49 protein-coding genes and 2 pseudogenes are annotated in these 55,407 nt (G+C 71.0%); 29 read left to right on the top strand and 22 right to left on the bottom strand.

The features are described from left to right. Positions 1 to 147, top strand: a pseudogene (locus ACFWM2_RS39640) (alpha/beta hydrolase); the annotation flags it as partial. Positions 148 to 422: 275 nt separating this feature from the next. Here ACFWM2_RS39640 and ACFWM2_RS39635 read toward each other — a convergent pair. The 5 genes and pseudogenes from ACFWM2_RS39635 to rfbA all read right to left on the bottom strand — a co-directional run bounded on the left by ACFWM2_RS39635 (position 423) and on the right by rfbA (position 4,456). Beyond that, entirely contained in the window at positions 423 to 1,613 is a 1,191-nt protein-coding gene (locus ACFWM2_RS39635) for a sensor histidine kinase (RefSeq protein WP_383291080.1), read from the bottom strand. A gap of 192 nt (positions 1,614 to 1,805) precedes the next feature. Beyond that, positions 1,806 to 2,002 (bottom strand): annotated as a pseudogene (locus ACFWM2_RS39630) (YcaO-like family protein); the annotation flags it as partial. Positions 2,003 to 2,025: 23 nt separating this feature from the next. Further along, on the bottom strand, positions 2,026 to 2,385 hold the full coding sequence (locus tag ACFWM2_RS39625; RefSeq protein ID WP_383291077.1) for a hypothetical protein: 360 nt from the start codon (positions 2,383 to 2,385) through the stop codon (positions 2,026 to 2,028). Between the two features lie 112 nt (positions 2,386 to 2,497). Further along, a complete protein-coding gene (gene rfbB / locus ACFWM2_RS39620; RefSeq protein WP_383291074.1) occupies positions 2,498 to 3,526 on the bottom strand; it encodes a dTDP-glucose 4,6-dehydratase in 1,029 nt (342 codons plus the stop codon). A 33-nt stretch (positions 3,527 to 3,559) separates the two neighbouring features. Then, the gene (gene rfbA / locus ACFWM2_RS39615) at positions 3,560 to 4,456 is read right to left on the bottom strand and encodes a glucose-1-phosphate thymidylyltransferase RfbA (RefSeq protein WP_383291071.1); all 897 of its coding nucleotides are present in this window, start codon (positions 4,454 to 4,456) and stop codon (positions 3,560 to 3,562) included. 355 nt (positions 4,457 to 4,811) lie between these two features. Here rfbA and ACFWM2_RS39610 point away from each other — a divergent pair, with 355 nt between their 5' ends. The 6 genes from ACFWM2_RS39610 to ACFWM2_RS39585 all read left to right on the top strand — a co-directional run bounded on the left by ACFWM2_RS39610 (position 4,812) and on the right by ACFWM2_RS39585 (position 11,853). After that, positions 4,812 to 6,224, top strand: coding sequence for a DHA2 family efflux MFS transporter permease subunit (locus ACFWM2_RS39610; RefSeq protein ID WP_383291089.1), 1,413 nt, complete (start codon positions 4,812 to 4,814; stop codon positions 6,222 to 6,224). A 160-nt stretch (positions 6,225 to 6,384) separates the two neighbouring features. Then, the gene (locus ACFWM2_RS39605) at positions 6,385 to 7,515 is read left to right on the top strand and encodes a glycosyltransferase (RefSeq protein WP_383291068.1); all 1,131 of its coding nucleotides are present in this window, start codon (positions 6,385 to 6,387) and stop codon (positions 7,513 to 7,515) included. Positions 7,516 to 7,724: 209 nt separating this feature from the next. Continuing rightward, entirely contained in the window at positions 7,725 to 9,116 is a 1,392-nt protein-coding gene (locus ACFWM2_RS39600) for an NDP-hexose 2,3-dehydratase family protein (RefSeq protein WP_383291065.1), read from the top strand. Positions 9,117 to 9,197: 81 nt separating this feature from the next. Then, positions 9,198 to 10,154: a Gfo/Idh/MocA family protein gene (locus ACFWM2_RS39595; protein ID WP_383291062.1), complete on the top strand. Its 957-nt coding sequence runs from the start codon at positions 9,198 to 9,200 to the stop codon at positions 10,152 to 10,154. 162 nt (positions 10,155 to 10,316) lie between these two features. Beyond that, positions 10,317 to 11,321 carry an NAD-dependent epimerase/dehydratase gene (locus tag ACFWM2_RS39590; RefSeq protein WP_383291059.1) on the top strand — a complete coding sequence of 335 codons (1,005 nt, stop codon included), beginning with the start codon at positions 10,317 to 10,319 and terminating at the stop codon, positions 11,319 to 11,321. A 109-nt stretch (positions 11,322 to 11,430) separates the two neighbouring features. After that, entirely contained in the window at positions 11,431 to 11,853 is a 423-nt protein-coding gene (locus tag ACFWM2_RS39585; RefSeq protein WP_383291056.1) for an ester cyclase, read from the top strand. A gap of 281 nt (positions 11,854 to 12,134) precedes the next feature. Here the strand turns inward: ACFWM2_RS39585 and ACFWM2_RS39580 are convergent, their stop codons facing one another. Next, positions 12,135 to 12,581 carry an anthrone oxygenase family protein gene (locus ACFWM2_RS39580; RefSeq protein WP_383291053.1) on the bottom strand — a complete coding sequence of 149 codons (447 nt, stop codon included), beginning with the start codon at positions 12,579 to 12,581 and terminating at the stop codon, positions 12,135 to 12,137. Between the two features lie 91 nt (positions 12,582 to 12,672). Here ACFWM2_RS39580 and ACFWM2_RS39575 point away from each other — a divergent pair, with 91 nt between their 5' ends. The 4 genes from ACFWM2_RS39575 (at position 12,673) to ACFWM2_RS39560 (ending at position 15,964) form a co-directional block, all read left to right on the top strand. Next, positions 12,673 to 13,251, top strand: a complete 579-nt coding sequence (locus ACFWM2_RS39575; RefSeq protein WP_383291050.1) for a TetR/AcrR family transcriptional regulator — start codon at positions 12,673 to 12,675, stop codon at positions 13,249 to 13,251. Positions 13,252 to 13,349: 98 nt separating this feature from the next. After that, on the top strand, positions 13,350 to 13,991 hold the full coding sequence (locus ACFWM2_RS39570; RefSeq protein ID WP_383291046.1) for a dTDP-4-dehydrorhamnose 3,5-epimerase family protein: 642 nt from the start codon (positions 13,350 to 13,352) through the stop codon (positions 13,989 to 13,991). Between the two features lie 219 nt (positions 13,992 to 14,210). Further along, positions 14,211 to 15,023: a BTAD domain-containing putative transcriptional regulator gene (locus ACFWM2_RS39565; RefSeq protein ID WP_383291043.1), complete on the top strand. Its 813-nt coding sequence runs from the start codon at positions 14,211 to 14,213 to the stop codon at positions 15,021 to 15,023. A gap of 23 nt (positions 15,024 to 15,046) precedes the next feature. Further along, entirely contained in the window at positions 15,047 to 15,964 is a 918-nt protein-coding gene (locus tag ACFWM2_RS39560; protein WP_383291040.1) for a glycosyltransferase, read from the top strand. Positions 15,965 to 16,079: 115 nt separating this feature from the next. Here the strand turns inward: ACFWM2_RS39560 and ACFWM2_RS39555 are convergent, their stop codons facing one another. From ACFWM2_RS39555 to ACFWM2_RS39485, 15 genes are all read right to left on the bottom strand, one after another. Beyond that, positions 16,080 to 16,961 (bottom strand): ester cyclase, encoded by an 882-nt coding sequence (locus ACFWM2_RS39555; protein WP_383291037.1) that lies wholly within the window; start codon positions 16,959 to 16,961, stop codon positions 16,080 to 16,082. Between the two features lie 38 nt (positions 16,962 to 16,999). Continuing rightward, the gene (locus ACFWM2_RS39550) at positions 17,000 to 18,211 is read right to left on the bottom strand and encodes an FAD-dependent oxidoreductase (protein WP_383291034.1); all 1,212 of its coding nucleotides are present in this window, start codon (positions 18,209 to 18,211) and stop codon (positions 17,000 to 17,002) included. Positions 18,212 to 18,256: 45 nt separating this feature from the next. Next, entirely contained in the window at positions 18,257 to 19,252 is a 996-nt protein-coding gene (locus tag ACFWM2_RS39545) for an aldo/keto reductase (RefSeq protein WP_383291086.1), read from the bottom strand. Between the two features lie 91 nt (positions 19,253 to 19,343). Beyond that, positions 19,344 to 20,438, bottom strand: coding sequence for a 3-oxoacyl-ACP synthase III family protein (locus ACFWM2_RS39540; protein WP_383291031.1), 1,095 nt, complete (start codon positions 20,436 to 20,438; stop codon positions 19,344 to 19,346). Continuing rightward, complete coding sequence (locus ACFWM2_RS39535) at positions 20,435 to 22,801, bottom strand: beta-ketoacyl synthase N-terminal-like domain-containing protein (protein ID WP_383291028.1); 2,367 nt, start codon at positions 22,799 to 22,801, stop codon at positions 20,435 to 20,437. Before ACFWM2_RS39535 ends, ACFWM2_RS39540 begins: the two co-directional genes overlap by 4 nt. Positions 22,802 to 22,839: 38 nt before the next feature. Beyond that, positions 22,840 to 24,141: a beta-ketoacyl-[acyl-carrier-protein] synthase family protein gene (locus ACFWM2_RS39530; protein WP_383291026.1), complete on the bottom strand. Its 1,302-nt coding sequence runs from the start codon at positions 24,139 to 24,141 to the stop codon at positions 22,840 to 22,842. 28 nt (positions 24,142 to 24,169) lie between these two features. Further along, a complete protein-coding gene (locus tag ACFWM2_RS39525; protein ID WP_383291023.1) occupies positions 24,170 to 25,450 on the bottom strand; it encodes a beta-ketoacyl-[acyl-carrier-protein] synthase family protein in 1,281 nt (426 codons plus the stop codon). A gap of 42 nt (positions 25,451 to 25,492) precedes the next feature. Further along, positions 25,493 to 25,987: a holo-ACP synthase gene (gene acpS / locus ACFWM2_RS39520; RefSeq protein ID WP_383291020.1), complete on the bottom strand. Its 495-nt coding sequence runs from the start codon at positions 25,985 to 25,987 to the stop codon at positions 25,493 to 25,495. After that, the gene (locus ACFWM2_RS39515) at positions 25,959 to 26,372 is read right to left on the bottom strand and encodes a phosphopantetheine-binding protein (RefSeq protein WP_355587330.1); all 414 of its coding nucleotides are present in this window, start codon (positions 26,370 to 26,372) and stop codon (positions 25,959 to 25,961) included. The genes acpS and ACFWM2_RS39515 overlap by 29 nt, the downstream gene beginning before the upstream one ends. A gap of 59 nt (positions 26,373 to 26,431) precedes the next feature. Then, on the bottom strand, positions 26,432 to 27,436 hold the full coding sequence (gene fabD / locus ACFWM2_RS39510) for an ACP S-malonyltransferase (protein WP_383291017.1): 1,005 nt from the start codon (positions 27,434 to 27,436) through the stop codon (positions 26,432 to 26,434). Continuing rightward, positions 27,433 to 27,672: an acyl-CoA carboxylase subunit epsilon gene (locus ACFWM2_RS39505; RefSeq protein WP_383291014.1), complete on the bottom strand. Its 240-nt coding sequence runs from the start codon at positions 27,670 to 27,672 to the stop codon at positions 27,433 to 27,435. The genes fabD and ACFWM2_RS39505 overlap by 4 nt, the downstream gene beginning before the upstream one ends. Beyond that, positions 27,669 to 29,306: an acyl-CoA carboxylase subunit beta gene (locus ACFWM2_RS39500; protein ID WP_383291011.1), complete on the bottom strand. Its 1,638-nt coding sequence runs from the start codon at positions 29,304 to 29,306 to the stop codon at positions 27,669 to 27,671. The genes ACFWM2_RS39505 and ACFWM2_RS39500 overlap by 4 nt, the downstream gene beginning before the upstream one ends. 178 nt (positions 29,307 to 29,484) lie before the next feature. Continuing rightward, entirely contained in the window at positions 29,485 to 31,362 is a 1,878-nt protein-coding gene (locus ACFWM2_RS39495; protein WP_383291008.1) for a BTAD domain-containing putative transcriptional regulator, read from the bottom strand. Positions 31,363 to 31,551: 189 nt separating this feature from the next. After that, on the bottom strand, positions 31,552 to 31,755 hold the full coding sequence (locus ACFWM2_RS39490; protein ID WP_383291005.1) for a ferredoxin: 204 nt from the start codon (positions 31,753 to 31,755) through the stop codon (positions 31,552 to 31,554). A 19-nt stretch (positions 31,756 to 31,774) separates the two neighbouring features. Continuing rightward, positions 31,775 to 32,986: a cytochrome P450 gene (locus tag ACFWM2_RS39485; protein WP_383291002.1), complete on the bottom strand. Its 1,212-nt coding sequence runs from the start codon at positions 32,984 to 32,986 to the stop codon at positions 31,775 to 31,777. A gap of 522 nt (positions 32,987 to 33,508) precedes the next feature. Between ACFWM2_RS39485 and ACFWM2_RS39480 the strand changes: the two genes are divergently transcribed. The 3 genes from ACFWM2_RS39480 to ACFWM2_RS39470 are packed head-to-tail and all read left to right on the top strand — an operon-like array spanning position 33,509 to position 37,077. Beyond that, positions 33,509 to 34,033 (top strand): flavin reductase family protein, encoded by a 525-nt coding sequence (locus ACFWM2_RS39480; protein WP_383290999.1) that lies wholly within the window; start codon positions 33,509 to 33,511, stop codon positions 34,031 to 34,033. Beyond that, positions 34,030 to 35,430 (top strand): cation:proton antiporter, encoded by a 1,401-nt coding sequence (locus tag ACFWM2_RS39475; protein ID WP_383290996.1) that lies wholly within the window; start codon positions 34,030 to 34,032, stop codon positions 35,428 to 35,430. The genes ACFWM2_RS39480 and ACFWM2_RS39475 overlap by 4 nt, the downstream gene beginning before the upstream one ends. A gap of 3 nt (positions 35,431 to 35,433) precedes the next feature. Continuing rightward, positions 35,434 to 37,077 (top strand): NAD(P)/FAD-dependent oxidoreductase, encoded by a 1,644-nt coding sequence (locus tag ACFWM2_RS39470; protein WP_383290993.1) that lies wholly within the window; start codon positions 35,434 to 35,436, stop codon positions 37,075 to 37,077. 153 nt (positions 37,078 to 37,230) lie between these two features. Here the strand turns inward: ACFWM2_RS39470 and ACFWM2_RS39465 are convergent, their stop codons facing one another. Next, positions 37,231 to 38,373, bottom strand: coding sequence for an acyl-CoA dehydrogenase family protein (locus tag ACFWM2_RS39465; protein WP_383290990.1), 1,143 nt, complete (start codon positions 38,371 to 38,373; stop codon positions 37,231 to 37,233). 342 nt (positions 38,374 to 38,715) lie between these two features. Between ACFWM2_RS39465 and ACFWM2_RS39460 the strand changes: the two genes are divergently transcribed. The 15 genes from ACFWM2_RS39460 (at position 38,716) to ACFWM2_RS39390 (ending at position 55,277) form a co-directional block, all read left to right on the top strand. Continuing rightward, the gene (locus ACFWM2_RS39460) at positions 38,716 to 40,200 is read left to right on the top strand and encodes an FAD-dependent monooxygenase (RefSeq protein WP_383290987.1); all 1,485 of its coding nucleotides are present in this window, start codon (positions 38,716 to 38,718) and stop codon (positions 40,198 to 40,200) included. A 26-nt stretch (positions 40,201 to 40,226) separates the two neighbouring features. Beyond that, positions 40,227 to 40,553 (top strand): TcmI family type II polyketide cyclase, encoded by a 327-nt coding sequence (locus ACFWM2_RS39455; RefSeq protein WP_383290984.1) that lies wholly within the window; start codon positions 40,227 to 40,229, stop codon positions 40,551 to 40,553. Then, on the top strand, positions 40,550 to 41,809 hold the full coding sequence (locus tag ACFWM2_RS39450; protein WP_383290981.1) for a beta-ketoacyl-[acyl-carrier-protein] synthase family protein: 1,260 nt from the start codon (positions 40,550 to 40,552) through the stop codon (positions 41,807 to 41,809). Before ACFWM2_RS39455 ends, ACFWM2_RS39450 begins: the two co-directional genes overlap by 4 nt. Beyond that, positions 41,806 to 43,047, top strand: coding sequence for a ketosynthase chain-length factor (locus ACFWM2_RS39445; protein WP_383290978.1), 1,242 nt, complete (start codon positions 41,806 to 41,808; stop codon positions 43,045 to 43,047). The genes ACFWM2_RS39450 and ACFWM2_RS39445 overlap by 4 nt, the downstream gene beginning before the upstream one ends. Continuing rightward, the gene (locus tag ACFWM2_RS39440; RefSeq protein ID WP_383290975.1) at positions 43,047 to 43,316 is read left to right on the top strand and encodes an acyl carrier protein; all 270 of its coding nucleotides are present in this window, start codon (positions 43,047 to 43,049) and stop codon (positions 43,314 to 43,316) included. The genes ACFWM2_RS39445 and ACFWM2_RS39440 overlap by 1 nt, the downstream gene beginning before the upstream one ends. 36 nt (positions 43,317 to 43,352) lie before the next feature. Beyond that, positions 43,353 to 44,138: a 3-oxoacyl-ACP reductase FabG gene (fabG, locus tag ACFWM2_RS39435; RefSeq protein WP_383290972.1), complete on the top strand. Its 786-nt coding sequence runs from the start codon at positions 43,353 to 43,355 to the stop codon at positions 44,136 to 44,138. Between the two features lie 79 nt (positions 44,139 to 44,217). After that, complete coding sequence (locus ACFWM2_RS39430; RefSeq protein WP_383290969.1) at positions 44,218 to 45,174, top strand: aromatase/cyclase; 957 nt, start codon at positions 44,218 to 44,220, stop codon at positions 45,172 to 45,174. Between the two features lies 1 nt (position 45,175). Continuing rightward, a complete protein-coding gene (locus ACFWM2_RS39425) occupies positions 45,176 to 46,372 on the top strand; it encodes an FAD-dependent monooxygenase (protein ID WP_383290966.1) in 1,197 nt (398 codons plus the stop codon). Continuing rightward, the gene (locus tag ACFWM2_RS39420) at positions 46,369 to 47,883 is read left to right on the top strand and encodes an FAD-binding oxidoreductase (protein ID WP_383290963.1); all 1,515 of its coding nucleotides are present in this window, start codon (positions 46,369 to 46,371) and stop codon (positions 47,881 to 47,883) included. The genes ACFWM2_RS39425 and ACFWM2_RS39420 overlap by 4 nt, the downstream gene beginning before the upstream one ends. Positions 47,884 to 47,923: 40 nt before the next feature. Then, complete coding sequence (locus ACFWM2_RS39415) at positions 47,924 to 48,292, top strand: antibiotic biosynthesis monooxygenase family protein (RefSeq protein ID WP_383290960.1); 369 nt, start codon at positions 47,924 to 47,926, stop codon at positions 48,290 to 48,292. A 137-nt stretch (positions 48,293 to 48,429) separates the two neighbouring features. After that, positions 48,430 to 49,398 (top strand): LLM class flavin-dependent oxidoreductase, encoded by a 969-nt coding sequence (locus tag ACFWM2_RS39410; RefSeq protein ID WP_383290957.1) that lies wholly within the window; start codon positions 48,430 to 48,432, stop codon positions 49,396 to 49,398. A 524-nt stretch (positions 49,399 to 49,922) separates the two neighbouring features. Then, the gene (asnB, locus tag ACFWM2_RS39405) at positions 49,923 to 51,728 is read left to right on the top strand and encodes an asparagine synthase (glutamine-hydrolyzing) (protein WP_383290954.1); all 1,806 of its coding nucleotides are present in this window, start codon (positions 49,923 to 49,925) and stop codon (positions 51,726 to 51,728) included. Further along, a complete protein-coding gene (locus ACFWM2_RS39400) occupies positions 51,725 to 52,771 on the top strand; it encodes a PrpF domain-containing protein (RefSeq protein WP_383290951.1) in 1,047 nt (348 codons plus the stop codon). Before asnB ends, ACFWM2_RS39400 begins: the two co-directional genes overlap by 4 nt. Beyond that, a complete protein-coding gene (locus tag ACFWM2_RS39395) occupies positions 52,750 to 53,901 on the top strand; it encodes an acyl-CoA dehydrogenase family protein (protein ID WP_383290948.1) in 1,152 nt (383 codons plus the stop codon). The genes ACFWM2_RS39400 and ACFWM2_RS39395 overlap by 22 nt, the downstream gene beginning before the upstream one ends. Next, positions 53,889 to 55,277: a dihydroorotase family protein gene (locus ACFWM2_RS39390; protein ID WP_383290945.1), complete on the top strand. Its 1,389-nt coding sequence runs from the start codon at positions 53,889 to 53,891 to the stop codon at positions 55,275 to 55,277. The genes ACFWM2_RS39395 and ACFWM2_RS39390 overlap by 13 nt, the downstream gene beginning before the upstream one ends. Positions 55,278 to 55,407 lie beyond the last annotated feature (130 nt).

Raw genomic sequence — 55,407 nt, 5'->3', positions numbered from 1 at the left:
GGCGCGGGCCACAACATCAGCCTCGGCCAGGCCGCCCGCTCCTACCACCTGCGCGCACTCGCCTTCTTCGAGGAGTGCCTGCAATCCGCCCAGGACGACTCGGCCACCGTGCGGTCGCCGGGCGCTCGGGGAGCGTTCGCCGCCTAGCGGCGCGAACTCCGTGACGGGCCAGACCCCCGGTGCTCAGCGGACGCAGGGTACCGAGCGGACCGAGGCCCCCACGACCCTCGTGGCCGAGGCACTGCACCGCATGGAACCGGCTCCCGTCCGGCCCGCGAACGCGTTGCAGCCGAAGAATGGTGCGACCGCTGCCGCCCCAGGCGGCCGGCGCCGGTTGCGGGTCGATCAAAATTCTGTTGGATCCCGACCGGTGCCGGCCCGTTGGAGTTTCGTCGACGAGCAGGCACCGGTGCCAAGGCTGCCTACGCGACGTTGTCCGTCCGGCCGTACCGCTGTTCGCCGTCCATGATCACGTTTGTTGTGCGGCTGATCGGATCGTGCTCCCGGAGCGGCGCCTCGGCGGTGAGCCGGAAGACGTCCGTGTCGGAATCGTCGGTCAGGCGTTCCGCGAGCAGTCGGCCTCCGATGTCCTCCAGCCGGCGTTCAAGGTTGCCCAGGCCGCTGCCGCTGTGCGGCGACCGGGGATGAGAACTGATCACCAGACCGTCGTTGACGATGGCGAGCCGGACGACATCGCCCTCGACCCGGGCGGAGATCCGGCAGTGCGAGGCCTTGGAGTGCCGCAGCAGGTTGGTGACGCCCTCGCGCAGCACCGTGGCCAGCACGGTGGACGTCGTCAGTCCCAGGCGCTCGTCGGCGTCGTGGGTGTCGACGGTGACCCAGACGTCGGCGGCGGCCAGCACCGACTCGGCGCAGGCCAGTTCGGAACCGAGGGACATCTCCCGGTACCCGCTCGCGACCCGGCGCACATCGGCCAGTGCCTGGCGGGAGATGTCGAGTATTTCGTCGACCTCTTCGCAGGCCCGGTACGGATTGGTCGGGATGAGGCGGCGGACCAGCTCGTTCTTCAGGGATATGACCGAGAGGCTGTACCCGAGCAGGTCGTGCAGGTCCCTGGAGAACCGTAACTGCTCGTTGCTGACGGCCAGTCGGGCCAGGTCGGCGCGGGCCCGGTGCAACTGGTCGACCAGGCTGGTCAAGCGGCTCAGGCCGTACACCACGAGACCGGTGAGCGCGGTGGTCTGGCACATGTACACCAGGTCGACGACGCCCCGGTCGTTCAGGATGCCGGGGACGAGCAGGCTCAGCGTCGTCAGTCCGTACAGCGTCCAGCCTGCCCGGGCCGGCAGGAGAAGCAGCACGGAGCCGGCGAAGAAGCCCGCCATGGCACCCCAGGACACCCCGAACCAGATCAACGGCAGGTAGGAGAGGACGCCTTGGGCGGCCAGGCTGAGGATCTTGGTGCGCGCCCGCGCCTCGGAGATGCCGGGTGCCGAGTGCACGAGTTGCAGCAGGAACACCAGCACCAGACAGATCAGCGCGAGGGCCAGGTGGTACAGATTGAGCTGTTGGGAAAGGATGTTGAGAAAGGTGATGCCCAGATAACAGACCAGCGCGGCCACCAGAACGCCCCGGGCGGTTCTTGTGGCCACGCTGCTGTGGTCCTGCGGTTGATCGGAATGCGATGGAGACCTGTTTGGATCGGTACCGTCCATTTCATCTCTCCCCCGTCGTGTCTCGTATTCCGGTTCGAATACAACCGGTGCCATTCTAGGCAGAGCACGGTCGGAGACTGGCGCAAAGTGTCCATTGGGCGTTCGGGTAACTGTCCGAAAATTGTTGCGTCACACGAAAAGCGAGATCGGGTTCAACTGCTCGTACGGCGTGGACTGTAAGAGGCGTCCGAGCGCGACCGGAACGTCGAAGAGTCTGCCCGGCGCGTACCGGCCCAGACGTGCCGGAGTCCCGGCACGATCACCTTGACCACCGGCGTTGCGACGTCGGGCCGGGTCTGGTCGAGGACGAGCAGCTCCATGCCTCTCCTGGTGTGCGGCGACCCGGAAGTCATATCCAGGACCCCGTGACCGCGTCACACTCGGCGGCCACGGGAGCCGCGCTCTGCGCACCGAGGGCATCGGTGGGACCGCTCTGGGCGCACTGGGTGAGCTGGGGGGTGGCGGCGGGGCCGGGGTCGGCGCAGAACGTGAACTGGGCCGTGTCCATGGGGATGGGGTCGGCGCAGAAGGTGAACTGGGTGGTGCCGGTGGGTGCCGGTGCGGCTTCCATGCCGTAGGTGTAGGTGAGCAGCATGGTGGCGCCTGCGGCGTGGTCGAGGGTTTCGACGACGAGGAACGGACGTGCGGGAGCTGCCTCGGTGATGCGCGCCGAGTGGGGGGCGAGAAGGGTGGCAATGGCCTGGCTCATCGGAGAAGGTCCTCACTGACGTGGTCGGCTGGTGCTCCAATGGCCAAAATTCTTCGTGGGTGAGGGCTTCACGGACAGTGTCGGGTTCATCGGTGACGGGTGAAGTTCTCACTCAAGTGGAGGCCCCAGCTCCGTCAGTCGCCGCTTTGAGTGGTTCCCACCAGCTCCGGTTGTCGCGGTACCACCGGACGGTTTCGGCCAGACCCTCCTCAAAGCTTCTTCGGGGTGAATAGCCGAGCTCCTCGCGGATCTTCGTGCAGTCGACGGAGTAGCGGCGGTCGTGCCCCTTGCGGTCCTCGACGTGTTCGACGCTGTCCGCCCAGTCGGCGCCGCACGCCTCGAGCAGCATCCCGGTGAGCTCCTTGTTGGAGAGCTCGGTGCCGCCCCCGATGTTGTAGACCTCGCCCGCGCGGCCCTTGGTGCGGACCAGTTCGATGCCCTGGACGTGGTCGTCGATGTGCAGCCAGTCGCGGACGTTGCCGCCGTCGCCGTACAGCGGGACCTTCCCGCCGTCGAGGAGGTTGGTCACGAACAGCGGGATGACCTTCTCGGGGAAGTGGTGGTGGCCGTAGTTGTTCGAACAGCGGGTGACCCGGACGTCCAGGCCGTGGGTGCGGTGGTACGACAGCGCGATCAGATCGCTGGAGGCCTTCGACGAGGAGTACGGCGAGTTGGGCCGCAGAGGGTGGCTCTCGGGCCAGGAGCCCTCGTCGATCGAGCCGTACACCTCGTCGGTGGAGATGTGCACGAAGACCTTGATGCCGGCCCGGTGCGCCGCGTCGACGAGGGTGTGCGTGCCGACCACGTTCGTGCGCACGAACTCGGCGCCCCCGTCGATCGAGCGGTCGACGTGCGACTCGGCGGCGAAGTGCACGACCTGGTCGTGCTCGGCCATCAGCTTTCCGACCAGTTCGGGGGAGCAGATGTCGCCCTGTACGAGGGAGAAGTGCGGGTGCGCCCGGACCTCGTCGAGGTTGGCGGGATTGCCCGCGTACGTCAGCTTGTCCAGGACGGTGATCGCGACGTCGCCGGGGCCGTCGGGGCCGAGCAGTGTACGGACGTAGTGGGAGCCGATGAAGCCGGCGCCGCCGGTCACCAGGATGCGGGTCGTGGTCGGTGCGGCCGGTCGGGTCGGGTGCATGGGGCGGACTCCTCGGTCGGCAGGGGGCTGTGGTCAGGCGGCGCGGACGGCGGGCTGTGGGATGCGGCGGGATGCCACTTCGGTGACGTAGGCGCCGTAGTCCGTGCCCTTCATCTTCTCGCCGAGGCTCAGGCACTGTTCGGGGGTGATGAAGCCGCGGTTGAGGGCGAGTTCCTCGAGGCAGGCGATGAACTCGCCCTGCCGTTGCTCGACCAGTTGGACGTACTGCGCTGCCTGCAGCAGTGAGTCGTGGGTGCCCATGTCGAGCCAGGCGAAGCCGCGGCCGAGGGGGGTGAGTTGGGCCCGGCCCTGGGCCAGGTAGGCCAGGTTGACGTCGGTGATCTCCAGTTCGCCCCGCGCTGAGGGGGTGAGGTTCTTGGCGATCTCGACCACGTCGTTGTCGTAGAGGTACAGCCCGGTCACCGCGAGGTTGGAGCGCGGGTGGCGTGGCTTCTCCTCCAGGGACAGCAGCCGGCCCTGCTCGTCGATCTCCCCGATCCCGTAGCGCTGGGGATCGCGTACCCGGTAGCCGAACAGTGCGGCGCCGTCGAGTTGGCGCAGCGCGTCGTCGAGGAGCAGCGAGAAGCGTGGCCCGTGGAAGATGTTGTCGCCGAGTACCAGCGCGACCTGGTCGCCGTCGATGAAGTCGGCGCCGATGAGGAGTGCTTCGGCGATGCCGCGCGGCTGGTCCTGTTCGGCGTAGGAGATGTTCAGGCCGAGTTGGGAGCCGTCCCCGAGGAGGGTGCGGAAGCTGTCCGAGTGGTCCTTGGAGGAGATCAGCAGGATGTCCCGGATGCCCGCCAGCATCAGCACGGAGAGCGGGTAGTAGATCATCGGCTTGTCGTAGACCGGCAGGATCTGTTTGGACAGCGCGCCGGTCAGCGGGCGCAGCCGGGTGCCGCTGCCGCCCGCCAGGATGATGCCCTTCATCTCAGCTTTCCTTACGTCGTCGGTCGGTTGTCATGCGGCTGCCTCTCATGGCGGCGGGTGGATACGGCGCAGCCAGGACGCCCGATGGTGCTGCGGTCCGATCGAGTGCGGGCCGAGAAGTGCTGGAGGCAGGCCGTGGCCCGGGGCCGTGGGCCGGGACTCAACCGGCGCTCGAGCACGGCTGCCTAGCCTCGACGCAATGCCCTGCGCCGTCATCATCGGATCGGCGATTCGTCACCGACCGCGCGATGGGAACCGTTGTCCCTCCATGGTGGAGTCGGAAGGAAACCCCTGAATGAGTACTGACAAGGTCGCCGCCGGCGGCGACACGGCTGGGGCGGGGAAATCCCCGGGCATGGCCACGCTGATCACGGCCCTGGCCACCTTCATGGCGGGGCTCGACAATCTCGTGGTCCTCGTTGCGCTGCCCACCATCAGGGACGAGCTCGGTGGCAGCCTGGAGGACCTGGAATGGACGGTGAACGCCTACACGCTGTCGTTCGCCGTGCTGATGATGTTCGGTGCCGCCCTCGGTGACCGGTTCGGGCGCCGCCGGGTGTTCACCGCCGGTCTGCTGCTGTTCACGGCCGCGTCGGCCGCGGCCGCTCTGGCACCCGGCATCGGCGAGCTGATCGCCGCCCGCGTGATCCAGGGCGCCGGTGCCGCCATCGTCATGCCGCTCTCCCTCACCCTGCTCACCAGCGCCGTGCCCGCCGCGAAACGGGGCGCCGCCCTCGGTATGTACAGCGCGGTCGGCGGACTGGCCATCGCAGGCGGCCCGCTGGTGGGCGGACTCGTCACGCAACACCTGTCCTGGCAGTGGATCTTCTGGATCAATGTGCCGGTGGGCCTGCTGCTCGCCCCGGCCGCCTGGCGCGGTCTGGCCGAGAGCCGCGGTCCGAACAACCGCCTGGACGTGCCGGGCACGCTCCTGGTCAGCCTCGGCATCCTCGGCTTCGTCTACGGCCTGGTCCGCGCCAACGGCCACGACGGCTGGGGCTCCCCGCAGGTCGCGGGCCCCATGGTGGCCGGTGTCCTGCTGGTCGCCGTGTTCGTCCTGTGGGAGCGGCGCAGCAGCGCGCCGATGCTGCCCATGCGCATGTTCCGCAACCGGGCCTTCAGTGCCGTCAACGCCGGCGGCCTGCTGCAGGCCTTCGCCATGTACGGCGTGGTCTTCCTCATCACGCAGTTCATGCAGAACATCCAGCACATGTCGCCGGCGGAAGCGGGCGTGCGGATGCTGCCGTGGACGGCGATGCCGCTCCTGATCGCGCCCGTCGCCGGCATCATGTCGGACAAGATCGGCGGACGTCCCGTCGCGGTCTTCGGACTCGTGCTGCTTGCTGCCGGGTTCGCCTACTGGGCCCTGGTGATGAGCCCCGGGTCGTCCTACGCCGAGCAACTGCCCGGCTATCTCCTGGGCGGCGTGGGCGTCGCCTGCTTCTTCGCCCCGCTCATGAACCTGACGATGACCTCCGTCGACGTCTCCGAGCAGGGCATCGCCTCCGGCTCGACGTCGGCCATGCGAGAACTGGGCGCGGCGCTCGGCGTGGCCGTCCTCACCAGCGTCTTCACCCACAACGGCGGCTACGCATCGGGCCAGGACTTCGTCGACGGCTTCGTACCCGCCCTGTGGGTCGGCGCGGCGGCCATGGCGCTCGCCGCGGTCGTGATGCTCTTCGCCACCCGGCCCGCCGGTGCGCAGGAGCAGAACGGTGCCGCCTCGGCCCAGGACGCGGTCGCACCGTCCCCCTTGGCCAGCCGCTGACACCTCGTACGCCGGCCCGCGGCCCGACACGACGACATCGCGTCGGGCCGCGGGAGTTCGGCATCACGTCATCTCTCATCACGCCACCGGCAGAAAGGCCGCGCGCGACATGAAGGTTCTCTTCGCAAGCCTTGGAAACTACGGACACATATTCCCCCTGATGCCCCTCGCCCAGGCGGCCCGTGCGGCCGGGCACGAGGTCTGGTTCGCCACCAGCGAGCAGTTCCACCCGATCCTCGAGAAGGCGCAGCTGCGGCCGGTCACCGCCGGGCTCACCGTCCCCGAGGCGTTCATCGAGGCGGCCGGCGGCCAGGCATTCCTGGAGGCCAACGGCGGTGCCGCACAGGCCAGTGACATTCCGCCCGAGGTGCTGGCGAGCCTGGCCGTGAAGGCGTTCGGCTCCGTGCTGCCACGCAGCGTCTTCACGGACCTCACCCCCGTCCTCGACTCCGTCAGGCCGGACCTGGTCGTCTACGAGATCCTCAATCCGGGCGCCGCCTTCGCGGCCGCGGCGGCGGGCGTACCCGCCGTGTGCCACGGCATCGGCCGGGTCTCGTCCGACCCCACCATGGACCCGCTGATCCAGCAGGAGCTGTTCGCCACGGCGAGCGAGCTGGCTGTGGCCGACAAGCTCGGCCACAGCCAGACCCTGGGCAACCCGTACATCGACATCTGCCCTCCGTCCCTGCAGAGCCAGGAGTTCCTGGCCTCGGGCGTCCAGGTGATCCCGCAGCGGCCCGTCTCCTTCGCCGAACCGGGCGAGCTGCCCGCCCGCGTCACCCAGGGTGAGGGCCCCCTGGTCTACCTGAGCTTCGGCACCGTGGTCACCTCCGCGCAGCTGCTGCGCACCGCGATCGAGGGCCTGCTGCCGCTGGACGTACGAGTCCTCGTGGCGACGAGCGCTGTGGTGGACCCGGCCGCACTGGGCGAGCTGCCGGACCGAGTCGTCGCGCTTCCCTGGGTGCCGCAGCCCGAGGCACTGCAGCACGCCACCGCCGTCGTCCACCACGGCGGCCACGGCACCACGCTGGCCTCGCTGGCCGCGGGGCTGCCCCAGCTGATCCTGCCGGCGGAGGGCGACGGCTTCGCCAACGCCCCCGCGGTGAGCGCGGCCGGAGCGGGCCGCCTCCTGTTCCCCGACGCGGTGTCCGCCGAGGCGGTGCAGGCCGAGGTGAACACCCTGTTGACCGATGGTGCACACCGGGAGGCGGCCGGCAGGGTTGCCCGCGAGATCGAGGCCATGCCCGGGCCGGCCGAGACGGTCGCGAGGTTCCCCGAGTTCGTCGGCTGACCGGCCCCCTGCGCACCGCGCCCCGCGCTCATCGGTGAGCGCGGGGTGCGCTGCGTTCGATCCGCACGTACCGCCCGGACATTCAAGTCACCGTCAACTTCCACGACCGGTGGCGCGGCGGAGACTGGAACACCCCGACCACGCCGGCAACCCCCAGGGATCCAGGGGTGTGGCGGTCACGGCCCGTGCAGTTGAAAGGAAGCAGCAGGATGCAGCCCGAGGTGAACGGTGCCGACGACTTCCTGGCGTCGGCGCTGGTGTCGCAGTCCCCGCTGACCCCCGACGCGGGCGCCTTCCTCAAGGAACGGGAGGAGTCCGCCTCCTACGACGTCGAGCGGGTGCCACTGGCCGCTCTCCCGAACTGGCACCTCGGTGACCGGCTCAGCCGCGCGGACGGCAAGTTCTTCATGGTGGAAGGGCTCTCCGTACGGACGGATTTCGGACCCGTGCCGCAGTGGAGCCAGCCGATCATCGTCCAGCCGGAGATAGGCATCCTGGGGATTCTCGCCAAGCGGTTCGACGGCGTGCTGCATTTCCTCATGCAGGCGAAGATGGAGCCGGGGAACACCACCTTCGTCCAGTACGCGGCGACCGTCCAGGCGACTCAGAGCAACTACCAGCGCGTCCACGGCGGCAGAGCCACCCCGTATCTGGACTACTTCCTGGAGGGCACGCGCCGACGTGTCCTGTTCGACCAACTCCTCTCCGAGCACGGCTTCTGGTACCTGTACAAGCGGAACCGCAACATGATCGTCGAGGTGCCCGAGGACGAGGACGTACCTGTCGAGAACGACTTCACCTGGCTCACGCTGGGCCAGGTGCGCCAGCAGCTCACGCAGGGCAACGGCGTCAACATGAATGCCCGCACCGTGCTTTCCGGAATTTCCTACGGCGTTGCCGACGGCGACCGGCTGCAGCCGTACGCCCAACAGCCTGAGGGTTTCCACGCCGAGCTCCTGCATTCGCACCGGACGCCGCGGCCGGCGGCCGACCTTTCCGGTGCGCTGACGTGGCTCTTCGACCAGAAAGCGAAGTTCAGTCTGGACGTCAGGCGCACCAGCCTGCGGGACATGGACGAATGGATCTGCGATGACGACAGCATCCGCCATCGCGACGGCCGCATCTTCGACATCATCGGCATGTCGGTCCAGGCGACGAGCCGGGAGGTCGGCACCTGGTGGCAGCCGATGCTCGAGCCCCGCCCCGGAAACGCGGTGGCCCTGATCTGCCGGCGGCGGGCCGGGGTACTGCAGTTCCTGGTCCAGGCCATGGTCCAGCCCGGCCTGACGGACCGTCTCGAACTCGCGCCCACCGTGCAGTTTTCTCCGGGCTACCACCGCGGCCCTCAGGACTTCCCGCCGCTGACGGAATATCTCGACGCAGCCGAATCCTGGATCCGGCTCGACGCCGTCCAGTCGGAGGACGGCGGCCGCTTCTCCAAGGCGGACACGCGCCACCTGGTCGTCGAAGTCCCCGAGGACCACGAGGTCGAGGCACCGGCCAACTACCGGTGGATGACCCTCGGTCTGCTCAACCGCCTGACTCATTTCGGATATCACGTCAACGTCGAGGCCCGGAGCCTGCTCGCATGTCTCCTGTGACACCGGCGGGTGAGGGGCCGGCTCTCGCCCGTCACAGCAGCCCGTCGCCCACGCCCCCCGATCGAGAGTCATGAGGGTGATATGGACCTCCTCCTGATAGGCATGTCCAAGTTCGCGCAGCGGCGCCTTCTGCCGGCCGTGTCAGCCACGGACGGGATCGCGGCCATCGACATCGCCAGCGCCCACGCCGACGCCGAGTCCGTCGGGCCGCTCGCGAAACTGGGCCGTATTCACCGGGACTGGCGCGTGGCGCTGGACACCGCACCCCCCGGCCTGGTCTACGTGTCGACGGTCAACAGCGAGCACGCGGCTGCGGTACGGCATGCGCTGCATGCGGGTCACCACGTCATCGTCGACAAACCGGCCCTGCTGGACGCGGATACGGCGCAGGAGATGGTGTCGCTGGCCCGCTCCTCGTCCCTCGTGCTCGCCGAGGCCGTGTGCTACAGCTTCCACCCGATGTTCGCGCAGGCCAGGGCGATCGCTGAGCGTCTCGGCAGCGACGTCACCAAGGCGGTCGCGGTCTTCACACCGCCGGTTCCCCGCGACGACTTCCGCTTTGACCGCGCCCGCGGCGGCGGTGCGTTCTTCGACACCGGCCCTTACCTGGCGTCCTTGGGCAGGGTGCTCTGGCAGGCCGAACCCGAGCAGTTGAGCGTGCTGGTGAGCGAGCGCACCGAGGACGGCCTCGAGACCGCGTACAGCGTGCTGGCAAGTTATCCGGGCGGCAGAACGGCCGTCGGGCACTTCGGGTTCACGACGGTGTACCAGAACACGCTGCGGCTGCTGGGCGAGGGCTGCGCAATCGAGTTCGAGCGCCCCTTCTCGATGCCCCCCGCCCCGGCGCCCGGCATCCGGGTCCAGACCAAAGATCAGCAGTACGTCCATGAGGTCGACCCGGCGGACAGCATGCAGCTGTTCCTGACGCAGGTTCTGAATGCCGCGAAGACGGGATCGCGGGAGTTCGACGCCCCGCTGACAAGCGACGCGAGAACGCTCGGCCGCCTCATCGCCGCCGGCGGCGGAGACAAGCCCTAGGCGCGGCCCATCCACTGAGCACCGGCCGGCCGAACCGGCACCACAGGAACCACGGTTCCTGGACCACACAAACTCTCATGGAGGTATGGGCGTGAAAGGAATCACCCTGGCCGGCGGCCTGCTCCCCGAACCGCACGCCGACCGGACGCCGGAGGCAGCGCTGTGAGCGTGGACCGCCCGCTCGTCGTGGTGCTGGGCGCCGCAGGGTTCGTCGGATCCGCCGTGGTCCGCGAGCTGGCGCAGCACCCGGTCCGGATACGGGCCGTCTCCCGCAGGAAGTTCCCTGTCCCCGACAACGCCCGTGCCGAGATCGAGGTGCTCTCCGCGGATCTGACCGAGCCCGGCCAGATGGCCGCCGCCGTCGCCGGCGCCGATGTCGTCATCCACTCGCTGGCCTACATCGCCGGGGCATCCACCTGGCGCATAGCGGACGGCGACACAGTCGCCGAACGCGTCAACGTGGGCCTGATGCAGGACTTGTTGCACGCCCTGCGCGACCGAGCCGATTCCCAGGCGCCCCCGACCGTCCTGTTCACGGGATCGGTCACGGCGGCCGGCCCCTCGGACAAAGAGGTCCTGGACGGCACCGAACCCGACCGGCCGAAGGGGGAGTACGAACGGCAGAAACTCGCGGCGGAGCGACTGCTGCTGGCGGCCGACGCAGCGGGAACGGTGCGTGGCGCCTGCCTGCGCCTCACCACGGTGTACGGCTACAGCGCCGGGTCCACCACCCGGGACAAGGGCTTCGTCTCCACGATGGCGCGCCGCGCCGTGGCCGGCGAGCCCCTGACCATGTGGCACGACGGAACCGTGCGCCGGGACCTGCTGCACGCCGATGACGTCGCCCGCGCCTTTTGGGCCGCCATCCCCTGCATGGACGTGCTCGCGGGAAAACGCTGGCTGCTCGGCACGGGCCAAGGGGCCCCGCTCGGGGCCGTGTTCGGCACGGTTTCCTCGCTGGTCGCCGGACAGACGGGCAAGGATCCCGTGCCGGTGGTCTCCGTGGAGCCGCCAAAGTACGCCGAGGTCCGCGACTTTCGGAGTGTGGTCATCGACTCCTGCGCGTTCCAGGCCGCCACCGGCTGGAAGCCGCAGGTGTCCCTCCAGGAGGGCCTGCGCCTGACGACGGAGTTCTGCTCCAGCGGCCGGGAGGCACAACTGCCCTGAGCCCGGCCCGGACCAGCACCGGCGGAGGGCGTGCTCCAGGGCGGCTCGACCGCCGGCCGCGATGCTCTGACCAAATATTCCCCCCGACACCCAGCCGAGAGAGGCCAGCATGTCGAATAACCACCACGCTCTCGTCCAGAGCTTCGTGGACATGATCAACAATCATGACGTCAGCACGATGGAGGAGCACACGGCGCCCGGACACATCGACCACAACCCGGGAGTGGCCGACGGCCTCGAGGCCAACCAGGCCTTCTGGACCCAGGTGTTCACCGCCTTCCCCGACCTGAAGGCCGTGCTGCACGACGTCATCGCGGAAGGGGACCGGGTGGCCGCCCGCCTGGAGTACAGCGCGACCCACCAGGGCACGTTCCTCGGCATACCGGCGAGCGGGCGACCGGTCAACTTCCAGTCCATCGACATCTGGAGGGTGGCGGACGGGCTGCTCGCCGAGCACTGGGACCAGCTGAACATGGACGACCTCTTCCGGCAGCTGGGGGTCGACCCGGCGGCGGCCGCACAGGCCGCCTAGGACCTGTCCGGTCGATCACGGCGCAGACGCGGGGTGCGGCACGCACATCTCGGCGCTGTCGTCGGTCAGCGACTCCCCCACGCTCGGCTGCGCTCGCGCGGGGGACCCCCATCGCGCCGACTCCCTCCTCCGCCTTGCAGCTGCACCCACCACACCCCGCTCACCGGCACCGACAAGGCGCCGCAGCTTCCCTCCACCGTGATCGATGGGGCAGGTCCCAGGCGGTGGATCGTCCCGCGTGACGCGTACGCAACCGGCCGGTGCGGAGCGGGAGTTCGCCGTCAGGCGAGGGCGGCGACCAGCAGGGCGAAGGCGGCGATGATGACGGCGATGCGGACGTAGTGGAAGCGGTCCCATCGGTTCATCTGCTCCTTCCAGTCGGCGGGCCGGTTGTCAGGGGTCCACGTCTTGCCCTGGTTGTTGATCGGGACGAGCAGCAGGAGCGACATGACCACGCTGAGGATCAGCAGCGCGCCGGAGGTGACGACGAGTGCGGTGCCGTCGTGGTGCCGCCCGGCGACGGCCCAGACCGCGACGAGGACGAGCGAGGTGATGTACCAGACCGGCATGACGACGCCGAGCATCCGGCCCCCGTGGGCGCGGCCGAGTTGGCCGCTGTCGCCGGGCAGTGCGTCGAGGATCGGGTTGAGGACGAAGGCGACGGAGAACTCCACCCCCACCATCACGCCGACGACCACGGTGGTGACGACCTCGAGTGCGTTGAGCATGATGGCCCCTCTTGGTATCTAGCGGCGCTAGGAGATGAGGCAATGCTAATACTGCTACCGCTCTATTGTCTAGCAGTGCTAGAATCGAGTCATGTCGGTACAGGAACGCAAGGAGCGTGAACGGGCGAGCCGCGAGCGCCTCATCGTGGCGACGGCCCGTGAACTCGCCGAGCAGCAGGGCTGGGACGCGGTGACCACCCGCCGGCTCGCCGAGCGCATCGAGTACAGCCAGCCCGTCCTCTACAGCCACTTTCGCGGCAAGCGCGAGATCATCGGCGCCGTCGCCCTGGAGGGCGCCGCCGAGCTGGCCGCGGCGCTGAGGGCCGCGGCCAGCGCCGAGGACGGCGCGCGCGCCCGGGTCACCGCCCTCGCCCGCGCCTACCTCGACTTCGCCGCAGGTAACCCGGCGGTCTACGACGCCGTGTTCCAGCTGGACGGCGGCCTGGCGTTCGCGAACGAGGACACCCCGGAGCCGCTGAAGGACGCCTACGCCGCCTTGCTGGAGAACCTGGGCGAGGCCGCCGGGGACGACGTCCACCCCGGGCTGTTCACCGAGGTGTTCTGGGCGTCTCTGCACGGCCTTGCGACCCTGACCCGGGCGGGACGGCTGCCACCGGGGGACACCGGGCGCAGGGTGGAGCTGCTGGTGGACCGGCTCGCCACGATCTGACACGCCGGCCCGGCGGGCACGCGGCCACGGCCTTCCCGCAGAACGCGCATCGGCGCTGCTCCAGCCGGTCTTGAGGGGCGGTGGCTACCGTCGTGGACATGGAACCCAGCAGGCTGGAAATCAGCGAACTCGCCCTGCCGGGCGCGTTCCTGCTTTCGCCCCGGGCCGTTGGGGACGACGTCGTGGTCCGCTACGAGACGTTCCGCCAGGACGACGTCGAGGACGCGATCGGACGGCCCTTCGCGATCCGCTACAGCGACCTGTCGGCCGCGCGACGCCTGGTCCTGCGTGGCATCTACGGCACGTCCGGCGAGGGCGGCCGCGCCCGGCTGTTCGACTGCGTGAGGGGCTCCGCCGTCCACGTCGTGGTGGACCTGCGTGTCGGCTCCCCGGACTACGGCCTGCACGAGAAGGTCTGGCTGGACCACCGCAACGTGTCCGCAGTGTTCGTCTCCGAGGGCCTCGGCCACGCCTGGCTCGCGCTCGAGGACGACACGGTGATCGCCTGTCACAGCTCCCGGCCGGCCACGCCCGGCGCCGGCTACACCGTCAGTGCGCTCGATCCCGCTCTGGCCCTGCCATGGGGGCTCACCCAGGCACCGGTGATGTCCGACGAGGACCTGGCCGCGCCCACCGCGGCGGAGGCACTGGCGAAAGGGCTCCTGCCGGCGTACGAGGACTGCCTCGCACCGTACGAGCGCCTCGCCCCCTACAACCACCCCGCGCTCACCGGCGACTGAACCACCGCGGGTCGGCTCCTCCCCTTCCGCCGGACCACAGGCCCCGTGCGCCGTAAAGGCGGGCGGGGCCTCAGTCATGTCCGGCTCGGCTCCGGCCCGTGAATCGGTCATGCCCTGAGCAGGAAGAAGACACCCGGAGGAGCGGGAGCAACGCACTGTCAGCACGAGGCGGCCTCGTGGGAAGTTCAAGGTTCGATAGCAGAGACATAAGGGGGCAGCATGCGTATCTCTGTTCTAGGGTCCTTGGATGCCGAGCTGAAAGGCGTTCCGATCCTGCCCACAGCGGCGAAGCCGCGCCAGATCCTGGCACTGCTCGGCATCTACGCGAATCAGGTTCTGCCGGTTTCCACGCTGATGGAGGAGATCTGGGGCGATGCCCCGCCGCGCAGCGCGCTCACCACGCTGCAGACCTACATCCTTCAGCTGCGCCGCTGCATGGACAAGGCACTGGACGGAGAGCCCGGCGGCTCCAAGGGGGTGCTGCTGACCCGGCACGGGGGATATCTCCTGCACACCGAGCCGGGCAGCATCGACGCCCACGAGCACGACCGGTTGTCCTCCCTGGGCCAGCGCGCCTTCGTCCGCGGTGAGCACCAGCAGGCCGCGGAGCTCTTCCGGGAGGCCCTCGGCCTGTGGCGGGGCCCGGCTCTGGTCGACGTACGCACCGGTCCGCTGCTCGAGATCGAGGCGATGCGGCTGGAGGAGAGCCGGCTGGGGGTGCTGGAACGGCGCATCGACGTCGAGCTGCGGCTCGGCCGGCACGGCGAACTGCTCACCGAGCTCACCGCGCTCGCCGCCAGGCACCCGCTGCACGAGGGGCTGCACGCCCAGTCCATGGTGGCCTTCTACCGGGCGGGGCGGCCCTCCGCGGCGCTCGATGTCTTTCAGAACCTGCGCACCCACCTCGTGGAGGAGCTGGGTATCGAGCCCTCGCAGCGTCTGCAGCACCTGCAGCGCGCCGTGCTCGGCAGCGACCCGGCGCTGGACGTCGATGCCGAGCACGGGCGGGTGCTCGACCGCTTCGTCAGGTAACGGCCCATGGAGGAACTGTGCGTGTGCTCTTCTCGGCAGGCCTCGGCATGTCGGCGGTGCTGCGCCTGGTGCTGCTCGCGAGGGAACTGCAGGCGGCCGGGCACGAGGTTCGTTTCTCCGCTCCGGCCCGGGCCCGCCATCGCGTGGTCCGGGCCGGGCTCGTCCCGGTGCTGGCCGCTCCGCAACAGTTCAGCCGGGCCTGGCGGCCCGACCTGGTGGTCCACGATCCGCTCTGCCCGGACTCGACTGCCACGGCGGCCGAGTCGGGGGTGCCCACCATCGGCTATCTTCCGTACGCCCACCCGCCGTTGTCACCGCGGCCGACCGTCTGGATCGACCCCTGCCCCCCGCCGCTGCGGCAACGGCCGGAGCCCAGTGCCTGGCAAGTGCGCTGCGACGCCTACGAACTGCCCCCACAGCCGACGCCTCAACTCACCGAGCTGTCACTGCTCCCGCGCGTCTGCATCACCGGGGTGCCGACCGGCACCCGGCCCGAGGACCGGCGCCGCGCGCGACTCTTCCGCCGTGTCGCCGAGGGCGCCGAAAGCCTCGGCCTGCAGCTCGTCGTGCTGACGGGCGACGCCCAGCCCTGGAGCGTGGTGCTGCGGGGCAGCGCCGCCATCGTGCACGGCGGGGACGAAGCCAGCGTGTACGCGGCCGCCCGCTACGGCGTCTCCCAACTGGTGCTGCCGGCGGGGGAGGAGGAACGGCGGGCGGGCAAGCGCCTGGAGCAGGCAGGCATCGGCCTGTGCCTGAGCGACGACGACCTGGCGGGCGCCGCCTCCAGCATGCTGCGGCTGCGCTTTCGCCTTGCCGAGCTGCTCAACGGCGGCCGGCTGCTGCCCGCGGCCGCGGAACTGGGCCGGAGCATCGCCCGCATGCCGCAGCCCGCCGAACTCGTCCACCGTGTCGAGGCGTTGGCGCGACAACAGGGGAACTGACGGACCCGCGCCGCCGGGGGAATGTACGGCGCGGGCCCGTCGTCAGGGGGAGGTTCCAGTCTGCTGCCCTGATCTGGAGGGCGGCTGGAATGCCGGTCGCAGAGCGTGCGCAAGGTCAGCCGGCCCCGTCGGGGCGGGCCGGGGTCAGTGACGGTGGCGCTGTCCAGTCGAGACCGGCCGACTCGCAGGAGGTGGCCGGGCCGGCCCAGGGGTCTTCGTCGTGGATGTCGAGGATCTGCTCGCGCAGCCACTGGTCGAAGGGGTTCTTCGACTCCGCCCAGCGCTTCCTGGTCCGCTCCGGGTCCGCGGTCTCGAAGTGCACGATCACGTGGTCCTGGTCGGGTCGCGGGTCGATGCGCAGCACCTCGCTGGTGATGCCCAGCCGCCGCCGGGACGCCTCGTACTCGCGTCGGCGCGGTCCCTGCAGCTCGGCGGTGAGCTGTTCCCAGGCCCGAGGCTTGCCGGGCCGAAGCGGCACGGTCCGGGTCACGGACCGGGTGCCGTCCGCGGTGCGCCGGCGGCCCTTGCGCGGCGCCAGCATCCGCAGGCCGAGCGCGGCGAACATGTTGGAGGCCACGTTGTGCTCCCACCGCTCGGCGATCCTGCCCTCCTCGTCGAACCGCCAGATGACGATGCCGACGGAGAGGAACGAACGGCCGGTGGGCGCGATGCCGAGCAGTTCGCCCCGGTGGGTGCCGCGCCAGGTGTTGTGGATGACGACCGTGTCGTCGTGTGCGCTGATGTCCTCGATGGTGACGTGGAAGTCGGGGAACGCCTCGCGCAGTGAGGCGATGGTGTACTTCACGCCCTCGGCGCCCTCGGGCGCGCCGGGCAGGCCCGCGTGGTCGACGATGTCCGGTCGGTACAGCTCGTCCACGATCGAGGCGTCGCCCTGGTTGACGAACTCGGCGAAGACGCGCCGGATGGTCGCCTTGTTTCGTTCCTCGGCGCTTTCCCACAGTGTTCGCGCCAGGTTGGTGGTGGCCGCAGTGGTCACAACAGCAGTCCTCTCATCATGGGCGGGTACGGACGTGCTCAGGCCGCGGTGGTGGCGGCGTCGGAGTTCCACCGCGTGCCGTAGGCGACGTGGTCGCGTTCCGTGGACTGGAACGTCTTGTTCCAGGTGAGCCCCATCACTCGGTCGCGCAGCCAGACGGCGGCCGGGTTCTGCAGCGAGCCGAGCACGCCGATGCGGTGCGCCAGCAACTGCATGGGACGGGTGCGCTTTTGCCGCTCGGCCTCGTAGGCGCGCAGGGCCTGCTCGACGGTGGCACCGGGCGAGGTGAGGTGCCCGGCCAGCACGAGGCCGTCCTCGATGGCCTGGCAGGCGCCCTGCCCGATGTTGAAGCTCATGGCGTGCGCGGCGTCGCCGAGCAGGGTGACCCGGCCGCGTCCCCAGACGGCGTCGGGCTTGCGGTCCAAAACGTCGCCGCGCAGGATGCTCGCCGGCACGGTGGCGTCGAGGATCTGCCGCACCACCGGGTCGGCCCAGCCGGCGTGCCGGGCGCGCAGCATGTCCAGGGTCTGCTCGGGCGTGCCGTCGTCACGGCCGTCGGCGGGGCCGTCGGCGACGCTCATCCAGTGCACGACGCCGGGCGCGATGTCGTAGTACGTGAAGCGGGTGCCCGGACCGAACAGGGCCCGGAAGGTGCCGGGCGGCAACTCTTCGGGACTCATCTCGGCGTGGCCGCGCCAGGCGATGTAGCCGGTGTAGTCGGGAGGCTGGGGGCCGAGCAGCTGGGCGCGCACGGCGGAGCGGATGCCGTCGGCGCCGATCAGCAGGTCACCCTCCTCGCAGGTCCCGTCGGCGAAGTGGAGGCTCACCCCGTCGGCATGCTCGGTGTACCCGGTGACCTCGGCGCCGGTGACGACGGGCGCGCTCACGGCGTCACGCAGGATGCCGTGCAGGTCGGAGCGGCCGATGGCGACCGTGGGCTGCCCGTAGCGCTCGACGAACTCGCCCACCGGCCATACCCCGATGGGCCGGCCGGTCGAGGTCGCGAAGCGGCACTCGGCCTGAGCGGGGGCGATCGCTGCGACCTGGTCGGCGACCCCCAGGTGGGCCAGGGCGAGCATGCCGTTGGTCCAGATGTGCAGTCCGGCGCCGCCGTCGCGCAGCTGGGGTGCGCGCTCGAAGACGACGGAGTCGATGCCCTGCTGCTGCAGGGCCAGGGCGGTGGCGATACCGCCGATCCCGCCGCCGGCGATGAGAACGCGGCGTAGGGGGCGAGGCGTCTGCGCGGACATGTCTTTCTCCCGAGGGGTGGCAAACGGATGACGTGGGGGCGGGGTTCAGCGGCTCAACGAGGCCATTTCCGCGTCCGGATAGCGGTTGCCGGCGGTGACGCCGTACGGGGCGATGGCGTCGATCGCCGCCAGGACGTCGGCGGACAGCTCGAGGCCGGCCGCGGAGACGTTCTCCTCGAGGTAGGCGCGCCGCTTGGTGCCGGGAATGGCGACGACGTCCTCGCCGCGGGAGAGCACCCAGGCGAGCGCGAGCCGGGTGACGCTGGTGTCGGCCGCGGCGGCCAGATCGCTGAGCCGGTCGACGACGGACAGGTTCTGGCGGATGTTCTCGTCCTTGAAACGCGGAGCGATGCGCCTAAAGTCGATGCCCTCGGGAATGTCGGAGGTGTCACGGATCGTGCCGGTCAGGAACCCGCGGCCGAGCGGGCTGTAGGCCACGAAACCGATGCCCAGCTCGCGCACGGTGTCCAGCACGCCGTTGACCTCGACGTCCCGGGTGAACAGCGAGTACTCGGTCTGTACGGCGGTCAGCGGATGCACCGCGTGAGCGCGCCGGATGGTCGCCGGCCCCGCCTCGGAGATCCCCAGGTGCCGCACGAGCCCGGCCTGGACGAGTTCGGCCAGCGCGCCGAAGCTCTCCTCCACGGGGACGTCGGGGTCGACCCGGTGCAGGTAGTAGAGGTCGAGATGGTCGGTGCCCAGGCGGCGCAAAGTGCCCTCGATCGACCGGCGGATGTACTCGGGGCGGCCGTTGATCCGCCACGTCAGCTGTCCGTCGGAGCCGATCTCGTTGCCCACCTTGGAAGCGAGCACCACCTCGTCGCGGCGCCCGGCGACGGCACGGCCGATCAACTCCTCGTTGGTGTACGGGCCGTACATGTCGGCGGTGTCCAGCAACGTGACGCCGAGCTCCAGCGCCCGGTCGAGGGTGGCCCGTGCCTCGGTCGCGTCCGCATCGCCGTAGCCGAACGTCATGCCCATGCAGCCAAGGCCCTGGGCCGGGACGTCCAGTCCGGGCGTACCCAACTTGCGGTGCTTGATTGCCACGTGATGCCTCCTGCGAGTGCGCCTCATGACAGAGGCGGTGGGAAAGGAACGGGAATGACTTGAGGGGGTGGGGGAGGGCGGCCGGTCAGGCCGGGAGCGGTGCCCGCCAGGTCAGCGACAGGCCCGTGTAGACGTACCGGCTGGCCTCGATGCCGAGCAGCACGATCCGGTCACCGGGCTTGATGCGTCCCGAGGTCCAGCCCGCGTCCAGCGACAGCGGCACCGCGGCCGAACCGGTTGCCCCCACATCGGCCAGGTTCTCCACGATCCGCCCGTCGAGCGCCCGGATGTCCTCGGCGGACAGCCCGGCGGACTGGAACTCGTCGGCGAAATAGTCGGCGTTGCCCTCCGGCAGCACGATCGCGTCGAACTCCCCGAGCGCCCGGCCCTCCTTGCGCGCCATCTCCTGGATCGCGCGGACGAACACCTGCGGCCCGAACGTGGTGGTGCCGGGCACATCGACCTTCATCTGGATCAGCTGGCGCCGGCGCAGCTGCTCCGCCTGCGGTGCGTCCGTACCGCCCCCGATGATCTGCATACCGGGCTTGCGCAGACCGCCCACGCACGCGTTGACGAAGGCGAACTCGTCCGCCGACTCGCCTGCGGGCTCGGCGCGCATCACCACGGCGCCCGCACCGTCGCCGAACGTGTACAGCGTCAGCCGGTCCCGCATCCGCACGCGCTCCGGGTCCTTGCCCAAGAAGTGCGGCGCCAGCACCGGCGATCCGGCCTCGCTGCCCACCACGAGCGCGGTGCGCGCCGTCCCGTCGGCCAACTGCCGCCGGGCCAGGTCCAGCGCCTGCACCCAGCCCGCACAGGCCCCGCGGATCTCGATCGCGGCAACGCTCTCCAGACCCAGATAGTGCTGCAGGGTGGTGGCCACGCCTGGCAGGGTGTACTCCGGCGTCGCCGTGCACACCACGATCAGGTCGAGCTCCTCGGGCTCCACACCGGCCCGCTCCAGGGCCTGCCGGGAGGCACGCTCAGCCATCCGGCTGTTGTTGATCCGGTGCTCGCCCGTGGCCGGGTCGATCATCCAGTACCGGGTCTTGACCTGGATGCCTTCGAGGATGTCGTCCGGCAGCGGCCCGACGAACTTCTCCAGCATGGCGTTGTCCAGCGGCTCGCCCGGCACATGGGCGCCGGTGGAGAGGATCTTCACGTCGTACGCGATGGTCATCGGACGGACTCCGTTGCAGGCAGGGGGACGGGGGACAGGACCAGCGACGTGTGAGTGCCGCCGAGGGAAGAGCTGTTCACCAGCACCGGGCGGCGGTCCTGGCCCTCGCGCCAGGCGCCGACGGCCAGCACCGCCGACAGGTGGGCGCCCGCGCCGACCGGCTCGCCGAGCACCCGCTTCGGAGCCTCGACCCGCACCCGGCCCGCGCCGAACACCCGCTCCACAGCGGCCTGTTCGGGGCGGTCGGCGGCGGCCAGACCCGCCGCGCTCGCCCAGACCGCCGACACCTGCTCCGGGCCGAGCCCGGCGTTGCCCAGGGCCTGGCGCATCGCCCGCTCCACACCGTCACCGGACGCGTCCCAGCGGCCGATGCCACACGCGTCCGACGCGGTCGCGTGCCCGAGGACCACGGCGTGGATCGTCGCGCCGCGCCGCTCGGCACTTGCCCGCCGCTCCAGCACCAGAGCGATGCCGGCCTCGGCGAGCGTGTACCGGCGCCCGGCCGCCGAACCGAACAGCGGGATGCTGCGGTACGCGGCCAGCGTGGCCGCGGAGAACGCCTCCACCGCCGGCACCAGCAGGCGCTCCACGCGCCCGGCACGCAGCATGTCGTACGCGACACCCAGCGCGGCGGCACCTGCCGCGTGCCCCGACGTCACCGTCGACGTCGGCCCCCTGGTCCCCAGCGCCATGGCGACATGACCGGCCGCGCCGTTGTACACGGTGTTGGTGAACACGGCCGGGTTCGCTTCCTGCGCACCCTCGGACAGCACCGGAACGGTGAACCGTTCGCTGCTCTCCATCGGCCCGATCGCGGTGCCGAGCACCACGCCGGTCGCGGCGACGGCGTCCGCGTCGCCGTCCGCGCCCGCCGCGCCCAGCGCGGCCCGGCACGAGGCGACGGCGAGCTGGGAGGCCTTGTCCATGCGCCGGCGCTCCCGGGGGGTGCCGACGCCCGAGCGGTCGAACTCGACCCGCGCCACCCGCAGTCCGTCCTCCGGCGCACCCTGCCGACGCCCTGCCGCGTACGCGTCCCACAGCGCCTCGGCCCCCTCACCGGCCGAGGTGAGCACCCCGAAGCCGGTCACCACGACGTCATCCGGGCCGACGGCCGGAGCCGGCGCACCGCGGCCGCCGGGGCGGGCGAAGGCGACGGCGGCGTTGGCGCCGGCGAACCCGAAGTTGTTGGACAGCGCGGTGTCCAGCACCATCGGACGGCCCGTCCCCGCCACCGGGTCGAGACCGCACTGCGGGTCCTCCTGGGTGAAGGACGCGGTGGGCGGCGCCACCTGGTCGCGCAGGGCCAGCACCGTGACGATGCCCTCCACCGCGCCGGCCGCGCCGAGCAGATGGCCGATCATCGACTTGGTGCTGGACAGCGAGACCTTCTCGGCGGCGTCGCCCAGCACGGCACGCACGGCGTTGCTCTCCGCCGAGTCGTTCTTCTGCGTGCCGGTGCCGTGCCCGTTGATGTACCGGATGTCGTCGGGCGACAGGCCCGAGGAGGCCAGCGCCGAGCGGATCGCCCGGGCCGCGCCCTCGCCCTCGGGGTGCGGCGCCGTCGGGTGGTAGCCGTCGGCGGACAGGCCGTAGCCGAGCACGTCGGCGACGACCGGGGCACCGGTGCGCTCGGCCGCCTCCCGCGACAGCAGCAGGAGCATCCCGCCGCCCTCGCCCAGGGTCAGACCCGACCGGTCCCTGGAATAGGGGGCCGCGGGCCGCGGAGAAAGCGACCACAGACTGCTGAACCCGGCGAACGCCGACTCGGTGAAGGCGTCACTTCCGCCCACGAGCATCGCGTCGGCCGCACCCGCCCGGATCACCTCCAGCGCGTGCGCCAGCGCATGGGCGCTGGCGGCGCAGGCCGTGTTGGCACTGAGCACCGGACCCTTGAGGCCGAAGGCCGCCGACAGCGCCTCCGCGCCGGCCTGCGGCGGCACGAACGTATAGCGGCGCCAGTCCGGTGCGCCGCCCTCCTGCACCTCGCGCAGGGCGAGTTCGGCGCTGCGCCAGCCGGCGTGGCACGTGCCGTACGCGACCCCCCAGCGCTCGGCCGGGATGTCCGTGCCGACCCGCAGGCCCGAGCCGGCCATGGCCTCCTCGGCGGCGGCCAGCGCGAAATCGATCGACCGGTCACGGGCGTCGCAGTCCGGGGCGTAGTCGTACGCGGGCGAGCAGGGTTCGGTGACCTCGCCGCCCAAGCCGGTCTGGTAGTGGTCCATGGGCAGGCGGCGCACAGGCGAGATCGCCACCCGCCCGGCGCGCACCCCCTCCCACAGGGCCTCGGCCGAACCGCCGAGCGGGGTGATCGCACCCACTGCGGCGATCACCACGCCGACGGCCTGGTCAGGAACGTCAGTCATGCGTCTGCTTCCTTCTGTGGACTGGGCTGCTCAGCCGCTCACACCGGCCTGGACAAGGTCAGGGCCACGGCCTGTCCCTCGATGCCCCGGGCCAGCGCCATCGCATGGGAGGGCCGGGTCTCCCGGGCACCGCCGCGGACGTGGTCCAGGGCGCACACCGGGTCGGGGCGATCGAGGTTGAGGGTCGCGGGCACGACCCCGTGGTGCAGCGCCAGCGCGGCCACGGCGGCGTTCAGGGCACCGCTGCCGCCGACGAGGTGGCCGGTCTGCGGCTTGGGCGTGCTGACCGCCACCGACGTGGCCGCCGATCCCAGCGCGGTCCGCAGGGCGATGGCCTCGCTCGCGTCCCCCAGCCGGGTCCCGGAGCCGTCCGAGGCGATGTATCCGAGATCGCCGGGGGCCAGCCGGGCGTCCTCCAGCGAGCGCCGCACCGCCCGGGCCAGACCGCGGCCTTCGGGGTCCACCGCCGGCGGCGTACGGGCGTCGTGGCCGGCGCCGTAGCCGCTCAGCTCGGCGTAGATACGAGCACCGCGCCGCAGCGCCGCCTGCTTCTCCTCCAGCACCAGCAGGGCCGCGCCCTCACCGGGGAGCCCGCCGCTGCGGTCCCGGTCGTAGGGCCGGTACGCCTCCTGCCCGCGGTCGTTGCGGGTGGTCAGGATGCCGAGCCGGTCCAGCAGCGTCATCGACCACCAGCTGGTGGCGTCGTCGTAGCCGCCGGCGATCGCCACGTCCGCGTCCCCGCGGCGCACCGCGCGCATGGCCCGGCCGATCGCCGTCGCGCCGGCGTCCGCGTAGCCCGCGAAGAAGGTGCTGGAGCCTCTGATGCCGTACGTCTGCGAGATGTTGAACACCGCGCCGGCCGGCAGTCCCTCGACGAAGAACAGCGGCGGCATGATGGCGTCGCCGTGCCGGGCGAGATGCGCCTGGTCGGCCGTGCCGTCCGGGCGGCGGATCACCTTCAGTTCCTCGATCAGCTGCTCCATGCGCCCCAGCGACTTGTTGCCGCCGAGGTACAGGCCCGCCCGGTGGCCGAGCTCGTCGCCACCGTCCTGCTTGTGGGGCAGGCCCGCGTCGTCGAGCGCGAGCCGGGCAGCGGCCAGCGCGAGGCGGTCGCCGCGATTGACGGTGCGCAGCTGGCGCCGGGTGGCGAACCGGGTGGCGTCGAACTCGGCGATCTCGCCGCCGAGCCGGGTCTGCAGCGGCTGAGGGTCGTACGCCCTAATCGGGCCGATCCCGCTCTCGCCGGCCACCAGCGCCTTCCAGTTGGCCTCGGGGCCTTCGCCCAGCGCGGTCAGCAGGCCGATGCCGCTGACGACGACCTGACGTCCGCTGCCGCTCATCGCGCTCCTCCGTGTCGCTGTCGGATGGTCATCGCTTCGCCCTGTCCTGCTCGTAACGCCCCACGACCAGTCCGACGTTGGTGCCGCCGAAGGCGAACGCGTTGACGAGGGCGTGCCGTACCTCATGCTTGCGTGCCGAGTTCGGGACGAAGTCGAGGCCGAGTCGACGATCGGGCGTCTCCTGGTTGAGGGTCGGTGGCACCACCCCGTGGTTGATCGCCCCGATCGCGGTGAGCAGGCTCAGCGCCGCGGACGCCGCGGTGAGATGACCGGTCATCGACTTCGGCGAGCTGATCAGCAGCCGCTCGGCGGCGTCGCCGAACACCTTCTTGATCGCCGTGGTCTCCGACAGGTCGTTGCCCGGGGTGCTGGTGCCGTGCGCCACGACGTAGTCGATGTCGCCCGGTTCGAGGCCGGCGTCCGCGATCGACGCCTCGATGGACTCGATGGCGCCGCTGCCGTCCGGCGGCGAGTCGGTCATCCGCCAGGCGTTCAGGCTGGTGCCGTAGCCCAGGACCTCGGCGAGGATGTGCGCCCCGCGGGCCCGGGCCGCCTCCAGCTCCTCCAGGACGAGGACGACGCCGCCCTCCCCGAGGACGAACCCGGAGCGCTTGTCGTCGAAGGGACGGCTCGCCCGCTGCGGATCGTCGTTGTACTCCTTCGTCAGCGCACCCAGCAGGCCGAAGCACAGCACGTCGAGCCAGGTCGTCAACGAGTCGTAACCGCCCGCGAGCATGAGCGTGGCGTCGCCCTCCTGCAGGCTGCGAAAGGCCTCCCCGACGGCGTGCCCGGAGGCCGAGCAGGCGGTGGACACGCCCATCATCGGGCCGGTCGCGTCCAGCATCCGGGCCATCGCCGCGGAGGCGATGTTCTGGCTGTAGGCCAGGGAGTCCGAGGGCGCGTAGGTGGAGAAGGCGTCGTCCCGGCCGGTCCTGTCGCGCAGCGCCCCGACGTCCACCAGCCACTGCAGGTCCGGCCGGTCCACACACGCGCCCATGGCCACGCCCATGTCCGCGCCGTCGTACGTGGCCTTGTCCACCCCGGCGTCGCGCAGCGCCTCCCAGGCCGCGCCCACACCGAAGGTGCCCGGCCGCAGCAGATGACGCAGGCCGACCGAGCCGGGCACGGAGTCCTTGAGCCGGTAGTCCTTGACCTCGCCGGCGATCGTCACGTCGAAGCCGGTGGTGTCGATCGTGGTCAACCGGCCCACTCCGCTGCGGCCTTCGACCAGTGCCTGCCACGTGCTCGGCGCGTCGTTGCCCACCGGCGTGACGGCGCCCACGCCGGTGACGACCACCCTGCGGCTCATCGGGGCGCCCTTGTCTCGTCAGGCCTCATGCCGTTCTTCTCCTTATTCCGTGTGCGTGGTGGGGGCTGGTGCGTCGTGCGGCGCCGTGGGCCGGCACACCATGACGGCGTGTGCGACGGCGAGATCTCTGGTGTGGCTCAAGGTGAGGTCGATGTAGTCCATGCCGAGGGACCGGGCGACCACCTCGACCTCGCCGTACAGCCGTACGTGGGGACGGCCGGCGCGGTCGTTGACGACCTCGATGTCCGTCCACGCCATGCGCGGGGCCATACCGGTCCCCAGGCTCTTCAGCACGGCTTCCTTGGCGGCCCAGCGGCCGGCGAGGTGCTCACCGGCCCGCCTGTACCGGTAGCAGTAGGCCAGCTCGCGAGCGGTGAACACCCGCTCCTGAAGCTCCGGTTGCGAGGTCATCAGCTCCTCGATCCGGGAGACCTCCGCCAGGTCCATGCCGGTGCGCACCCAGAGCGGCGGCGGGGCGGCGCCGTCCGGCGACCCTCCCGCACCCCGCTCACGCAGCGGCTGCGGCGAGGGCGGCACGCTCAGCCACCAGATCCGTCAGGTTCTGCACGGTGAACAGGGACAGCACCTCGTCCGCCGTGAGCTTGCCGGCCAGTTCCTGCACGTCGATCTGCGGCAGCGACTTCTTCAGCTGGGCCAGTCCGACCTCGTTGATGATGTCGTCCTCGTCGGCGAACTCCTCGTCGGGTATCCCGCCCTGGAGCAGCTCGGCGATGTCCGAGACCTTGATCTTCACGTCCGCCGCCTTCTCGATGCGGAACAGGACGTCGAGCAGGTCGATGGATTCGGCGTCCAGATCGCCCAGCAGCGTGGCGTCGGGCACGGCTTCCTCGGCGTCGATGCCGAGCGCGTCGGCGACCGCCTCCTGGACGATGGTGCCGAAGTCTTTACCGTCGTACGACATGTGTCCTTTACCCTTCGTAGATTTGCTGGAGCTGGCCGAACCGGGCGGTTCGTGCGGAGTCAGGACGCCACCGGCTCCTGCCACTTCTGCGGTGCCAGTTCGGCGTGCAGCGCCGTGAGCCGACGCGGGTCTCCGGTGGAGCGGGTGCGGGCCTCGCCGAGGGTGCGGCGGGCGAGCCCGCTGAGCACCCGGCCGGGGCCGATCTCGGTGTACGCGCCCACCGGGTGCCGGGCGGCCGTGCGCAGCACCTCGACCCAGCGGACGGGGCCGGTGAGCTGACGCCGCAGCAGTTCCCGGGCCTCTTCGCCCGAGCCGACGTAGGTGCCGGTGACCGAACTGATCACCGGCAGCACGGGGTCGGCGAACGGGTGGGCGGCGAGCGCCTCGGTGAACTCCTCCTCCACCGACGCCATCAGCGAGCAGTGGAAGGGCGCCCCCACGGCCAGCGGCACAACCTGGTCGGCTCCGGCGGCCAGCGCCGCCTTGCCGGCCACCTCGACGGCGTACGCGTGCCCCGAAATGACCGTCTGCAGCGGCTCGTTGTAGTTCGCGACCTGGACCAGGCCGAGGCCCAGGCCCTCGGTGCTGCCGCAGGCGGCCAGCACCTTCTGCGCGGGCAGGCCCAGCACGGCCGCCATCGCGCCGGGGACCTCGCGGGCGACCTCGCCCATCAGCTGGCCGCGCAGCCGCACCAGCCTCAGGGCCGACTCCAGGGACAGCACCCCGGCGGCCACCAGCGCCGGGTACTCGCCCAGGCTGTGCCCCGCGGTCACCGCCGGACGGTAGCCGGCGGACCGCAGCAACTCCCATACGGCGAGACTGGTGGTGGCGATCGCGGGCTGGGTGATCTCGGTGCGGGCGAGCTCTGCCGCGGTGCCGCTCGCGCAGATCTGCGACAGGGGCAGGCCCAGGATCTCGTCGGCCCGGGCGAACAGCTGCCGGGCCGAGGGGTGGGCGTCGAGCAGGTGCTTGGCCATGCCGGGCCGCTGCGAGCCCTGTCCGGGGAACATGGCCAGGCAGCCGGTCGTCGTACCGTCGCCGCCGGGGCCGGTCCAACCGGTCATCGGGTAGTCCTTTCGTGGGTCGGTGCGGGGGTGCGCTGCCAGCCGGCCGCGGACGGTGCGCCGGCCGGCGGATGGTGCCAGCCGGCCGGCCGGCCCCAGCGGCGCTCGGTGGCCGGCGGATCCGGCTCGCCGCGGGCGCCGCGCAGGGCGGTGAGCACGACCAGCAGCCCGGCCAGTTCCTCCGGTGTGGGGTTGCCCCGCAGCACCGTCAGCGGGATGGTCTCCGGCGTGCTCACAGCGGCTCGTTGCCGTGCTTGCGCAGGGGCTGCCGGGACCGCTTGGTGCGCAGCATGTCCAGCGACTTGATCAGCACCCGCCGGGTGTCCGCCGGGTCGATTACGTCGTCGACATGACCGCGCTGCGCGGCGACGAAGGGGTTCATCAGCTGCTCGGTGTATTCGGCGACCAGCTCCTTGCGCACCTTCTCCGGCTCCGCCGCCGCCTTGATCTGCCGGCGGAAGATGATGTTGGCTGCGCCGTCGGCGCCCATCACGGCCGTCTGGTTGGACGGCCAGGCGAACGACAGGTCGGAACCGATCGACTTGGAGTCCATGACGATGTACGCGCCGCCGAACGCCTTGCGCAGGATGACCTGCACACGCGGCACGGTCGCCTCGCAGTACGCGTACAGGAGCTTCGCGCCGCGCCTGATGATCGCGTTGTGCTCCTGGTCGGTGCCGGGCATGAACCCCGGCACGTCGACCAGCGTCACCAGCGGGATGTTGAACGCGTCGCAGGTGCGCACGAACCGTGCGGCCTTCTCCGAGGAGTCGATGTCCAGCACCCCCGCCATGACGGCCGGCTGGTTGCCCACGATGCCCACCGTGTGGCCGTCGAGACGGGCCATGGCGCACACGATGTTCGACGCCCAGCCCTCCTGGACCTCCAGGTAGTCGCCGTCGTCGACGATGTGGCCGATGACCGTCCTGATGTCGTACGGCGTCCGGTCGTCGACCGGCACCAGTCGCAGCAGGTCCTCGCAGCGCCGGTCCGGATCGTCCTGGGGCCTGGTGTACGGCGCCGTCTCGGCGTTGTTCGACGGCAGGTAGGAGAGCAGTTCCCGGACGCCCTCGAAGCAGGACTCCTCGTCCGGGGCCACGAAGCTCGCCACGCCGGTGCGGGTGCCGTGGGTGCGCGCGCCGCCGAGCTCCTCGTGCGTGACCTTCTCGCCGGTCACCGCCTGCACCACGTCGGGCCCGGTGATGAACATGTTGGCCATGCCCTCGACCATGAACGTGAAGTCGGTCAGTGCCGGCGAGTAGACCGCGCCGCCGGCGCAGGAGCCGAGCACGACACTGATCTGCGGCACCACGCCCGAGGCGCGGACGTTGCGGGCGAAGAGCTTGCCGAAGCCGGCCAGCGCGTCGATGCCCTCCTGGATGCGGGCGCCGCCGCCGTCGTTGAGACCGATGACCGGGGCGCCGACGGAGTCGGCGAAGTCGAGCAGCTGGTGGATCTTCGCGGCGAACGTCGCGCCCAGCGCGCCGCCGCGCACCCGGGCGTCATGGGCGAAGACGAAGACCGTACGGCCGTCGATCTCGCCCCAGCCCGTGATCACGCCATCGCCCTCGGGGTGCGAGTCCTCCATGCCGAAGCCCACCGCCCGGTGCTCGGCGAACAGCCCCAGCTCGGTGAACGTGCCCGGATCGAGCAGTTCCTCGATGCGCTGGCGGGCCAGCAGCTTGCCCTTGGAGAGGTGGCGGGCGTCGGCATCCGGGTCGTGCCCGAAGTGGGCCTGCGCCCTGCGGGTGCTGAGTTCGTCGGCCAGTTCGGCCATCGTGGGGGCGTGCGTCGGTGTCGGGGGCCGGAGTTGCGTGTCGGTCCTGTCGAGGTCCGGCAGCACGGCCTGGGGAGTGTCCGGAGGCGTCATTTGCGGTCCCACTCCTTCCTGCCCTGTCGCGTGAGTGGCTTCGCAACGACTCTCTGCCACCCGGATGGGCGCTGGACTGGAGTGCGTCTTGACCGCGGGTGTATTCCCAGGTGGGCCGCCAGGTCCTGATTCCAAACTCCCTCCACCGCCCCCGGGCGCGGGGAGGGAGTCCGCGGCCCTAGAGGGACACAGGGACGGCCTCGTCCAGGGCACCTGCCCGACCGGAGCTGAGTTCCTGGGCGAAGCTGCGTTGCAGGCCGTCGAGGCGGTAGCGGGTGGGAAGGTCGGCCCCCGCGGGTTCGGCGACGCTCAGGAAGTGGGCCTCCACCAGCTGCTCGCAGGCGTCCTCGACGGTGGCGAAGTCCTTGCCGAGCACCGGGCAGGCCAGATGGGCGTCGAACTCGGGCACCGGCAGATGGCCCAGGCAGCGCAGCGCCTCGCGGGCGTCCTCGGGCAGCGCGTTGTACGAGGCCGTGAAGCTGGCCCGCACGCTCAGCGAGCTGTGCGCCAGCTCGTCCAGCCGCCGGCCCTCGATGCTGAGCCGCTCCGCGTAGCGGCTCAGCGACCAGTGGGGGCGCGTGTTGAGCCGTACGGCCGCGGCACGCAGGGCAAGCGGCAGCCCGCCGCAGTACCGCGCGATCGCGGCCGCCGCGGCCGGCTCCCGGGTGACCCGTTCCTGGCCCAGCAGCCGCGCCAGCAGCCGCACGGCGTGACCGTGCGGCAGCTCCGGCAGATGCATGACGCGGGCGCCGAGCGGCGCGCTGAGCCGGCCCCTGCTGGTGATGAGCACCGCGGTGTCCGCGCTGCCCGACAGCAGCGGCTGCACCTGCTCGTCGTCGACCGCATCGTCGAGGGTCAGCAGCAGCTGACGCCCGGCCAGCGCCAGCCGGTACACCTCGGCACGCTCATCGGGATCGGCCGGAAGCCGGTCGGGGTCCGTACCCAGCGCCCGCAGCAGCCGCCCCAGCACCGCGTGCGGGTCCGCCGGCCGGCTACTGCTGCCGCGCAGCGCCGCGTACAACTGCCCGTCGGGGAAGGCGGACTGCAGCCGGTGCCCCAGGCGCACGGCCAGCGCGGTCTTGCCGACACCACCGCCGCCGACCAGCACGACCGCGGACGGCTGCGCATCGGTGGGCTGGGTCAAGGTCCGCTGGAGCACGTCGAGTTCACGCTCGCGCCCCGTGAAGTCGGGGAGGTCGAGCGGGAGCATCTGCGGGACGTACAGGGCGGGCCGGGCAGCGGCGGGGGCCGGGAACGGGCCGGCGCCGTGCGGGTCGCCGTCGCCGCGCTCGGGCGACGGCGCGGGGTCGGCCGCCCCGCCGCGCAGGATCGTCTCGTACAGCCGCTGCAGCCGCCGCGACGGGTCCGTGCCGAGGTCCTTGGCGATCAGCCGGCGTATCGAATGGTAGTGCTCGAGGGCGTCGACACTGCGGCCCTCCAGGTAGAGCGCGAGCATCAGACGCTCGCACAGCTGCTCGGAGAGCGGGTCGGTCAGCAGCGCCGCGCGCAGCTCCGCGAGGACGGTGCCGGGGCGCTCGAGGCGGATCTCGGTGTCCGCCCACTGGCTGAGCGCCTCGTGGTGCAGCTGCCGCAGCGTCTCCCGGAGCCGGGCCGCCCAGTCGCTCTGCATGCCGCCCAGCGCGTCGCCCCGCCACATGTGCAGCGCCTGCTGGAGCAGCGCGCTGCGTTCCTGGTTGCCCAGGCCCTCCTGCTGGGCGCCTTTGAGCAGCCGGCGAAACCTCACCAGGTCCACGGTGCCGGGATCGGCCGAAACCCGATACCCGGCCGGGGTCCGGATCAGGCCGATCGGCTCGGGCAGCCCGGCCGAGGCGCGGGCGAGCGCCCGGCGCAGCCGGGTGACGTAGGTGTGGACGACATTGCGGACCCCCGCGGGCGGCCGGTCTCCCCACACCCGGTCGACGAGGGACTCCAGCGGTACTGGACGTTCCGGATCGACCAGCAGGGCGCCGAGGATGCTGCGTTGCCGTGCGGGGCCGAGATCGGCCAGTGCGCTGCCCGTCCAGAGTTCTATCGGTCCCAGTATCCGGAGCTCCATCGAAGATCACCCGTATCCCTTCAGTGGCCGGAAAACTAACCCTGGCCGGTGCAGCGCCCCTTGATTTCCGCTCTGCCGCACCGGCCCGGGCCGGTGCGGCAACGCGCGTCACCCGCCTCGCGAACGACTCCGCGGGCGGGTGACGGATGCTGCGTGCCGGGCTTCGGGCGGGAGTTCAGTAACAGGCCCTCAGTCCTCTGCGAGGCGGATCGCCTGGGCCGGGCAGGCCGACAGGGCCTCATCGAGGGCGTCCTCCGCCGGCCCCTGCCCGGATCCGGCGCCGGCCCGGACCCGGCTCAGCCCCTCCTCGTCCTGCTCGAACACCTCGGGTGCGTTCCAGGCGCAGAGCCCCGCGCCGATGCACGCCCCGCGATCGACCTCGATCCTCGCCATTTCCCTCGTCTCTCCTCCGTCACCAGGTGACCGGGAACTCGATCAGGCCCTGGATGGTGTCCCCCGGCTTGATCGGCAACGCGTCCTCATCGACGGCCGACCGCAGCTGCGGCAGCCGCCGGAACAGGGTTCCGAGCGCCACTTCGAGTTCCAGCCGCGCCAGGTTCTGCCCCAGGCACTGGTGCACCCCGAATCCGAACGCCACGTGGTGGCGCCCGCTGCGGTCCAGGCGCAGCGCGTCCGGCTCCGGGAAGTGGCCCTCGTCCCGGTTGATCATCGAGGTGTTGAAGACCACGCCTTCGCCCGCCCGGATCACCTGCGCGCCACAGGGGATGTCCTCGGTGGCCACCCGCAACAGCTCGTCCACGACCGACAGATGGCGCAGCAGTTCATCGACCGTCTGCGGGAGCAGGCCCGGATCGGCGCGCAGTGCGGCCAGCTGGTCCGGACGCTTCAGCAGCAGCAGCGTCCCGAGCGAGATCATGTTGGTGGTGGTCTCGTGCCCGGCCACCAGCAGGTTGAGCGCGAGCCTGGCTATCTCCTCGCGATCCGTCTGGTCGGTGAGCAGCCGGTCCCGCACGAGTTCGTCCAGCAGCCCGAAATGCGGGCCGGGTTCGGGCTGGTGACGCTGGTGCTGCTCCTTGTCGAGGAGCAGCCCCTCCAGGTACGCCAGCATCTTGGCCCGTGCGGCTGCGGACTCTTCCGGCCCGGACCCCCGCATGACCAGCCGCGACAGCTCCTCGAAGGACGTGTGGTCCTCGTAGGGCACCCCGAGCAGCAGGCTGATCGCCATCGACGGCACGGGCAGGGCGAACGCCGAGACCAGTTCGGCGGGCGGGCCCTGCTCGACCATCGCGTCCAGCAGCTGATCGACGTTCTGCTGGATCCGGGGCCGTAGCGCCTTGATGCGCGGGACGCCGAATCCGGGGATCAGCATCCGGCGCTGCCGGCCGTGCTCCGGCTCGTCCGCGTTGAACAGCAAGGGGGGCAAGTAGCGCAGCGCCGTCAGCACATGGCTCGTCATGGGGAAGCCGGGCTTTCGCCGGTCGGCCGACAGCCGTGGGTCGCCGAGCAGTTGCCGGGCCTCGGCGTGGCCGGTCACCGCCCACGCGGTGCTGCCGTCGTAGAGCGTGACGCGGGACAGCGGGCCCTCCCGCCGCAGGGACTGGTAGCCGGCGGGCGGTTCGTAGGGGCAGGAGCGGTCCTGAGGGAAAGTGGTCGGACGGGTCACCGGGCCTCCTCTGGTGTGGTGGGGGTTCTTCGTGGTGAGCCGGCCGGGAGGGACGGCGATACCGGCCGGCAGCCCCATCAGTGCCCGCGGTGCCGGGCAAGGTCGGAGATCGCCCGCGCCGCGCAAGAGAGGTGGAGGGCGCACCAGTTCATCGGGGGACATCCACATCGTCTGGGTGAGGTGTGATGCGCCGAGCTGTCCAGGCAACCGGGCACCGATGGAGGGGCACCGGATTCTCGATGGACCAGGGGCAGGTGTCGCGTGCCACCCGCCACAGCCCGGCCATTGCACGTTGGATCGAGGCTGAATCGAGCGGCTGCGCGGATAGTGCTCGCTGGCAGGACGAGCGGGCGTCACTCCGGTCGACCGGCAGCCGAGAAGCGTGCGCGGTTCTTCCGGATTGCCGAGTGCTGCGATGAGTAATGCGCCGCCGGCTCTCCGATGGCCGACCGGACCCAACGCTGCCCATTTGGCGCCGAGATCAGTGAGGTCCGATTCACCGACTCCGACCAGGGGGTGTATATGGCTCCGATTCCTTTGCCTTCAGGCACGCAAGGTCTGAACGAGGTCGCACCGGTCGCACCGGACGAACTGCGATCTGTCTGCGGAAACTTCGTGACCGGCGTTGCCGTCATTACCAGTGGACGCGGAGAGGAAGCGGCCGGCACCACAGTCAACTCTTTTACGTCGGTGTCGCTCGAACCACCGCTCGTGCTGTTCTGCTTGCACGCCAAATCCCGCCTGCGCCCCGTGGTGCAGAAATACCGAGCTTATGCAGTCAATATCCTCTCCTCGCAACAGGAAATGCTCGCCTGGACCTTCGCCTGCAAGGACACCGCTGGACTCGACGGCGTGCCTCACCGCTCCTCGGTGACGGGCGTGCCCGTACTCGACGGCACCCTGGCCTCTCTGTCCTGCCGGCTCGTCAACTCTTTCGAGAGCGGTGACCACACCGTGTTCGTCGGCGAGGTGGTCGAGGCCGACCAGTCCGGTCCGAGAGGAAATGCGCTGGTCTTTTTCCGCGGCAAAATGGGGTCGGTCACATGACCGTGAGCCGGGCATCGGGTGTGGTGGCGGCGATTCCGTCCCATGCCCTGATCACTTTGTTCCTGCAGGTGGCGATGCTGCTCCTGCTGGCGATGGTGCTCGGTCGTCTCGCGGTGCGCTGCGGCATGCCCCCTGTCGTGGGGGAGCTGACCGCGGGGGTGGCCCTCGGGCCGTCACTGCTGGCCCACGCCGTTCCCGGCGCGGGCAACTGGCTGTTTCCGCAGGAGCCTTCGCAGATGCACCTGCTCGACTCCCTCGGCCAGTTCGGCATCATCCTGATGCTCGGGTTCACCGGCATGCACCTGGACCTGAAGCTGCTGCGCCGCAGGGGAGCACGCGCGGCACGCATCAGCGCGGCGGGCCTGATCCTGCCGCTGGCCCTCGGCATCTGGCTCGGCTTCCTGCTCCCCGCGAAGCTGCGCGCCCCGGGGGCCGACGGCACCGCCTTCGCGCTCTTCGTCGGCGTCGCGATGTGCGTCAGCTCCGTACCGGTGATCGCCAGGACGCTCCTGGACATGCAGCTCATCCACCGTGATGTCGGCCAGATGATCGTGATCACGGGCACCGTCGACGACGCCGTGGGGTGGCTCCTCGTCTCGCTCATCGCCGCCATGGGCACCACCGGGCTGCACACCGGCGACGTCTCCCTCGCGCTGGCCCATATGGCGCTCCTCCTGGTCTTCACAGCCACCATCGGCCGCGCCGTGGTGGGCATGGCGATGCGGACGGCCGCCCGCGCCTCCGCCCCGGGACTCTCGGCGGTGACTGCGGTGGTGCTGATACTCCTCGCCGCGGCCGGCGCCGGCGCGCTCGCATTCGAGCCCGTCTTCGGCGCCTTCCTGTGCGGCATCGTCATCGGGACCGCGAAGGGCGTCGACACCCGGGCACTGTCACCGCTCAACACGACGGTCATGACGGTCCTGGCGCCGCTGTTCTTCGCCACCGCCGGCCTGCGGATGGATCTCACCGCGCTGTCCGACCCGGAGATGGTCCTCTGGGGCCTCGCGGTCTTCGGGCTCGCGGTCCTCGGAAAGTTCCTCGGTGCCTTCCTGGGAGGGCTCACCAGCCGGATGACGCGCTGGGAGTCACTCGCCCTGGGCGCCGGCATGAATGCCCGCGGGGTGATCGAAGTGATCATCGCGATGGTCGGGGTCCGGATCGGCCTGCTGACCGTGGAGATGTACTCCATCGTCGTGCTGGTCGCCGTCCTCACCTCCCTGATGGCCCCGCCCCTGCTGCGGTTCGCCATGAAGCGCGTCGAACTGACGGCTGAGGAAGCGCTGCGCAAGACGCGCATGCTCACGAACCACGACACCGCGGACGGCGTACGAGACGCCGCCCACGGCGCCGGCCCCTCCACGGTCCCCGAGCCCAGCGGCCCGGTTCTGCACTCCTGAAAGGTGACCACCATCGTGAACAAGTCCGACGAAGTGCTGCGGAGCGGCAAGCCCGCGGACCGCTATGACGTGGCCATACTCGGCGCGGGCATGGCCGGCGGCGTACTGGCGGCCGTACTTGCCCGAAACGGCGTGAAGGTCCTGCTCATCGACGCGGGTCTGCATCCCCGCTTCGCGGTGGGCGAGTCCACGATCCCGTACACGTCGACGATGACCAAGCTGATATCCGAGCGCTACGACGTACCGGAACTCGCCGCGCTGGCGACCTTCCGCGGCATCCAGGACAAGATCTCCCCGATGAGCGGCCGCAAGCAGAACTTCGGCTTCGTCTACCACCGTGAGGGGCAGCCGCAGAACCCCGAGGAGATCAACCAGCTGGTGATTCCCGAGTGGCAGCGCACCGAGAGCCACCTGTTCCGCCAGGACACCGACGCCTACCTCTTCAACCTCGCCGTCAGCTACGGCACCGAGACGCGTCTGAACACCCGGATCCAGGACATCGAGACCGGCCCCGACGGCGTGGTGCTCCGCTCCGAGCGCGGCGAGGAGTTCCACGCCGAGTACCTGGTCGACGGCAGCGGCTTCCGCTCCCCGGTCGCCGACAAGTTCGGCCTGCGCGACCAGCCGACCCGGGCTCGCCACCATTCCCGCACGCTCTTCACGCACATGGTGGGTGTCACGCCGTTCGACGACACCGAGGCGGCCTCGGCGCACAAGAATCCCAGCCCCTGGCACGCCGGCACGTTGCACCACGTCTTCGACGGCGGCTGGCTGTGGGTCATCCCCTTCGACAACCACGAGGGCGCTCTCAGCCCGCTGTGCAGCGTGGGACTCACCTTCGACGAGCGGGCCTTCCCCCAGCCCGACGGTGTTTCCCCGCAGGAGGAATTCGAGCAGTTCCTGCTCCGCTACCCGCAGATCGCCGAGCAGTTCACCAACGCCAGGGCCGTGCGGCCGTGGGTCGGCACCGGTCGGCTGCAGTACTCGGCGACGGACACGGTCGGCGAGCGGTACTGCCTGACGGCGCACGCGGCAGGGTTCATCGACGCGCTCTACTCACGCGGCCTCACCAACACCTTCGAGGTCGTCAACTCCCTGGCGTGGCGGCTCATCGAGGCATCGCGCGACGGGGACTGGTCCACCGAGCGGTTCGCCTACATCGACAGCCTCCAGCAGGGGCTGTACGACGTGCACGACGACGTGGTCTACAGCTCCTTCGTGGGCTTTCGCGACTACGACCTCTGGAATGCCGTGTCCCGTGTGTGGAAGGCGACGAGCATCATGCCCACCATGACGCTGGAGCGGGCCTACCGCACCTATGTGGAGACGGGCGACGAGCAGGTCCTGCGCGACCTGGAGAAGACCGACACACCCGGCCTTCCGGCCCCGGTCGGGACGGAGATCAGCGCCCTGCTGACCTTCACCAGGCAGACCTGTGAAGCGGTGGAGGCCGGCACCCTCGCGCCGGCGCAGGCGGCGCAGGCGATCCTGTCCCGGATACGCGACACCGAGTCGCTGCCCGCGCCGTTCGCGCTCGGCGACCCGGACAACCGCTGCTTCGACGCGACCGCCGAGCTGATGAAGAAGACGGCGGTGTGGGCGAGGACCGAGGCACCCGAGCACATCAAACCGCTGTTCGGCGGCTGATTCTCCGAGCCGGCCGACCCCTCGAGCGGGAAGATCCGGTGGCCGGTGGCAGATTGCCACCGGCCACCGGATCTGCGAGCGGGGCTCCTGACCAGCACCACGAACACAGCCGACGAAGCACCACCGGATCGGCGGCGGACACCGGCGCGGGCGTCACCGCCGCAATGACGCCGCAATCAGCTCCCGGCACAGGTGGTTGCTGGGGCCCATCATCGTGACCGCACGGGCGTCGGCGAGCAGCGTGGCGAGCCGGTGATCGCTCACATGGTCGACCGGTCCCAGCAGTCGGGAGGCCTCCAGGGCGATCTGCTCGGCGGCCTGGGAGGCGTACAGCTTGCTGTGCAGGGCGGTGATCCCCGGCTCGGCGGATCCCCGGCGGCCGGCGCCGGCCACCACGGCCCGGACGGCCTCCACCGAGGTGGCCAGCTCCACCAGACGGGCTGCCCGCGGGGACCCGGCGGGCAGCCCGGCGCGCCCGAAGTGGTCGAGGGCGAGGTCCAGCACAGCGCGGGCGATCCCGGCGGAGACAGCCCCGAGGGTCGTCCCGGCCTCCCGGACCCCGGCGATGATCTCGCCGGCCGCGCCGACCGGGCCCAGCCGGTCCCCGTCCGCCACCCGGCAGCCGCTCACAGAGACCCGGCCGGTCGCCGAGCCGCGCATTCCGGTCGCGGCCGGGCCGGGCTCGGGCGTCAGCCCGGGGGTGCCCGCGGGGACCAGGAAGAAGGTCTGCCCCCCGAAACCGTGGCGGGCGCTGCCGTCCTCGGCCCCGGAGGTCTGGACGAGCACCAGGTAGAGGTCGGCGATGCCGGCCCCGGCGGTGAAGGAGCTCGCGCCGTTCAGCGTCCAGGACCTGTCCCAGCCGGCCCGCGCGGTGCAGGCGAGCCGCTCCTTCGCCGTCCCGGCGTCGCTCTCGCTCCAGGCCGAGGCGGCCAGCACCCAGCCGGCGGCCATGCGCGGCAGCAGCCGCGCCTGCTGAGCGGGGGTGCCCCATGCACCGATCCGGGCGCTCACGGCGAAGTGCTGGAAGAGGATGACCGCCATCGACGGATCGACCCGGGCCACCTCCTCCAGCACGGCGTTGACGGTCGCGGCGCTCGCGCCGGCGCCGCCGTAGCCGACCGGCACCGCGAGTCCCAGCAGCCCGGAGGCGCGCACCGCCCGCAGCGCCGTCTCGTCGCAGCGCCCGGTACGCGCGCTGCGGACGGAAGCCTCCCGCAGGACGTCGAGCAGGGCGGAGCAGTCGAGCGCTGGTTCCCTGTCCGCAGCTGCTCGGGGCGTTTCGACCAACACGGTCACTCGGGGGACCCCTCTTCACGTCTTCGAATAGCGGCGGGTGAGGAATTGAGTTGCGCACGCATTCCGCAATTCGGCCCTTCAGGATGCCTGATGGCAGTAGCGGCACGCTGGAGGCGAAATGGAGGCACGGTAGAGAATTGCCGGACGTAAATGGGGAGTTGACATTCCGACAGGCTCGGTGTCACCCTCATTCGGAGCAGGACCGGTGTGCCCGATTCATTCGAATTCCTCGAATTGATGGCGCTGTCCTTCCGTAATTCCCCGCAGCATCGTCGCTGCCCGCACCACCACCCTTCCTGTCCGCGGCTGCCCGCCGCGATCCCCGCCTGCCAAGGAGGCGCCATGGACGCTCCGGTGATCATCGTCGGTGCGGGCCCCGTGGGGCTCGTGCTGGCCGCGGAACTGCGCCTCGGCGGAGTCGAGGTGCTCGTCCTGGACCGGCTGGAACAGCCCTCGGGCGAGTCCCGGAGCCTGGGCTTCACCGCCCGCGCGGTGGAGCTGTTCGACCAGCGCGGCCTGCTGCCGCGCTTCGGCGACCTGGGGATCAGCGCGTCGGGGCACTTCGGCGGAATCCCGCTCGACTACAGCGTGTTGGCGGACGCCCACTTCGGGGCGCGGAGTGTCCCGCAGGCCCGCACCGAGCAGGTGCTCGGTGCGTGGGCAGCGGAACTCGGCGTCGACATCCGGCGCGGCTGGACCGTGGTCGGCCTGCACGACGACGGCGACAGCGTGCGGGTCGAGGCCCAGACCCCCGACGGACCGCGCCTGCTGCACTGCCGCTACCTGGTCGGCTGCGACGGCGGGCACAGCTTCGTGCGCGGCGCCGCCGGGTTCGAGTTCGCCGGGACCCCCTCGACCCGGGAGATGTTCATCGCCGATGTGGCCGGACGCGCCCTGCGGCCGCGCCCGATCGGCGAGCGGGTGCCGTCCGGGATGGTGATGTCCGTCCCGATCGGCGACGGCGTCGACCGCATCGTGGCGTGCGAGCACGGCCGCCCGCCGCGCCGGCGCACCCGCCCGCCGGAGTTCGCCGAGTTGGCGGACGCCTGGGAGCGACTGACGGGGGAGGACCTCCGCAGCGGCACCGCACAGTGGATCAGCTCCTTCGGCGACGCGACCCGCCAGGCCACCGAGTACCGCAGGGGTTCCGTGCTGCTGGCCGGCGACGCCGCCCACACCCATCTCCCGGTGGGCGGGCAGGGACTGAGCGTCGGCGTGCAGGACGCCATGAACCTCGGCTGGAAACTTGCCGCCGTCGTGCGCGGCACCGCCGAGCCGGATCTGCTCGACTCCTATCACCGCGAGCGCCACCCCGTCGGCGCCCGGCTCCTGCTCAACACGCTCGCCCAGGGCGTGATCTACCTGAGCGGAGCGGAGGTCGAACCGCTGCGCAAGGTGCTCGCGGACCTGATGGAGCTCCCCGAGGCCCGCCGCCATCTGGCCGCGATGATCAGCGGTCTCGACATCCGCTACGAAGTCGGCCCCGGCACCCACCCGCTGCTCGGCGCCCGCATCCCCAAGCGGGAGCTGCGGGGACCGGACGGACCGACGACCACCGTCGCCGGGCTGCGGACCGGCCGCGGAGTACTGCTGGACCTGGCGGACGATCCCCAGCTGCGCCGCACCGCGCAGCCGTGGGCCGACCGGGTCGACCTCGTCACGGCGGCCCCGCACCGCCTCCCCGACGGGTGCCCGCTCGCCGGGACGTCCGCCGTGTTGCTCCGCCCCGACGGCCACGTCGCATGGGCGACCCCCGGATGCGGGCCGCTGCCCGACGCGCTGGCCCGCTGGTTCGGGGCGAAGCGTCTCGCGACGGCCGGTCAGTAACCGCAGTCGAATGAGGAGAAGGACCGATGCACAGCACCTTGATCGTTGCTCGTATGGACCTGGCGTCGCAGGGCGAGGTCTCCCGCATCTTCGGGGAGTTCGACACCACTGAGATGCCGGGGCTCATGGGCACCCGCCGCCGTCAGCTGTTCAGCTATCGCGGCCTCTACTTCCATCTCCAGGACTTCGACTCCGACGATGGCGGCGCGGCCATCGAGGAGGCCAAGAGCCACCCGCTCTTCACGAACGTCAGCGCTGACCTGAAGCCGTTCATCGACGCCTACGACCCGGCCACCTGGCGCTCGCCCGCCGACGCGATGGCGCAGCGCTTCTACCACTGGAACGCCAAGTGAACGAGCGACGGGTCGTCATCACCGGCATCGGGGTCATCGCGCCGGGCGGGATCGGCACCAAGGGCTTCTGGAGCCTGCTGAGCGACGGCCGCACCGCGACGCGCGAGATCAGCCTCTTCGACGCGAGCGCGTTCCGGTCCCGGGTGGCGGCGGAGGCCGATTTCACCCCGGAGGAGCACGGCCTGACCCCGCAGCAGATACGGCGGATGGACCGGGCGGAGCAGTTCGCCGTCGTCACGGCGGCGGAGGCGATGGCCGACAGCGGACTGGAGCCCGAGAGCCTGGATCCGTACCGGACGGGTGTCACCGTCGGCAGCGCGGTGGGCGCCACCATGTCCCTGGACCGCGAGTACCGGGTCGTCAGCGACGGCGGCCGGCTGGAGGCCGTCGACCACGAGTACGCGGTGCCCCATCTGTACGACTACTTCGTGCCCAGCTCCTTCGCGGTCGAGGTGGCCCGGTTGGTGGGCGCCGAGGGGCCGGCCGCGGTCGTCTCCACCGGCTGCACCTCCGGCCTCGACTCCGTGGGCCACGCCGTCGGACTGATTCGCGAGGGCGGCGTGGACGTGATGATCGCGGGCGCCGCCGAGGCGCCGATCTCCCCGATCACCGTGGCCTGCTTCGACGCGATCCGGGCCACCACCTCCCGCAACGACGACCCGGAGCACGCCTCCCGGCCGTTCGACCGCAGCCGCAACGGCTTCGTCCTCGGCGAGGGCGCGGCGATGCTGGTCCTGGAGGAGTACGAACACGCCAAGCGACGCGGCGCCCGCATCCACGCGGAGGTCAAGGGCTTCGCCACCCGGTGCAACGCCTTCCACATGACCGGCCTGAAAGCCGACGGCCTGGAGATGGCGCAGGCCATCACCGGCGCCATGGACGAGGCGCGGATCAACCCGGAGGCCATCGGCTACATCAACGCGCACGGCTCGGGCACCCCGCAGAACGACCGCCACGAGACCGCGGCCTTCAAGCTCGCCCTGGGCGAGCACGCCTACCGGACCCCGGTGAGCTCCATCAAGTCGATGATCGGCCACTCGCTCGGCGCGATCGGCTCCCTGGAGATCGCGGCCACCGTCCTGGCCATCGAGAACGACCTGATCCCGCCGACCGCCAACCTGCGGGAGGCCGACCCCGACTGCGACCTCGACTACGTACCCCTGGAAGCCAGGCCGCAGCGGGTCGACACCGCGCTGACGGTCGGCAGCGGCTTCGGCGGCTTCCAGAGCGCGATGATCCTCGGGAGGGCGGCATGAGCGGCTCCGTCGTCGTCACCGGGCTCGGGATCACCGCGCCGAACGGCCTCGGCACGGACGACTACTGGCAGGCGACGCTGGCCGGGAAGAGCGGCATCGCCGAGATCACCAGGTTCGACACCGACCGCTACCCGGCTGTACTCGCCGGCGAGGTACCGGGCTTCGTCGCCGAGGACCACCTGCCGAGCCGGCTGATCCCGCAGACCGACCACATGACGCGGCTGGCCCTGGTCGCTGCCGACTGGGCGCTGGCGGACGCCGACGTCGTGCCGCAGGACTGGGAGTCCTTCGACATGGGCGTGGTGACGGCCAGTTCGGCCGGCGGCTACGAGTTCGGCGAACGCGAACTGCGCAACCTGTGGAGCCGGGGCAGCGCCTATGTGAGCGCCTATCAGTCCTTCGCCTGGTTCTACGCGGTGAACACCGGCCAGATCTCGATCCGTAACGGGATGCGCGGACCCTCCGGCGTGCTGGTGGCCGACCAGGCCGGCGGACTCGACGCGCTCGCCCAGGCGCGCCGCCAGATCCGCGGCGGCACCCGGCTCGTCGTCGCGGGCGGCGTCGACGGCTCGATCTGCTCCTGGGGTCATGTGGCACGGCTGGCCGACGGCACGCTGAGCACCGTCCGCGACCGGGACCGCGCCTATCTGCCCTTCGACGCCGCCGCGTGCGGCCATGTCCCGGGCGAGGGGGGCGCGCTGCTGGTCATGGAGCCGGCCGACGCGGCCCGCGCCCGCGGCGCCCGCCCGTACGGCGAGATCGCCGGCTGCGCGTCGACCTTCGACCCGCGGCCCGGCAGCGGCCGGCCGCCGGGCCTGGAGCGGGCCATCCGGCTCGCCCTGGACGACGCCGGCATCGCCCCGGGCGCGGTCGACGTGGTCTTCGCGGACGCCGCCGCCGTGCCGGAGGCGGACCGCATCGAGGCCGACGCCATCGGCGCGGTGTTCGGAGCGGGCGCCGTCCCGGTCACCGCCCCCAAGACCATGACCGGACGACTGCTGTCCGGCGCGGCACCACTGGATGTGGCATCGGCGCTGCTGTCCATCCGGGACGGACTGATCCCGCCCACCGTCAACGTCGCACCCTTCCCGGGCCACAGCCTCGACCTGGTGTGCGACGAACCGCGTGAGGCGCCTGTCCGCACCGCCCTCGTGCTGGCACGCGGGCACGGCGGCTTCAACTCCGCCGTCATCGTCCGCCGTGTCGTCGACTCGTCAACAGGATCCGGAGATTCGTGATGATCAGCCAAGAGTTCACCCTGGACCACATCCGAGTAATTCTGCGCCAGTCCGCCGGAGAGCCGGAGCACCTCCCTCTCGACGGCGAGATCGCCGAGTACACCTTCGAGCAGATCGGCTACGACTCACTGGCCCGGCTGGAGGCATGCGGCCGCATCGAGCGCGAGTACGGCGTGAGCCTCGACGCGGAGCTGCTCAGGGGCACCTCGACCCCGGCGGAGCTGATCGCGGCCGTCAACGGCCAACTCGTCGAGCGCGTCGCGTCCTGAACCCGACCGATCCCACCAGCGCAAGGAGTGAGTGGCATGACCGAACACGACGGCCGGGTCGCGCTGATCACCGGGGCCACCTCGGGGATCGGACGCGCGACGGCCAGGTGCCTGGCAGAGCAGGGGCACCGGGTCTTCATCTGTGCGCGCTCCGCCGAGAACGTGACCACGGTGGTGAAGGAGCTGCAGGCCGACGGCTTCGAGGCCGACGGCATCGCCTGCGACGTGACGGACCCCGCGCAGATCCGCGCCCTGGTCGCGGCGGCGGTGCAGCGGTACGGCCCCGTCGACGTCCTGGTCAACAACGTGGGCCGCAGCGGCGGCGGCGTCACCGCCGACATCGCCGACGAGCTGTGGTTCGACGTCATCAACACCAACCTGAACAGCGTGTTCCTGATGACCCGGGAGGTGCTGACCGCGGGCGGCATGCGGCACGCCGAACGCGGACGGATCATCAACATCGCCTCCACCGCCGGAAAGCAGGGCGTCGTCCTGGGCGCCCCGTACTCGGCCTCCAAGCACGGCGTCGTCGGCTTCACCAAGGCACTCGGCAACGAGCTGGCGCCCACCGGGATCACCGTCAACGCGGTGTGCCCCGGCTATGTGGAGACGCCCATGGCGGAGCGCGTGCGGCAGGGGTACGCGGCGGCCTACCAGACCAGCGAGCAGGCCATCCTGGAGAAGTTCCAGGCCAAGATCCCCCTCGGCCGCTACTCCACCCCCGACGAAGTGGCGGGGCTGGTCGGCTATCTGGCCTCCGACCGGGCCGCCTCGATCACCGCCCAGGCGATGAACGTCTGCGGCGGGCTCGGCAACTTCTGAGGGCTCGGCAACTTCTGAGGCCCGACCGGGCCCTTTTGACCACTGTCCACAACGGACCGAACCGGGAGGAGGACCGGCGATGACGAAGCCGGGCCACCGCGAGGTGGAGCACGAGATCACGGTGGGTGCGCCCGCCGACGATGTGTACCAACTGATCGAGCAGGTCGCGAACTGGCCCCGGCTGTTCCCGCCCACCGTCCACGTCGAGCAGGTCGAGCGGGACGGCTCCGCGGAGCGCATACGCATATGGGCCACCGCCAACGGCAGCGCCAAGAGCTGGACCTCGCGCCGCGAACTCGACCCGCAGGGCCGGCGCATCACCTTCCGCCAGGAGGTGTCCGCCCCGCCCGTGGCGGCCATGGGCGGCACCTGGCTGATCGAGCCGCTGTCCGACACGCAGTCCCGGGTGCGGCTGCTGCACGACTACCGCGCCGTCGACGACGACCCGCACGGCCTCGCCTGGATCGATGCCGCGGTCGACCGCAACAGCACCGCCGAACTGGCGGCCCTGAAGGCGAACGTCGAACTGGTCACCGCCCCCGCGGACAGCGACGACGGGCCGGTGCTCTCCTTCGAGGACTCGGTGCACGTCGCCGGCAGCGCCAAGGACGTCTACGACTTCCTCAACGAGGCCGACCGCTGGCCGGAGCGGCTGCCCCACGTCGCGGCCACGACGCTGACCGAGGAGGACCCCGGCCTCCAGGTACTGCGGATGGACACCCGCACCAAGGACGGCGCCACCCACACCACCGAGTCGATCCGAGTGTGCTTCCCGCACAGCAGGATCCTCTACAAGCAGATCACCGTGCCGAAGCTGATGACGCTGCACACCGGCTGCTGGACCCTCACCGAAGTCGACGGCGGAGTGCAGGTGACGTCCCAGCACACCGTCGTCCTCAACCCCGCCACCATCGAGGAGGTCCTCGGAGCCGGCGCGGGACTGCCGGAGGCCCGGGTGTACGTCAAGAACGCACTGAGCGGCAACAGCCTCGCCACCCTCGGGCACGCCAAGGACCACGCCGAAGGCCGGCGCTGACATGAGCAATGGGGTCATCGTCGTCGGTGCCGGGCCCGTCGGCCTTGCGCTCGCCGGTGAACTGCGCGTCGGCGGGGCCGAGGTGACGGTGCTGGAGCGGCTGGCCGCACCGACGACGGAGTCCAGGGCCACCACCCTGGACGCCCGCACCATGGAGCTCCTGGACCAGCGCGGCCTGCGGTCCCTGCTCGGCACCGTGCCCCGCGAACCCCGCGGGCACTTCGGTGGCCTGCCCCTCGACCTGGACACCCAGCCCTCCCCGTTCGCGGGCCAGTGGAAGGTGCCGCAGGCGCGGGTCGAGGCACTGCTCGGCGACCGGGCGCGCGAACTCGGCGCGGACATCCGCCGGGAGCACGAGGTCTGCGCGGTGCATCCGACCGCGGACGGCGTGAGGGTCGAGGCCGTCGCGCGGGAGGGACGCGGCTGCGGGCGGCGCGTGCGGCTGACCGCCCAGTACGTGGTCGGCTGCGACGGCGAGGAGAGCACCGTCGGCGCCCTGGCCGGCTTCGACTTCCCCGGCCGCGACGCCCGCCGCGAGCTGCTGCGCTGCGACGTCCGCGGGGTGCACATCCCCGACCGTCGCTTCCAGCGGCTGCCCGGGGGCTTCGCCGTCGCCGCGACCCGGGAGGGACTGACCCGGGTCATGGTGCACGAGTACGGGCGCGCCCCCGCGGTACGGACCGCCGCGCCCGGCTTCGACGAGGTCGCACAGGCGTGGTCGCGGGTGACCGGCGAGGACATCAGCGCTGGCACCCCGGTATGGGTGAACGCCTTCGGCGATGTCAGCCGCCAGGCCGCGCACTACCGCCAAGGGCGGGTGCTGCTGGCCGGGGATGCCGCCCACCGCCACCTGCCGGTCGGCGGACAGGCCATCAACCTCGGCCTGCAGGACGCCTTCGACCTGGGCTGGAAACTCGCCGCCGAGGCCGCGGGCACCGCGCCGGCCGGTCTTCTCGACTCCTACCACGAGGAGCGGCACCGGGCGGGCCGCCGCGCCATGGCGATCATCGACGCCCAGACCCTCATCATGCTCGGCGGCCCCGAGATCGAGCCGGTGCGCTCCTTGTTCGGCGAACTCCTCGGCCATCGGGCGGTGCGCGAGCTGCTGGCCCGTCGCCTCGGCGGTCTGGACGCCGGCATCACGGACCTGCCCGAACCGGCCGGGGCCCCGGACCGCACAGAAGGAGTCCCCTCATGATCACCCGTCGAGCGCTGCTCGGGGCCGCCGCCACGGCGGCCGCCGTGGCGGCGGCCCCCGCCGCCCGTGCCTCGGGTCCGGGCACCGTCGCCTGGAGGCGGCTGGACAGGCAACTGACCGGGGACCTGGTGCTCCCCTCCGATGCCCGGTACGCGACCGCCAGGCAACTGGCCATGATGCAGTTCGACGCCGTCGCCCCGCAGGCCGTCGCCTACTGCGCGGACGCGCGGGACGCGGCGCTGTGCCTCGCCTTCGCACAGGACAACGGACTGGCTCCGGCGGTGCGCAGCGGCGGCCACAGCGCCGGGGGGTACTCCACCGGCACCGGCCTCGTGGTGGACGTGTCCCGGCTGAACTCGGTACGGGTCGGCAGCGGTTCGGTGACGCTGGGCCCGGGCGCCCAGAACGTCGACGTGCTGAACACGCTGGCCGAGTCGGGTCTGGCCCTCACCGGCGGCGCGTGCCCGACCGTCGCCGCCGGCGGGTTCATCCAGGGCGGCGGGCTGGGGTTCCTCACCCGGCCGCTCGGTATGACCTGCGACGCGCTGACCTCCGCGACGGTCGTGCTGGCGAACGGACAGACCGTCACGGCCTCCGCGCGGGAGCACCCCGACCTGTTCTGGGCGCTGCGCGGGGGCGGAGGCGGCAACTTCGGCATCGTCACGTCCTACACGCTGACCCCGACCGCCCTGTCACAGGTGACCACGGCGCAGCTCGCCTACACCTATGACCAGGCGCTCGACATGCTCGACGGCTACTCCCGATGGCTGCAGGAGTGCCCCCGCACGATCGGCTCGGCGGCGGTGGTCACCCTCGCCGACGCGGCACCGGGCAACGTCCCGACCCCGTCGGTCATCGTGGTCTCCACCGGAACCCCGGCCGAACTCGAAGCGGAGCTGGCCCGGTTGGACTCCCTGACCGGCACACCGGCCCCGCGGCAGACCTCCGTGCTGCCCTACCGCGACCTGATGACGGGGATCTTCGGCTGTGCGGAGAAGACCACCGAGGAATGCCACCGGTCGGGTGCCTTCCCACAAGGGCAGCTTCCCCGGACCGCGTTCGCGCTGGAGCGCAGCCGCCTGGTCCGCGACGCCGTGCCCAGGGACGGCTGGGCGCGCATCCTGGAGCTCTTCGACGACCAGCGGGTGTCCGGCGGCCAGACGCACGGGCTCCAGGTGCTGCCGATCGACGGCGCCGCCTGGGACCTGGACCGCACCGCGACGGCGTTCGTGCACCGGGACAGCCGTTTCTCCGTGAACTTCCAGGGCTTCGTGGCGCAGGGGCCGGTCACCGACGAACTCCGCACCGCCGCGCGGGCCTGGGTCGACGCGGGCTTCGCGGCCGTCGACCCGCTCTCCTCGGGCGAGGCCTACCAGAACTTCATCGATCCGGAACTGGCTGATTGGAAGACCTCTTATTACGCCGAGAACTATCCGCAGTTGGTGAAGGTCAAGAACCGCTACGACCCGCACGGCCTCCTCAGCTTTGCGCAAGGCATAGGCGCGGCCTGATGAGGCATTGCCGAATCACGACCGAGAGAAAGAGTCAGAAATGGCCAAGCTGGAGAACCTGGACCCGACCACGCCGATGTTCGCGCAGTTCAGTGAGAAGACCGGACCCATCGTCCTTGCCAACATCTTCGTCGTTCCGAAGGGCAAGTCCGAGTCCTTCCTGTCCCACTGGAAGAAGCAGGCAGAGTTGATGAAGGCGCAGCCGGGCTTCGTCTCCCTGCAGATGCACCAGGGCACGGCGGGGAGCCAGCTGTTCATGAACGTCGCGATCTGGGAGTCGACCGAGGCCCTCGCCAAGGGGCTCGGCAACCCGGAGTTCCAGGCACTGTCCGCCCAGGTCCCCGACGACATCGTGTCGTATGCGCACATCTTCGAGAAGATCGCCGTCGAGGGGCTCTGCGAGGCCTGACCCGGCGGATCTCGTTGTGCGGACATCCCGGCGAGCCTGGCACCTGTCCTTCCAGGTGCCGGGCTCGCCCTTTCATCGGGGGTGCACTCCGAGCTGCCGCAGCCCGTCAAACTCACTTTGCGAATGGGGACTTCACCATGGATGTAGGACTTCTCTTCGACCTGCGAAACCCAGAGGGGTGGAAGCGCCCCTGGGCCGACCACTATGCGCAGAGCCTGGAATTCTGCGAAGAAGCGGACCGGCGGGGCGCGGGCGGGCTGTGGTTCACCGAGCACCACCTCTTCGAGGACGGCTATCTGCCGCAGCCGCTGACCTTCGCGGCCGCCGCCGCGGCCCGCACCCGCAACGCCCGGATCTGCACCTCGGTGGTGCTGCCCGCGCTGCGCAAGCCCGCCCAGCTCGCGGAGGAGGCGGCGATCGTCGACCTCGTGAGCGGCGGGCGCCTCGAACTGGGCATGGGCGCCGGCTACCGGGTTCCCGAATACGACCTGATGGACGCGGACTTCACGCGGCGTTTCCGGCTGACCGAGGAAAACATCCGCGAGGTCCGCCGGCTCTGGGAGGAGGGCGGCGTCACCCCGGGCCCGATCCAGGATCCCGTTCCGCTGTGGGGCGGCTTCTACGGACCCCGCGGCGCGCGGATGGCCGGCCGGCTCGGCATCGGGCTGCTGCACATCTCCCACGAGCTGTTCCCGCACTACCGCGAGGGGCTGGTCGAGGGCGGCCACGACCCGGCGACCGCGCGGGTCTCCGGCCTGCTGCCGATCATCCTCGCCGACGACCCCGACGAGGCCTGGGCACGCGTCGCGCCCTTCCTCGCCCACCAGATGAACAGCTACCGGCAGTCGTCCGTGGAGGGCACCGACAGGCCCCGGCCGCCGATCATCCATCCCGACGAGTTCCGCAAGCGGACCTCCAACGCCCCCTGGGGAGCCTTGAAGATCCTCACCCCCGCGGACGCCGCCGCCCAGATCAAGGAGACGACCGAGGGGCTGCCGGTGGAACACCTGATCTTCTGGGCGAGCATCGCCGGTATGCCGGACGACCTGACGGCCCGCAACATCGAGCTGGTCAGCGAGGAGCTGCCGCTGCTGCTGGGCCCCTGACGGCCGCCCGCCGTCAGCCCCCGGCCGGCCCACGGCAGAGGTGACGAAGCGCCCGGCAGCTGACGAGGCCGCCGGGCACGCCAATTACCTCGGCTCCTCAAGACCGCTGCCCAGGAGCACATCGCCGACGGCATCCGCATCAACGCGATCAGCCCCGGCGACGTGTCCGCGCCCGGCCGTACGGGCAGATGGCCGACGACGACGAGATCGCGAGCGCCGTGGTGTGGCCGGCCGGCGAGGAGTCCCAGTTCGCCGTCGGCCACGGCCTGGTCCTCGACGGAGCGGTCACCGCGTGATGACAGCCGCCCCGGGCCCGACCCACGGGACACGTATCACCCACCGTGACATCGGCCAGGGCATCGGATCGGCGCCTCGGCGCACGACGGCGAAACCGCGCCCGGGCCGCCGCTCCAGCCCGCTTCTAGGACGTGCTGGTCAACTTGGCGCAATTGAGGTCGACCTGCCGTCGCATCGGTACCGAAAGTCCAGTTCCCCCATCAACTCACACAGGCGAGAGTCGGGCGATGTGTCGGATATTTGGCCACTTTAATGGCGTGGTGACTGCGCACGAACTTCAGACGGTCGGCGCACTTCAGCGGCACGGCGGCCCCGACGGCCAGGGCAGCGTGCACGACGCGATGTGGTCGCTCGGGAGCAACCGGCTGGCCATCGTCGATCTGGACGGCGGCCAGCAGCCGTACGAGCTTGCGGACGGCCGTATAAAAGTCGTCTTCAACGGAGAGATCTACAACCACGACGAGCTTCGACAGCGGCTGCGCGCGCGGGGTTACACCTTTCTCGACCGTTGCGACGGGTCGATCCTCCCGGCGCTGTACGACGTGTACGGCGACGGCTTCACCGAGCACTTGGACGGCATGTACGCGATCGCCGTCCTCGACCAGCGCGTCGAGCCACGGCTCGTGCTCGCCACCGATCACGTGGGCATGAAGCCGCTGTACTACCGATGGGACCCGGCATCGGGAGCGCTCTACTTCTCCTCGGAGATCCCCGCCCTGCTCGCGTTCGACGCGGTGTCGAGCACCCCCTGGACGCCGGGCCTGGAGGCCTACCTCGCGACCAAGACACCCTTCGGCGAGCAGACGATGTTCGCCGACATCAAGGTGTTGCCGCCGGCGGCCACGGCGATCTGCGACCAGGCCTCGGGGCTGCGCGTCCTGCGTCGCGACCCGCCCCCGCCCGGCCCGTTGCCCGGCAACGACACAACCGGCCGGCTGCGCGCGATGCTTCGCAACGAGGTGCACCGGCTCCGGGTGGCCGACGTCCCGCTCGCCTCGATCACGTCCGGCGGGCTCGACTCCGGCCTGGTCACGGCCTTCGCCGCACAGGACGCCGGCGACCTGCCCACCTTCAACCTCTCCTACAAGGGCTCCTGGCCCGGGGACGAGCGGTCGTTCGCGCGCCAGATCGCGGAGCGGACCGGAGCGGTCTACCACCAGGTGGAAATCGATCCGGCCACCTTCCCCGACCTGATGGCCGACGTCGTGTGGCACCTGGGCCAGCCGAACGCCGACCCGATCACACTCAGCACCTACGCCCTGTTCCGCGCCGTGCGGGACGCCGGCTTCAAGGTCGCGCTGACCGGCGACGGCGCGGACGAGGTCTTCGGCGGCTACGACCGGATGCGCGCGGCGGCGCAGGCCCCCGGAGCGTGGTCCGCGGCGTACCGGGATGCCCTCGCCGTCGCCCCCGCGCGGCTGCGCGGCCGGCTCTACACCAAGGACTACGCCGCCGAGGCGGGCCGCACGGCACCGCTTCCGGAGAGGGCGAGTGAACTGCTGCGCGACGACGGCGACGACCCGCTGGGACGGATCACCGCATTCGAGATGGAGTACCGCCTGCCCGCCTACCACCTGCGCCGTGTGGATCACCTGAGCATGGCGCACTCGGTCGAGGTGCGGCTGCCGTACTGCCAACGCGACATCGTCGCCTTCGGCCGGGCGCTGCCCGACCGCATGCGCATCAGCGGCGGGCGGGTGAAGCGGGCGCTGTACGGCGCCGCGTCCGGACTGCTGCCGCAGGACGTACTGAACCGCCCGAAGCAGCCCTTCACCTTGCCCCTGACCGCGATGCTCGCCCCTGGGCGGCCGCTGTGGGACTACGCCCAGGACATGCTGGGCGCGAGCCGGCTGCGCTCCGCGGGCCAGATCGACCCCGGCGCCGTACAAAACCTCTTCCGCGTGCAGGCCGACCGTCCGGACGACACCGCGGCACTGACGATATGGGCCCTGCTGGTGCACGAGGTCTGGCGGGAGCTGTTCCTGCGGCCGGGCGCCCGGGCGGGGGCCGCGACGGGGGCGATGGTCGCGTGATCGGTCACATCGCTTACGCGTCCGGGGCGCCCTGCCCCACGCTCGTCCTCGACGCGCAGCAGTTCCCGAGAGACAGCGGGCCGCTCCTTAAGACCCTCACCGAGGTCCGCCGGCGGCTGGTGCTGGCCGGCGGGGCGCACATCCTCAAGATCGCGCTGATCGAGCCCTCGTCGCATCCGCTGTTCGATCTCGACTACCGCTTCATCCAGGCGCTGCCGGACGGTGTGGGACGGTTCGATCTGCGCGGCTCGTGCGGGCATTCCGTGCTGTGCTCCGTGATGGCCGCCGGGCGGTCCGGGATGCTTCCCCGGCAAGGTCCCGGGGACCGTGCCCGGGTGCGCGTCCTCAACAACGGCGATCACCTCGTGTGCGAGACCGAGGAGACCGACCGGGACACCGCCCGATGCACGATGTACTTCCTGCACACGCCCCCGGTCCCGGTGTCAGGTCTGCTGCTGCGGGGCGAACCGCAGACGATCCTCGACGTGGAGGACGAGAAGGTGACCGTCTCCCTGGTCTCCTCCGGCAACCCGTACGTCTTCGTCGGGGCGCGGGACGCCGGGGTGTCCGACTCCGCGGAGCTGTTCGCCGGGGGGCCCGGCCTGTTCGACCGGCTGCAACGGATTCGTGAAGCGGCGGCCCGGTTGTTCGACTGGCCGGCCGACGGCGCGTTCCCCAAGATCGCGGTCGTGGTTCCCGACGGACCCGGCCGGATAGCGGCCCGGGCCGTGACCGTACCCGGCTGGCACCCCACGCTGGCGCTGACCGGAGCGGTCTGCCTGGGGGCGGCGAGCTGCATCCCGGAGACGATTCCATGGCTCGCGGCACGGGACGCGGGAAGTCTCGGCGGGCAGGTGAACATCCTGACCACGGGCGGAAGTACGGCGGTGACCGCCACCACCCGCATCGGCGACGGACGAACCGAACTCGCCTGGGTCGCCGTGGGCAACAAGACCGTCCGCTTCCACGGCTCGTTCTTCCCTGAATCGCTCACCTATTTCCAACCCAGGGAGTTCGGAGAATGTCTGTCGCTACCAGCCTGATACGCACACGGGACGTCGTCCGCACGGTCGGACCCACCCTCTCGCCGCCGACCCTGGACATGCTGCGCGAGTCCGATGCCCGAGCCGCCGTCACCGGCAGGCCCGACACGGCGGTGCTGTCGAAACTGCGGGCCTCGGGACTGCTCGCCACCGCCGTCCCCGAGGCGTACGGAGGCGCCGGGGGTGACGCCGCGGCGGTCAACCGGGTGGTGGCGCAGACGGCGACGGTGAACCCGTCCGTGGCGATCATCCTGTTCCAGCATTTCGCGGTGTGCGCGCGTATCGACGAGTGGGGCACCGACGAGCAGAAGGCGAGGTTCCTGCCGGCCTTGGCCTCGGGCGAGTTCCTCGCCGCTTCGGCGTGGAGCGAGACGGGGGCGGGCGCCGCAAAGAAGCGGCTGGCTTCCCTCGCCGAGCGGCTCCCCGGCGGTCGATGGCTGCTGAACGGCGCGAAGTCGTTCACCACCGGCGCCGGTGTCGCGGACCTCTACCTGGTGCTCGTGCAGACGTCACCGGCACAGGACGACCCGGCAAGCAGCTACGGCTCGGCCGGCCAGACCTTCTTCCTCGTGCGCGGCGACAACCCCGGACTGATCCCCGATCTGAGCCTGGACCTGGTCGGCATGCGCGGATCCGCCACCGGCTTCGTCCAACTCGGCAACTGCGAGGTCACCGACGACGATCGCCTGGGACCGCTCGGACACGCGACGGCCCTCATCGCCGGCGTGCGGGAAAGCGGCGCGACACTCGGCGCGGTGTCGACCGGCATCGCCCAGGCGGTGTACGACCTCGCCGCCGAGCACCGCGCCCGCCTCGACGCGTCACGGGCTCAGGCCATCCGGCACCAGATGGTCGCGCTCAGCACACTGCTGGAGTCGGCGCACGCCTTCGTCGCGCGCGCGGGCCATCGCTCGTCGGACGATCCGGGCCGCACCACGCTGCAGGCCAAGCTGCACGCCTCCGCCGCTGCCGAGCACATGTGCCTCGAGGTCTCCCGCATGCTCGGCTCCGCCGGTTACGTCGTCGACCACCGGCTGAATCGATTGATCGCCGATGCCCGCGCGGTCGCCCTGATGGGCCCGACCAATGATCTGTGCAGAGAGCTGGTGGCCAAGTCATGGGAGAACTGAACAGGCAAGACGCCGACCTCGTGGTGACCGGACGCCTGGTCACACCCACGGGAGTGCGGCCGGGCGCGGTCGTCGTGTCCGCGGGCCGCATCCGCGCCGTCACCGACATCGACGAGGCCCCCCCGGGCGTGCCGCGCCTGGATGCCGGCGACGCGTACGTCCTGCCCGGACTGATCGACTCGCATGTGCATTTCCGCACGCCGGGCCTGGAGTACAAGGAGGACTGGGAGCACGGCAGCCGGGCCGCCGTGGCGGGCGGCGTCACCACGGTCATCGACATGCCGAACACGAGGCCTCCGGGATTGTCGCCGGAGGCGATAGTGGCGAAGGCCGCGCTGGTGGCGGGCTCGTCGTTGGTCGACTACCGGTTCCATCTGGGCGCCGACCCGGACCGACCCGAACTGCTCGCCGACCTCGACCCGGCGATCGCCACCAGCGCCAAGGTCTTCATGGCCGGGCACCAGACCGCGCCGACGGTCGTGCGGGACCAGGGCCGGCTGGAGAAGATCTTCGCCGCCGCGTCCGGCAGTGTGCGACTGGTGCTGCACGCCGAGCGGGACACCCTGTTCACGCTGCTCGACGGCTGGCGGGGGCGGCTTCGGGACTACACCGCCTACGAACGATCACGGCCGCGCAGCGGGGGAATCGCGGCCGTGGCCGAGGTCATCGAGCTGGTACGCCGGTACGGAACGCAGGCGCACATCCTGCACGTGTCCAGCGCGGAGGAGGTCGACCTGCTCTCGGCCGCGCACGACGAAGGGCTGCCACTCACCTTCGAGGCGACCGCGCACCATCTGTCGTTCACCGACCACGACACACTGCGGACCGGAGCACGTACCCGCCTGTCGCCGGCCATCCGCTCCTCGGCCGACCAGGACCGGCTCTGGGCGGCCCTGCGCGGCGGCGAGATCGCCACCCTGGGCAGTGACCACGCTCCGCACACGGTGGCGGAGAAGCTTCTGCCGGTAGCGGACGCTCCGCCCGGGATCCCCGGCGTGCAGGAACTCGCCGTCGCCGTCTGGACCGGGATGCGCCGACGCTGGCCCGGCGAATCCTGCGACGTGGCCATCGCGCGGCTCGTCGATCACCTGGCGACCAGGCCGGCGGAGCTGTTCCACCTGCCGGGCAAGGGCCGCCTGGAGCCGGGCGCCGACGCGGACCTGACGCTCTTCGGCCCGGACGATCCGTGGATGCTCTCCGCGCACGACGTACATTCCAAATGCGGCTGGTCGGCGTACGAGGGATGGACGATGGCCGGCAAGGTGCGGACCACGATCAGGGCCGGAGAGGTGGTCTGGGACGCGGCTGAGCGGAGGTTCGGCAGCCCCACCGGACGCTGGCTTCAACCGCGCACGACGCCAAGTGCCCGCCCCTGACCCGCACTTCGGGCCGTCGGGACCGGGACATGGGGCCGGGGGGGGGGGGGGGGGGGGGCCCCCCCCCCCCCCCCCCCCCCCCCCCCCCCCCCAAGGGGGGAACTGTTGCGCGGAAAAAAACGCCCACAAG

It is taken from the genome of Streptomyces sp. NPDC058371 (assembly GCF_042723265.1).
In the GTDB taxonomy this organism is placed as follows: domain Bacteria; phylum Actinomycetota; class Actinomycetes; order Streptomycetales; family Streptomycetaceae; genus Streptomyces.
This window is presented reverse-complemented; position numbering and strand designations above follow the sequence as displayed.

What these genes read in the sequence shown, in the direction of transcription:
- ACFWM2_RS39625 (WP_383291077.1), bottom strand. Translation starts at nt 2,385, where the DNA reads ATGAGCCAGGCCATTGCCACCCTTCTCGCCCCCCACTCGGCGCGCATC.
- rfbB (WP_383291074.1), bottom strand. Translation starts at nt 3,526, where the DNA reads ATGCACCCGACCCGACCGGCCGCACCGACCACGACCCGCATCCTGGTG.
- rfbA (WP_383291071.1), bottom strand. Translation starts at nt 4,456, where the DNA reads ATGAAGGGCATCATCCTGGCGGGCGGCAGCGGCACCCGGCTGCGCCCG.
- ACFWM2_RS39610 (WP_383291089.1), top strand. Translation starts at nt 4,812, where the DNA reads ATGGCCACGCTGATCACGGCCCTGGCCACCTTCATGGCGGGGCTCGAC.
- ACFWM2_RS39605 (WP_383291068.1), top strand. Translation starts at nt 6,385, where the DNA reads ATGCCCCTCGCCCAGGCGGCCCGTGCGGCCGGGCACGAGGTCTGGTTC.
- ACFWM2_RS39600 (WP_383291065.1), top strand. Translation starts at nt 7,725, where the DNA reads ATGCAGCCCGAGGTGAACGGTGCCGACGACTTCCTGGCGTCGGCGCTG.
- ACFWM2_RS39595 (WP_383291062.1), top strand. Translation starts at nt 9,198, where the DNA reads ATGGACCTCCTCCTGATAGGCATGTCCAAGTTCGCGCAGCGGCGCCTT.
- ACFWM2_RS39585 (WP_383291056.1), top strand. Translation starts at nt 11,431, where the DNA reads ATGTCGAATAACCACCACGCTCTCGTCCAGAGCTTCGTGGACATGATC.
- ACFWM2_RS39580 (WP_383291053.1), bottom strand. Translation starts at nt 12,581, where the DNA reads ATGCTCAACGCACTCGAGGTCGTCACCACCGTGGTCGTCGGCGTGATG.
- ACFWM2_RS39575 (WP_383291050.1), top strand. Translation starts at nt 12,673, where the DNA reads ATGTCGGTACAGGAACGCAAGGAGCGTGAACGGGCGAGCCGCGAGCGC.
- ACFWM2_RS39570 (WP_383291046.1), top strand. Translation starts at nt 13,350, where the DNA reads ATGGAACCCAGCAGGCTGGAAATCAGCGAACTCGCCCTGCCGGGCGCG.
- ACFWM2_RS39565 (WP_383291043.1), top strand. Translation starts at nt 14,211, where the DNA reads ATGCGTATCTCTGTTCTAGGGTCCTTGGATGCCGAGCTGAAAGGCGTT.
- ACFWM2_RS39550 (WP_383291034.1), bottom strand. Translation starts at nt 18,211, where the DNA reads ATGTCCGCGCAGACGCCTCGCCCCCTACGCCGCGTTCTCATCGCCGGC.
- ACFWM2_RS39540 (WP_383291031.1), bottom strand. Translation starts at nt 20,438, where the DNA reads ATGACCATCGCGTACGACGTGAAGATCCTCTCCACCGGCGCCCATGTG.
- ACFWM2_RS39535 (WP_383291028.1), bottom strand. Translation starts at nt 22,801, where the DNA reads ATGACTGACGTTCCTGACCAGGCCGTCGGCGTGGTGATCGCCGCAGTG.
- ACFWM2_RS39530 (WP_383291026.1), bottom strand. Translation starts at nt 24,141, where the DNA reads ATGAGCGGCAGCGGACGTCAGGTCGTCGTCAGCGGCATCGGCCTGCTG.
- ACFWM2_RS39525 (WP_383291023.1), bottom strand. Translation starts at nt 25,450, where the DNA reads ATGAGCCGCAGGGTGGTCGTCACCGGCGTGGGCGCCGTCACGCCGGTG.
- ACFWM2_RS39515 (WP_355587330.1), bottom strand. Translation starts at nt 26,372, where the DNA reads ATGTCGTACGACGGTAAAGACTTCGGCACCATCGTCCAGGAGGCGGTC.
- fabD (WP_383291017.1), bottom strand. Translation starts at nt 27,436, where the DNA reads ATGACCGGTTGGACCGGCCCCGGCGGCGACGGTACGACGACCGGCTGC.
- ACFWM2_RS39500 (WP_383291011.1), bottom strand. Translation starts at nt 29,306, where the DNA reads ATGACGCCTCCGGACACTCCCCAGGCCGTGCTGCCGGACCTCGACAGG.
- ACFWM2_RS39495 (WP_383291008.1), bottom strand. Translation starts at nt 31,362, where the DNA reads ATGGAGCTCCGGATACTGGGACCGATAGAACTCTGGACGGGCAGCGCA.
- ACFWM2_RS39490 (WP_383291005.1), bottom strand. Translation starts at nt 31,755, where the DNA reads ATGGCGAGGATCGAGGTCGATCGCGGGGCGTGCATCGGCGCGGGGCTC.
- ACFWM2_RS39480 (WP_383290999.1), top strand. Translation starts at nt 33,509, where the DNA reads ATGGCTCCGATTCCTTTGCCTTCAGGCACGCAAGGTCTGAACGAGGTC.
- ACFWM2_RS39475 (WP_383290996.1), top strand. Translation starts at nt 34,030, where the DNA reads ATGACCGTGAGCCGGGCATCGGGTGTGGTGGCGGCGATTCCGTCCCAT.
- ACFWM2_RS39460 (WP_383290987.1), top strand. Translation starts at nt 38,716, where the DNA reads ATGGACGCTCCGGTGATCATCGTCGGTGCGGGCCCCGTGGGGCTCGTG.
- ACFWM2_RS39455 (WP_383290984.1), top strand. Translation starts at nt 40,227, where the DNA reads ATGCACAGCACCTTGATCGTTGCTCGTATGGACCTGGCGTCGCAGGGC.
- ACFWM2_RS39445 (WP_383290978.1), top strand. Translation starts at nt 41,806, where the DNA reads ATGAGCGGCTCCGTCGTCGTCACCGGGCTCGGGATCACCGCGCCGAAC.
- ACFWM2_RS39440 (WP_383290975.1), top strand. Translation starts at nt 43,047, where the DNA reads ATGATCAGCCAAGAGTTCACCCTGGACCACATCCGAGTAATTCTGCGC.
- fabG (WP_383290972.1), top strand. Translation starts at nt 43,353, where the DNA reads ATGACCGAACACGACGGCCGGGTCGCGCTGATCACCGGGGCCACCTCG.
- ACFWM2_RS39430 (WP_383290969.1), top strand. Translation starts at nt 44,218, where the DNA reads ATGACGAAGCCGGGCCACCGCGAGGTGGAGCACGAGATCACGGTGGGT.
- ACFWM2_RS39425 (WP_383290966.1), top strand. Translation starts at nt 45,176, where the DNA reads ATGAGCAATGGGGTCATCGTCGTCGGTGCCGGGCCCGTCGGCCTTGCG.
- ACFWM2_RS39420 (WP_383290963.1), top strand. Translation starts at nt 46,369, where the DNA reads ATGATCACCCGTCGAGCGCTGCTCGGGGCCGCCGCCACGGCGGCCGCC.
- ACFWM2_RS39415 (WP_383290960.1), top strand. Translation starts at nt 47,924, where the DNA reads ATGGCCAAGCTGGAGAACCTGGACCCGACCACGCCGATGTTCGCGCAG.
- ACFWM2_RS39410 (WP_383290957.1), top strand. Translation starts at nt 48,430, where the DNA reads ATGGATGTAGGACTTCTCTTCGACCTGCGAAACCCAGAGGGGTGGAAG.
- asnB (WP_383290954.1), top strand. Translation starts at nt 49,923, where the DNA reads ATGTGTCGGATATTTGGCCACTTTAATGGCGTGGTGACTGCGCACGAA.
- ACFWM2_RS39395 (WP_383290948.1), top strand. Translation starts at nt 52,750, where the DNA reads ATGTCTGTCGCTACCAGCCTGATACGCACACGGGACGTCGTCCGCACG.
- ACFWM2_RS39390 (WP_383290945.1), top strand. Translation starts at nt 53,889, where the DNA reads ATGGGAGAACTGAACAGGCAAGACGCCGACCTCGTGGTGACCGGACGC.